The sequence below is a fragment of the Citrobacter sp. MNAZ 1397 genome, assembly GCF_023613995.1.
GTDB classification, from domain to species: domain Bacteria; phylum Pseudomonadota; class Gammaproteobacteria; order Enterobacterales; family Enterobacteriaceae; genus Phytobacter; species Phytobacter ursingii.
In genome coordinates this window covers 1-57,671 of sequence record NZ_JAKIVH010000001.1, presented here as the reverse complement: position 1 = coordinate 57,671, position 57,671 = coordinate 1, and the positions used below count along the sequence as shown (strand labels likewise).

52 protein-coding genes, 1 rRNA gene and 1 pseudogene (1 of these 54 running past the window's edge) are annotated in these 57,671 nt (G+C 53.4%); 22 read left to right on the top strand and 32 right to left on the bottom strand.

The window, feature by feature from the left end:
* Window positions 1-481 carry the end of an ROK family protein gene (locus L2097_RS00270; RefSeq protein WP_250351911.1) on the top strand. Its footprint begins 713 nt before the window's first position, so 481 of the gene's 1,194 nt are visible here — the last part of the coding sequence; the start codon falls outside the window, past its left edge; the stop codon is at window positions 479-481.
* Here the strand turns inward: L2097_RS00270 and rcnR are convergent.
* Complete coding sequence (rcnR, locus tag L2097_RS00265; protein ID WP_047369263.1) at window positions 478-750, bottom strand: Ni(II)/Co(II)-binding transcriptional repressor RcnR; 273 nt, start codon at window positions 748-750, stop codon at window positions 478-480. The two genes, L2097_RS00270 and rcnR, sit on opposite strands and share 4 nt — an antisense overlap.
* Window positions 751-891: 141 nt before the next feature.
* On the opposite strand from rcnR, the gene L2097_RS00260 reads away from it, so the two are divergent.
* Complete coding sequence (locus tag L2097_RS00260) at window positions 892-1,791, top strand: nickel/cobalt efflux protein RcnA (RefSeq protein WP_085005423.1); 900 nt, start codon at window positions 892-894, stop codon at window positions 1,789-1,791.
* A gap of 49 nt (window positions 1,792-1,840) precedes the next feature.
* Here the strand turns inward: L2097_RS00260 and glyA are convergent, their stop codons facing one another.
* Complete coding sequence (glyA, locus tag L2097_RS00255) at window positions 1,841-3,094, bottom strand: serine hydroxymethyltransferase (RefSeq protein WP_015370305.1); 1,254 nt, start codon at window positions 3,092-3,094, stop codon at window positions 1,841-1,843.
* Window positions 3,095-3,413: 319 nt separating this feature from the next.
* Here glyA and hmpA point away from each other — a divergent pair, with 319 nt between their 5' ends.
* A complete protein-coding gene (gene hmpA / locus L2097_RS00250; RefSeq protein WP_250351910.1) occupies window positions 3,414-4,604 on the top strand; it encodes an NO-inducible flavohemoprotein in 1,191 nt (396 codons plus the stop codon).
* 43 nt (window positions 4,605-4,647) lie between these two features.
* Here the strand turns inward: hmpA and glnB are convergent, their stop codons facing one another.
* The 5 genes from glnB to purL form a co-directional block, all read right to left on the bottom strand.
* The gene (glnB, locus tag L2097_RS00245; RefSeq protein WP_024549981.1) at window positions 4,648-4,986 is read right to left on the bottom strand and encodes a nitrogen regulatory protein P-II; all 339 of its coding nucleotides are present in this window, start codon (window positions 4,984-4,986) and stop codon (window positions 4,648-4,650) included.
* Between the two features lie 74 nt (window positions 4,987-5,060).
* On the bottom strand, window positions 5,061-6,398 hold the full coding sequence (glrR, locus tag L2097_RS00240) for a two-component system response regulator GlrR (RefSeq protein WP_047369260.1): 1,338 nt from the start codon (window positions 6,396-6,398) through the stop codon (window positions 5,061-5,063).
* Window positions 6,395-7,129, bottom strand: a complete 735-nt coding sequence (gene qseG / locus L2097_RS00235) for a two-component system QseEF-associated lipoprotein QseG (RefSeq protein ID WP_047369259.1) — start codon at window positions 7,127-7,129, stop codon at window positions 6,395-6,397. Before qseG ends, glrR begins: the two co-directional genes overlap by 4 nt.
* Window positions 7,126-8,562, bottom strand: coding sequence for a two component system sensor histidine kinase QseE/GlrK (gene qseE / locus L2097_RS00230; RefSeq protein ID WP_250351909.1), 1,437 nt, complete (start codon window positions 8,560-8,562; stop codon window positions 7,126-7,128). Before qseE ends, qseG begins: the two co-directional genes overlap by 4 nt.
* Window positions 8,563-9,125: 563 nt before the next feature.
* The gene (gene purL, locus L2097_RS00225) at window positions 9,126-13,013 is read right to left on the bottom strand and encodes a phosphoribosylformylglycinamidine synthase (RefSeq protein ID WP_250351908.1); all 3,888 of its coding nucleotides are present in this window, start codon (window positions 13,011-13,013) and stop codon (window positions 9,126-9,128) included.
* A 256-nt stretch (window positions 13,014-13,269) separates the two neighbouring features.
* Here purL and mltF point away from each other — a divergent pair, with 256 nt between their 5' ends.
* A complete protein-coding gene (mltF, locus tag L2097_RS00220; RefSeq protein WP_085005420.1) occupies window positions 13,270-14,829 on the top strand; it encodes a membrane-bound lytic murein transglycosylase MltF in 1,560 nt (519 codons plus the stop codon).
* Here mltF and tadA read toward each other — a convergent pair.
* From tadA to murQ, 4 genes and pseudogenes are all read right to left on the bottom strand, one after another.
* Window positions 14,822-15,347 (bottom strand): annotated as a pseudogene (gene tadA / locus L2097_RS00215) (tRNA adenosine(34) deaminase TadA). The gene mltF and the pseudogene tadA sit on opposite strands and share 8 nt — an antisense overlap.
* 40 nt (window positions 15,348-15,387) lie before the next feature.
* Window positions 15,388-16,023 carry a phosphatidylglycerophosphatase C gene (gene yfhb, locus L2097_RS00210; protein ID WP_250351907.1) on the bottom strand — a complete coding sequence of 212 codons (636 nt, stop codon included), beginning with the start codon at window positions 16,021-16,023 and terminating at the stop codon, window positions 15,388-15,390.
* Window positions 16,024-16,026: 3 nt separating this feature from the next.
* Window positions 16,027-17,385 (bottom strand): PTS transporter subunit EIIC, encoded by a 1,359-nt coding sequence (locus L2097_RS00205; protein ID WP_250351906.1) that lies wholly within the window; start codon window positions 17,383-17,385, stop codon window positions 16,027-16,029.
* 10 nt (window positions 17,386-17,395) lie between these two features.
* On the bottom strand, window positions 17,396-18,289 hold the full coding sequence (murQ, locus tag L2097_RS00200) for an N-acetylmuramic acid 6-phosphate etherase (RefSeq protein WP_085005417.1): 894 nt from the start codon (window positions 18,287-18,289) through the stop codon (window positions 17,396-17,398).
* 116 nt (window positions 18,290-18,405) lie between these two features.
* On the opposite strand from murQ, the gene L2097_RS00195 reads away from it, so the two are divergent.
* Both L2097_RS00195 and L2097_RS00190 read left to right on the top strand, forming a co-directional pair.
* A complete protein-coding gene (locus tag L2097_RS00195; protein WP_047369251.1) occupies window positions 18,406-19,254 on the top strand; it encodes a MurR/RpiR family transcriptional regulator in 849 nt (282 codons plus the stop codon).
* A 58-nt stretch (window positions 19,255-19,312) separates the two neighbouring features.
* Window positions 19,313-19,573 carry a YfhL family 4Fe-4S dicluster ferredoxin gene (locus tag L2097_RS00190; RefSeq protein WP_004144350.1) on the top strand — a complete coding sequence of 87 codons (261 nt, stop codon included), beginning with the start codon at window positions 19,313-19,315 and terminating at the stop codon, window positions 19,571-19,573.
* Window positions 19,574-19,712: 139 nt separating this feature from the next.
* Here the strand turns inward: L2097_RS00190 and acpS are convergent, their stop codons facing one another.
* The 11 genes from acpS to rpoE form a co-directional block, all read right to left on the bottom strand.
* Window positions 19,713-20,093 (bottom strand): holo-ACP synthase, encoded by a 381-nt coding sequence (gene acpS, locus L2097_RS00185; RefSeq protein ID WP_047369250.1) that lies wholly within the window; start codon window positions 20,091-20,093, stop codon window positions 19,713-19,715.
* Window positions 20,093-20,824, bottom strand: a complete 732-nt coding sequence (gene pdxJ / locus L2097_RS00180; RefSeq protein ID WP_047369249.1) for a pyridoxine 5'-phosphate synthase — start codon at window positions 20,822-20,824, stop codon at window positions 20,093-20,095. The genes acpS and pdxJ overlap by 1 nt, the downstream gene beginning before the upstream one ends.
* An 8-nt stretch (window positions 20,825-20,832) precedes the next feature.
* Window positions 20,833-21,564, bottom strand: coding sequence for a DNA repair protein RecO (gene recO, locus L2097_RS00175; RefSeq protein WP_047373196.1), 732 nt, complete (start codon window positions 21,562-21,564; stop codon window positions 20,833-20,835).
* Between the two features lie 123 nt (window positions 21,565-21,687).
* Window positions 21,688-22,599 carry a GTPase Era gene (gene era / locus L2097_RS00170; protein ID WP_047369248.1) on the bottom strand — a complete coding sequence of 304 codons (912 nt, stop codon included), beginning with the start codon at window positions 22,597-22,599 and terminating at the stop codon, window positions 21,688-21,690.
* Window positions 22,596-23,276, bottom strand: coding sequence for a ribonuclease III (gene rnc / locus L2097_RS00165; protein WP_039079783.1), 681 nt, complete (start codon window positions 23,274-23,276; stop codon window positions 22,596-22,598). Before rnc ends, era begins: the two co-directional genes overlap by 4 nt.
* Window positions 23,277-23,543: 267 nt before the next feature.
* Window positions 23,544-24,518, bottom strand: a complete 975-nt coding sequence (gene lepB / locus L2097_RS00160; RefSeq protein WP_047369247.1) for a signal peptidase I — start codon at window positions 24,516-24,518, stop codon at window positions 23,544-23,546.
* 16 nt (window positions 24,519-24,534) lie between these two features.
* Entirely contained in the window at window positions 24,535-26,334 is a 1,800-nt protein-coding gene (lepA, locus tag L2097_RS00155; RefSeq protein WP_085005414.1) for a translation elongation factor 4, read from the bottom strand.
* Between the two features lie 169 nt (window positions 26,335-26,503).
* Window positions 26,504-26,974, bottom strand: coding sequence for a SoxR-reducing system protein RseC (gene rseC / locus L2097_RS00150; protein ID WP_250351905.1), 471 nt, complete (start codon window positions 26,972-26,974; stop codon window positions 26,504-26,506).
* On the bottom strand, window positions 26,971-27,924 hold the full coding sequence (rseB, locus tag L2097_RS00145) for a sigma-E factor regulatory protein RseB (protein WP_047369244.1): 954 nt from the start codon (window positions 27,922-27,924) through the stop codon (window positions 26,971-26,973). The genes rseC and rseB overlap by 4 nt, the downstream gene beginning before the upstream one ends.
* Window positions 27,924-28,574: an anti-sigma-E factor RseA gene (gene rseA / locus L2097_RS00140; protein ID WP_142516148.1), complete on the bottom strand. Its 651-nt coding sequence runs from the start codon at window positions 28,572-28,574 to the stop codon at window positions 27,924-27,926. The genes rseB and rseA overlap by 1 nt, the downstream gene beginning before the upstream one ends.
* A gap of 31 nt (window positions 28,575-28,605) precedes the next feature.
* Complete coding sequence (gene rpoE, locus L2097_RS00135; protein WP_000003307.1) at window positions 28,606-29,181, bottom strand: RNA polymerase sigma factor RpoE; 576 nt, start codon at window positions 29,179-29,181, stop codon at window positions 28,606-28,608.
* Window positions 29,182-29,606: 425 nt separating this feature from the next.
* On the opposite strand from rpoE, the gene nadB reads away from it, so the two are divergent.
* Window positions 29,607-31,226, top strand: a complete 1,620-nt coding sequence (gene nadB / locus L2097_RS00130; protein WP_047369242.1) for an L-aspartate oxidase — start codon at window positions 29,607-29,609, stop codon at window positions 31,224-31,226.
* On the opposite strand, the gene trmN is transcribed toward nadB, so the two are convergent.
* Window positions 31,211-31,948, bottom strand: a complete 738-nt coding sequence (gene trmN / locus L2097_RS00125) for a tRNA(1)(Val) (adenine(37)-N(6))-methyltransferase TrmN (RefSeq protein ID WP_085005412.1) — start codon at window positions 31,946-31,948, stop codon at window positions 31,211-31,213. The two genes, nadB and trmN, sit on opposite strands and share 16 nt — an antisense overlap.
* Window positions 31,949-32,078: 130 nt before the next feature.
* Between trmN and srmB the strand changes: the two genes are divergently transcribed.
* Window positions 32,079-33,413 (top strand): ATP-dependent RNA helicase SrmB, encoded by a 1,335-nt coding sequence (gene srmB / locus L2097_RS00120; protein WP_047369240.1) that lies wholly within the window; start codon window positions 32,079-32,081, stop codon window positions 33,411-33,413.
* Between the two features lie 46 nt (window positions 33,414-33,459).
* Here the strand turns inward: srmB and grcA are convergent, their stop codons facing one another.
* Window positions 33,460-33,843 (bottom strand): autonomous glycyl radical cofactor GrcA, encoded by a 384-nt coding sequence (grcA, locus tag L2097_RS00115; RefSeq protein ID WP_039079560.1) that lies wholly within the window; start codon window positions 33,841-33,843, stop codon window positions 33,460-33,462.
* Window positions 33,844-34,158: 315 nt separating this feature from the next.
* Between grcA and ung the strand changes: the two genes are divergently transcribed.
* Window positions 34,159-34,848, top strand: a complete 690-nt coding sequence (gene ung, locus L2097_RS00110) for a uracil-DNA glycosylase (protein ID WP_250351904.1) — start codon at window positions 34,159-34,161, stop codon at window positions 34,846-34,848.
* Window positions 34,849-34,896: 48 nt separating this feature from the next.
* Here the strand turns inward: ung and L2097_RS00105 are convergent, their stop codons facing one another.
* The 4 genes from L2097_RS00105 to L2097_RS00090 all read right to left on the bottom strand — a co-directional run bounded on the left by L2097_RS00105 (window position 34,897) and on the right by L2097_RS00090 (window position 39,810).
* Window positions 34,897-35,808, bottom strand: coding sequence for a helix-turn-helix domain-containing protein (locus tag L2097_RS00105; protein WP_085005411.1), 912 nt, complete (start codon window positions 35,806-35,808; stop codon window positions 34,897-34,899).
* A gap of 140 nt (window positions 35,809-35,948) precedes the next feature.
* The gene (locus L2097_RS00100) at window positions 35,949-37,163 is read right to left on the bottom strand and encodes a CaiB/BaiF CoA transferase family protein (RefSeq protein ID WP_047369237.1); all 1,215 of its coding nucleotides are present in this window, start codon (window positions 37,161-37,163) and stop codon (window positions 35,949-35,951) included.
* Window positions 37,160-38,518, bottom strand: coding sequence for an MFS transporter (locus L2097_RS00095; RefSeq protein WP_047369236.1), 1,359 nt, complete (start codon window positions 38,516-38,518; stop codon window positions 37,160-37,162). The genes L2097_RS00100 and L2097_RS00095 overlap by 4 nt, the downstream gene beginning before the upstream one ends.
* 125 nt (window positions 38,519-38,643) lie before the next feature.
* Window positions 38,644-39,810, bottom strand: coding sequence for an acyl-CoA dehydrogenase family protein (locus L2097_RS00090; protein ID WP_047369235.1), 1,167 nt, complete (start codon window positions 39,808-39,810; stop codon window positions 38,644-38,646).
* Window positions 39,811-40,304: 494 nt separating this feature from the next.
* On the opposite strand from L2097_RS00090, the gene L2097_RS00085 reads away from it, so the two are divergent.
* The 8 genes from L2097_RS00085 to L2097_RS25720 all read left to right on the top strand — a co-directional run bounded on the left by L2097_RS00085 (window position 40,305) and on the right by L2097_RS25720 (window position 48,450).
* Complete coding sequence (locus L2097_RS00085) at window positions 40,305-41,450, top strand: acyl-CoA dehydrogenase (RefSeq protein WP_085005409.1); 1,146 nt, start codon at window positions 40,305-40,307, stop codon at window positions 41,448-41,450.
* 11 nt (window positions 41,451-41,461) lie between these two features.
* Entirely contained in the window at window positions 41,462-42,226 is a 765-nt protein-coding gene (locus tag L2097_RS00080; RefSeq protein WP_250351903.1) for an electron transfer flavoprotein, read from the top strand.
* Between the two features lie 20 nt (window positions 42,227-42,246).
* A complete protein-coding gene (locus L2097_RS00075; RefSeq protein WP_229222765.1) occupies window positions 42,247-43,182 on the top strand; it encodes an FAD-binding protein in 936 nt (311 codons plus the stop codon).
* A 42-nt stretch (window positions 43,183-43,224) separates the two neighbouring features.
* Window positions 43,225-44,517 carry an FAD-dependent oxidoreductase gene (locus tag L2097_RS00070; protein ID WP_047369232.1) on the top strand — a complete coding sequence of 431 codons (1,293 nt, stop codon included), beginning with the start codon at window positions 43,225-43,227 and terminating at the stop codon, window positions 44,515-44,517.
* On the top strand, window positions 44,514-44,798 hold the full coding sequence (locus L2097_RS00065; RefSeq protein WP_085005406.1) for a ferredoxin family protein: 285 nt from the start codon (window positions 44,514-44,516) through the stop codon (window positions 44,796-44,798). The genes L2097_RS00070 and L2097_RS00065 overlap by 4 nt, the downstream gene beginning before the upstream one ends.
* A gap of 62 nt (window positions 44,799-44,860) precedes the next feature.
* Complete coding sequence (locus tag L2097_RS00060) at window positions 44,861-46,192, top strand: MFS transporter (RefSeq protein WP_047369230.1); 1,332 nt, start codon at window positions 44,861-44,863, stop codon at window positions 46,190-46,192.
* A gap of 28 nt (window positions 46,193-46,220) precedes the next feature.
* Window positions 46,221-47,891: a medium-chain fatty-acid--CoA ligase gene (gene fadK, locus L2097_RS00055; protein ID WP_250351902.1), complete on the top strand. Its 1,671-nt coding sequence runs from the start codon at window positions 46,221-46,223 to the stop codon at window positions 47,889-47,891.
* Between the two features lie 10 nt (window positions 47,892-47,901).
* Window positions 47,902-48,450, top strand: a complete 549-nt coding sequence (locus tag L2097_RS25720) for a desulfoferrodoxin family protein (RefSeq protein WP_082137009.1) — start codon at window positions 47,902-47,904, stop codon at window positions 48,448-48,450.
* An 86-nt stretch (window positions 48,451-48,536) separates the two neighbouring features.
* Here L2097_RS25720 and L2097_RS00045 read toward each other — a convergent pair whose 3' ends face one another.
* On the bottom strand, window positions 48,537-49,610 hold the full coding sequence (locus L2097_RS00045) for a tRNA/rRNA methyltransferase (protein WP_250351901.1): 1,074 nt from the start codon (window positions 49,608-49,610) through the stop codon (window positions 48,537-48,539).
* Window positions 49,611-49,813: 203 nt separating this feature from the next.
* Between L2097_RS00045 and trxC the strand changes: the two genes are divergently transcribed.
* The 5 genes from trxC to L2097_RS00020 all read left to right on the top strand — a co-directional run bounded on the left by trxC (window position 49,814) and on the right by L2097_RS00020 (window position 55,532).
* Window positions 49,814-50,233, top strand: coding sequence for a thioredoxin TrxC (gene trxC, locus L2097_RS00040; protein ID WP_047369227.1), 420 nt, complete (start codon window positions 49,814-49,816; stop codon window positions 50,231-50,233).
* A gap of 67 nt (window positions 50,234-50,300) precedes the next feature.
* Complete coding sequence (locus L2097_RS00035) at window positions 50,301-50,999, top strand: tRNA-uridine aminocarboxypropyltransferase (RefSeq protein ID WP_047373192.1); 699 nt, start codon at window positions 50,301-50,303, stop codon at window positions 50,997-50,999.
* A 32-nt stretch (window positions 51,000-51,031) separates the two neighbouring features.
* Window positions 51,032-53,692, top strand: coding sequence for a bifunctional acetate--CoA ligase family protein/GNAT family N-acetyltransferase (locus tag L2097_RS00030; RefSeq protein ID WP_085005401.1), 2,661 nt, complete (start codon window positions 51,032-51,034; stop codon window positions 53,690-53,692).
* A 114-nt stretch (window positions 53,693-53,806) separates the two neighbouring features.
* On the top strand, window positions 53,807-55,162 hold the full coding sequence (pssA, locus tag L2097_RS00025; protein ID WP_047369225.1) for a CDP-diacylglycerol--serine O-phosphatidyltransferase: 1,356 nt from the start codon (window positions 53,807-53,809) through the stop codon (window positions 55,160-55,162).
* A gap of 46 nt (window positions 55,163-55,208) precedes the next feature.
* Complete coding sequence (locus tag L2097_RS00020) at window positions 55,209-55,532, top strand: YfiM family lipoprotein (RefSeq protein WP_047373191.1); 324 nt, start codon at window positions 55,209-55,211, stop codon at window positions 55,530-55,532.
* On the opposite strand, the gene L2097_RS00015 is transcribed toward L2097_RS00020, so the two are convergent.
* The 3 genes from L2097_RS00015 to rrf form a co-directional block, all read right to left on the bottom strand.
* Window positions 55,529-56,830: an MFS family transporter gene (locus L2097_RS00015; RefSeq protein WP_250351900.1), complete on the bottom strand. Its 1,302-nt coding sequence runs from the start codon at window positions 56,828-56,830 to the stop codon at window positions 55,529-55,531. The genes L2097_RS00020 and L2097_RS00015 overlap by 4 nt on opposite strands.
* Window positions 56,831-56,954: 124 nt before the next feature.
* Window positions 56,955-57,410 carry a DUF4385 domain-containing protein gene (locus L2097_RS00010; RefSeq protein ID WP_250351899.1) on the bottom strand — a complete coding sequence of 152 codons (456 nt, stop codon included), beginning with the start codon at window positions 57,408-57,410 and terminating at the stop codon, window positions 56,955-56,957.
* Between the two features lie 156 nt (window positions 57,411-57,566).
* Window positions 57,567-57,671, bottom strand: a 5S ribosomal RNA gene (rrf, locus tag L2097_RS00005); the annotation flags it as partial.

Below are 57,671 nucleotides of genomic sequence, written 5' to 3'. Positions count from 1 at the left end.
AGGTCACACCATTATCAACCCGGACGGCGTGGCCTGCGATTGTGGGCGCTATGGCTGCCTTGAAACCGTTGCATCATTAAGCGCGCTGAAAAAACAGGCGCGGATCTGGTTGAAGTCGCAATCTGCGCCGATGCTGGATCCCGATGCCCTCACGACCACGCAGTTGATTGCCGCATGGCAAAACGGCGATGCGCGAATCATGGCGTGGGTGGAAAATGCTGCCAGCGCTATCGGCCTGAGTTTGTATAACTTCCTCAATATCCTGAATATCAACCAGATATGGCTATACGGGCGAAGCTGCGCATTTGGGGAGCGCTGGCTGAGCACTATCGTGCAACAGACCGGGCTGAACCCGTTCGATCAGGGCGGGAATCCGCGTATTAAGGCCACACAGATTGAAATGGGGCAGTTAAGTCGCGCTCAACAAATTATGGGTATTGGCTATTTGTACGTTGAGGCACTGCTCAGTGAAATGCACTAGCGAATATAGGAATCCAGCACACTCAGCACCACATCAAGGTCGGCTTCACGTTTGACCTCATCATTTTCATGAACGATATGATCGGTCAAATGCCCTTTGATAACCTCTCGCATCAAACCGTTAACCGCTCCGCGAATAGCGGCGATTTGCTGCAAAACCTGGGCGCATTCATGCGGTTCATCGAGCATTTTTTTCAGTGCCGCCACTTGTCCTTCAATCTTACTCGCCCGCGCTTTGAGCTTTTTTTTATCCCGAATGGTATGCGACATACTGACCTCACTTTCCCCTCTGCTGAGTGGAAAAATCATACCATAGAACAACTGGGGGGGAGTTTCTTTCTACTGGGGGGTAGTATTTTTTACCGGGGGGAGTAAATTGAAAAGAGAAAACAATTAGCGAGAATTATTCTCATGACCGATTTTGCAACCCTCTTTCAGCAGGGAAATGGCTGGGTTTTCATTCCGAGCGCCATTCTGCTCGGCGCGCTACACGGCCTTGAGCCGGGGCATTCAAAAACGATGATGGCGGCCTTTATCATTGCGATCAAAGGCACCATAAAACAGGCGGTTATGCTTGGCCTTGCGGCGACACTATCTCATACGGCGGTAGTCTGGCTTATCGCCATGGGCGGAATGTTTATCAGCCGTCGGTTCACCGCCGAAGCCGTGGAGCCCTGGATGCAGATAATTTCAGCGGTGATCATTCTGGGTACAGCCGCATGGATGTTCTGGCGTACCTGGCAAGGTGAGCGACAGTGGCACGCGGGTCACCACCACCATGACCACGCCCATCACGATCACCACCACGATCATGATCATTCGCCTGCCCACACTCATTCTCAAGGGTTGGTTTTCCAGCCGGCCCAGGCCGCCAGCCTGAGTCTGAACCGGCCGGTGATCCTTTCTGTGCGGAAAGTTGAGAAACAAGAAGAGTATCGTGACGCGCACGAACTGGCCCATGCGCGGGATATTGAGCGCCGCTTTAACGGTACTAAGGTGACTAACGGGCAAATTCTGCTGTTTGGCCTGACAGGTGGACTCATCCCCTGCCCGGCAGCGATCACTGTGCTGTTGATCTGTATTCAGCTTAAAGCGTTAACGCTGGGCGCTACGATGGTGGTGTGCTTTAGTCTCGGTCTGGCATTAACCCTGGTGGCGGTGGGCGTGGGGGCTGCAGTAAGCGTACAGCAGGCAGCGAAACGCTGGTCAGGATTCAACACCCTTGCGCGGCGCGCGCCCTATTTCTCCAGCATATTGATTGCGCTGGTGGGGATTTATATGGGCGTTCACGGTTATTACACCCTGCAATAAGGCAAAAAAATGCCCGCGAGGTGCGGGCATTTTTATATGCTTTCAGGACTTATGCATAAACCGGGAAGCGTGCGCAGATATCCAGAACTTTACCTTTGACGCGCTCAATAACCGCTTCATCATTGATGTTGTCCAGTACATCACACATCCAGCCAGCCAACTCTTTCACTTCCGCTTCTTTAAAACCGCGACGCGTCACTGCCGGAGAACCGATACGGATACCGGAAGTCACAAACGGGCTCTTCGGATCGTTCGGCACGCTGTTTTTGTTGACGGTGATGTTAGCACGACCCAGCGCCGCATCCGCTTCTTTACCGGTCAGGTTTTTGTCGACCAGATCCAGCAGAAACAGGTGGTTTTCCGTACCGCCAGACACCACTTTGTAGCCACGGTTCAGGAACACTTCCACCATCGCTTTCGCGTTTTTAGCAACCTGTTGCTGGTAGACTTTGAACTCTGGCTCCATCGCTTCTTTCAGCGCGACGGCTTTCGCCGCGATAACGTGCATCAGCGGGCCGCCCTGAGCGCTCGGGAAGACAGCGGAATTCAGTTTTTTGTACAGCTCTTCGCTACCGCCTTTTGCCAGGATCAGACCACCACGTGGACCCGCCAGGGTTTTGTGGGTGGTCGTCGTGACGACGTGAGCGTGTGGAACCGGGTTCGGATAGACACCGGCCGCAATCAGACCGGCAACGTGTGCCATGTCGACGAACAGGTATGCGCCAATGCTGTCTGCGATTTCACGCATTTTTGCCCAGTCAACGATACCGGAATACGCAGAGAAACCACCGATGATCATCTTCGGTTTGTGTTCCTGAGCCTGCTTCGCCATGTCTTCGTAGTCAATTTTACCGGACTCATCGATACCGTAAGGAATGATGTTGTACAGTTTACCGGAGAAGTTGACCGGGGAGCCGTGAGTCAGGTGGCCGCCTTGCGCCAGGTTCATACCCAGAACGGTATCACCCGGTTGCAGCAGCGCGGTGTAGACTGCGAAGTTAGCCTGAGAGCCGGAGTGCGGCTGTACGTTCGCATAGTCAGCGCCGAACAGCTCTTTTGCACGGTCGATCGCCAGTTGTTCAACGATATCGACATACTCGCAACCGCCATAGTAGCGTTTGCCCGGATAACCTTCGGCATATTTGTTGGTCAGCTGAGAGCCCTGCGCCTGCATTACACGCGGGCTGGTGTAGTTCTCGGAGGCGATCAGTTCAATGTGTTCTTCCTGACGTACTTTTTCCTGCTCCATAGCCTGCCACAGTTCGGCATCATAATCGGCAATGTTCATTTCACGTTTTAACATCCGCATCTCCTGCTCAGCTAACAATAAAGCAACTCAAATTTGAGGGCCCGTTTTGGGTGACGGCTCACAGTATAACTGATTCATATCGCGATAACAGGTCTTGACAAAGGTTTTTACGCAAACGATTGGCTGCGCGCCAGACAAGGGTTTGAGAGATAATGCACTTTACCTTTGCAACGGAATTCTTTTCACGTTTGTGATGCAACTTCTTCACGTTTGTAATTCGTTGTTGCCCCCGCCCCCCTCTTTACAACCCAGGCATTTCACCTATAAGATGCATTTCAAATACATCTTATAAATCACCTAACAGGAAGCAACCATGCTTGACGTTCAGACCATCGCAACGGTGAAAGCCACCATTCCCCTGCTGCTGGAAACCGGTCCAAAACTGACCGCGCATTTTTACGATCGGATGTTTACGCACAACCCCGAGCTCAAAGAGATTTTCAACATGAGCAATCAGCGTAACGGCGATCAGCGCGAAGCGTTGTTCAACGCTATTGCGGCCTATGCCAGCAACCTTGATAACCTCGCCGCGTTATTGCCTGCGGTGGAAAAAATTGCTCAAAAACACACCAGCTTTCAGATCAAGCCTGCACAATACGACATTGTCGGTCATCACTTGCTGGCGACGCTTGATGAAATGTTCAGCCCAGGCAAGGACGTTCTCGACGCATGGGGTAAAGCCTATGGCGTGCTCGCTGGCGTTTTTATCCAGCGGGAAGCGCAACTGTATACTGAAAACGCGAGCAAGACCGGCGGCTGGGAAGGGACACGCCCGTTTCGTCTGGTGGAAAAAACCGAGCAAAGCGCGTTAATCACCAGCTTTGAATTCGCGCCTGTTGATGGACAACCCGTTGCTGATTTTCGCCCTGGGCAATACATCGGCATCTGGCTGAAACCGGAAGAATTTGCTTATCAGGAAATTCGCCAGTATTCCCTGACCCGCGCCCCTGACGGCAAACATTATCGTATCGCGGTGAAACGCGAAGAAGGCGGGCAGGTATCAACCTGGCTGCATCAGCGCGCGCAGGTCGGCGATGTGGTACATCTGGCGGCCCCCGCAGGCGATTTCTTTATGGATGTCGAGAGTAACACCCCGGTCACGCTTATCTCCGCTGGCGTCGGCCAGACACCGATGCTGGCGATGCTGGATACGCTCGCCAGGACAGGGCATAACGCGCAGGTAAACTGGTTTCATGCTGCGGAAAATGGCGATGTTCACGCCTTTGCCGGGGAGGTGAAAACACTGAGCAGCAAACTGCCGCGCGTGACGTCTCACGTCTGGTACCGCGCGCCTACCCATTTTGATAAACAGGCGCAGGCCTTTGATAGCGAAGGGTTGATGGATCTAAGTAAACTTGAGTCGGCATTCAGCGATCCGGCCATGCAGTTCTATCTCTGCGGCCCGGTGCCGTTTATGCAGTTCACCGCCAGGCAATTAGTCGGTCTGGGGATTAATGCTGAGAACATTCATTACGAATGCTTTGGCCCGCACAAAGTGTTGTAAGTGACGGGTTTGGCCCTCACCCCGCAAGGGGTGAGGGAGAGAATCAGATAGCCGCGTCGTCTTCTTCACCGGTACGAATACGTACCACGCGGGCGACATCAAAGACAAAAATCTTACCGTCGCCGATTTTACCGGTCTGTGCCGTGCGGATAATGGTGTCGACACAGGTCTCAACGATGTCATCAGTGACAACGATTTCGATTTTTACCTTCGGCAGAAAGTCCACCATATACTCTGCGCCACGATACAGTTCGGTATGGCCTTTCTGGCGACCAAAACCTTTGACTTCGGTCACCGTCATCCCGGTAATGCCGACTTCGGCCAGCGCTTCACGCACGTCATCCAGTTTGAAAGGTTTAATAATTGCATCAATCTTTTTCATGGTTGGTCCTTAAAAACGCTTGCCAGTAAGCTACTTCGTAATCGGTTGCTCACACTACCATATTCGCCAGGCCATTACTCTTTAAAGTCGTTGGCATCCAGCTCATGGCGCGAGAGCAATTTGTAAAATTCAGTACGGTTGCGCCCGGCCATTCTCGCCGCGTGGGTAACATTACCTTTGGTGATTTGCAGCAGCTTTCGCAGGTAATTGAGCTCAAATTGATTTCGCGCTTCCACAAACGTGGGCAGGGCCGTGTTCTCCCCCTCCAGCGCCTGCTCCACCAGCGCGTCGCTGATGACCGGCGATGAGGTCAGCGCTACACATTGCTCAATAACGTTGACCAACTGGCGCACATTACCCGGCCAGCCTGCGGTCATTAGCCGTTTCATCGCGTCGGTGGAAAAAGCGCGCACAAACGGTTTATGTCTGTCAGCCGCCTGGCGCAGCAGATGATTGGCCAGCAGTGGGATATCCTCCGCACGTTCCGCCAGCGCCGGGATTTTGAGGTTAACCACATTCAGGCGATAGAAGAGATCTTCACGAAACTCGCCGCGCGCCATCGCTTTGGGCAGATCGCGGTGGGTCGCGGAGATAATCCGCACATTGATGTCTATGTCACGGTTGCTGCCGAGCGGTCGGACTTTGCGTTCCTGCAACACGCGCAACAGCTTCACCTGTAGCGGAATGGGCATATCGCCGATTTCATCAAGAAACAGCGTGCCGCCTTCTGCCGCCTGGAAAAGCCCCTCACGGCTGCTGACCGCGCCGGTAAAGGCACCGCGCGCATGGCCAAAGAGTTCAGATTCCAGCAACTGTTCCGGTAACGCGCCACAGTTGATGGCAATAAAGGCATTTTTACTGCGCGGGCTGGCATTGTGAATCGCCTGGGCAAGGATCTCTTTCCCCGTCCCGCTCTGACCGTTAATCAGTACGCTGACATCAGACTGCGCCACCATTCTCGCCTGCTCAAGCAGACGCAGCATGACCGGGCTGCGGGTAATGATCGTATCGCGCCACTGATCGTCCGAGGCGGGCGCAGAGTGCTCCAGCGCCTCATCAATCGCCTTGTACAACGCATCTTTATCGACCGGCTTGGTCAGGAAGCTGAATACCCCCTGCTGCGTCGCGGCGACGGCATCCGGAATGGAACCATGCGCGGTGAGAATAATGACGGGCATGCCCGGCTGTACTTTCTGGATCTCTGTGAAAAGTTGCATACCGTCCATCTCATCCATGCGCAGGTCGCTGATGACCAGGTCAACTTTCTCCCGGGCCAAAACGCGGAGCCCTTCCTGCCCGCTCTCGGCGGTGACGATGCTGTAGCCTTCACTGGTCAGGCGCAAACCGAGCAGTTTTAACAAGCCCGGATCGTCATCCACCAGCAACAGATGGGCAGGTTTTCGGCTGGTCATGGTTTCGCGTCCTCTTGTTTCGTTTCGGTCCTTGCGGGGCGCGCGCTATCCGGCAGATCATTGCCCGCCGGTTTGCGGCTGGAGAGTCGACGTTCTATATCGGTCAGGTTTTCCAGTTTACGCGTGGTCGTTTCCAATTGCTCACGCAGGAATTGCTGCTGCTGACGTAATGTATCCAGTTCAGCATCCGTCGACTGCTGGAGCTTGCCATAACGGCCACGCTCTTCTGCCAGCTGGAGCTGCAATGTTTGCCCATCACGCCAGAGCTGATAAAGCGGGCGTACAGGGGCGGGAATTTGCGGGCTTAACACATCAAGACGTGCCGTATTCTCACGCCGTTCCAGCGGGGAAATTTTCGCACTCGACAGCAAAATGCCGCGCTTAAAGGCATCCTGCCATGTATCGTCTGACCAGGCGCGCGCCTCAGCACGTGCTTCTGCTGGCGCCAGCCGCCCTGCGCAATCCATACTGCGCAGCCAGAATAACGGGTTGGTATCGAAGGCCTGGCCGGTTAACGACCAAATATTACCGCAGTCCGTCAGCAGGAAATCGGCCAGTTGATGTTCCGGGAGCTGCTCTTCGAATTGTTCATGTACAGCATGCTCAGGCGTCTGGGATACACAGCCTGCCAGCAGCAGGCAGGGTAATGCACGACGCATTTTTTTAGGCAACAACACCGCGTCAGCCACGCGGGAAAAAACGTGCGACATACTCACCTGATTTCGCTTCATTTGTTGGATTTTTCCGACGCATTAAGCGGTAGCTCAATGCGAAAACAGACATCTGCATGAACGACGTCCACCAGATGCAACTCACCCTGCATACGGCGAACGCAGTCTCTGGCGATGCTTAACCCCAGGCCACTCCCCTTCACCGCGCCTTTTCGCTGATGGCTCCCCTGAAAAAAGGGTTCAAAAATCATACTGCGTTCCGCCTCAGGAATCGGCGTGCCGGTATTGGATACTTCAATACGCAGCCGCGAGCCCGCAAGATAGCTGTGAATATAAATGTTACCGGATTCAGCCCCATAGTGCACCGCGTTCGAATAAAGATTATCCAGCACGCTCATCAACAGCATCGGCTCAGACCAGCAGGAGGCGGCATCGAGCACAACCTCGGTATGCATCATTTTAGCTCGCGCGGGCAAACTGTGAGCCGTAAGAACCATATCTACCAGCGGCTCGATCTCCACGTCTTCCAGCTCAACCGCGCCATCCGCCAGTTTCCGGTTGTAATCGAGTAATTGTTCAATCAGTTTTTGCAGATTACGGCTGCTGTCATCAAGGATAGCCACTACCTCTTTCTGCTCCGCCGTTAACGGCCCGACAACCTGATCGGCAAGCAATTCGGTCCCTTCACGCATACTCGCAAGCGGGGTTTTCAGTTCATGAGAGATATGGCGTAAAAATTGATGACGCTGTGATTCGAGCCAGGAAAGACGTTCGCTCAGCCAGATGATACGTTCCCCCACGTAGCGCAGCTCACGCGGACCTTTAAACACAACCGTATGCCCAAGGGAACGCCCTTCCCCTAACCGGTTGATCATCCGTTCAATGCCCTTCACCGGGCCGATAATCATCCGCGTAAAGAGCAGTACCATGGCCAGACTCACCAGAAACAGCACCAGCGCCTGCCAGCCGAAGAATTGACCGCGCTCGGCAATTTCCTGCTGCAACTGCTGCCCACGGGAGAACACCACCTGCCGCGTTGATTGCACCATCTCGGTATTCGCCGCAGCAAAGGCTTCGAGCCGCGCGGACGCTTCTGCGCCCGGGCCGCTATTTTTGCACTGCAACTGGGCGAGATCATTCAAATCCTGACGCAGCGCCTGGTAGAGTTTTTCATCGGGCAGCACGCCAGCGTGCGCATCCAGCATCTCGCTATAGCGTTTACGTTGGCTCTGATACACCTTTGCCAGCGTAGAATCGTCCAGCACACAATACTGACGGTAACTGCGCTCCATCTCCAGCGCGGCATTGGTCATCGCCTCGCTACGTCGCGCATCGATAAGGGTGGTGCGATTCGTTTGTGCCGCCTGGGCGCTCAGGGCATTCAGGCTTTGCCATGCCTGCCAGGCAAGTACCAATAAAGGCAATAAGATCAGTAAGAACGCCATCATAACGACCTGGCGTAGGGAGCGGGGGAAAATGGGCCAGCGTTTCAACGCAATACTCTCGCAAATCGGGTTTAACAGGATGCTAGCTGAGTAATGTGCTACGGGGAAGCCAGAAAAAACAAAGCCGGGGATAAACCCGGCTTTGTTTAGCAATTAGGCGGTGCCTAACTCGACGTTTCGCCCGATATCTGAAAAAGCGAACTTTTATCAGCAGTTGGACGGCAGGCACCTTTAAGTGCGTCATTCGAAGTTTATGTAGCACGTCCCGAAGGGGCTGACATAAGAAGGTGAATGAGCCACTGGTTATTATTATGCAACACTTATGCCAAAACACAAAACAAAATGTTAACCATATGAAATATATGAAATTTACCAATTTAACCCATTCAATAGCGGTTGAATGATTTTCATGCTAAGTGTCTCCGATTAGCAACACCCTTTGCGCTCCAACCCATCATTCATATAAATCAATAACTTAAGTGTCTCCATTTAGAGACACCGTAACTGTGGTTTTGTCGCGTTTTCCCGACACATGCACATGCGGAGCGTCACAAATAAAAAAGCTCCCCGTCAGGAGAGCTTTCATAGGACATACAACCCGTAGCGGTAAGTTAGCCTAACTGCTTACGCGCGTTGCGGAAAATACGCATCCACGGGCTATCCTCGCCCCAGTTTTCCGGATGCCAGGAGTTAGAAACCGTACGGAATACACGCTCCGGATGCGGCATCATCAGCGTCACGCGACCACTTTCGTTGGTTACTGCAGTAATACCGTTTGGCGAACCGTTCGGGTTAGCCGGATAGGTTTGCGTCACTTTACCGAAGTTATCGACAAAGCGCAGCGCCACCAGGCCTTTGCTTTCGAGTTGAGCCAGATGGGCATCATCACGCACTTCTACACGACCTTCACCGTGGGAAACCGCGATAGGCATTTGCGAACCGACCATACCCTGCAACAGCAAAGAAGGGCTTTGGGTGACTTCGACGAGGCTGAAACGCGCTTCGAAGCGATCAGAGTGGTTACGCACAAAGCGTGGCCACAACTCACTGCCCGGCACCAGTTCACGCAGGTTAGACATCATCTGACAACCGTTACATACGCCCAGCGCCAGGGTCTGCGGACGGTGGAAGAAAGTTTCGAACTCATCACGCACGCGGTTATTGAACAGAATCGATTTTGCCCAGCCTTCACCCGCGCCCAGCACGTCACCGTAAGAGAAGCCGCCACAGGCAACCAGCGCCTGGAAATCCTCCAGACCCGTACGCCCTGCCAGCAGGTCACTCATATGTACATCAATGGCATCAAAGCCAGCACGGTAGAACGCCGCCGCCATCTCCACATGGGAGTTAACGCCCTGCTCGCGCAGTACCGCCACTTTCGGACGCGCGCCGGTTGCAATATAGGGCGCCGCAATATCTTCATTGATATCAAACGACAGCTTCACGTTCAGGCCTGGATCGTTATCGTTAGCTTTCGCCTGATGCTCTTCGTCAGCACATTCCGGGTTGTCACGCAGACGTTGCATCTGCCAGGTGGTCTCCGCCCACCACATACGCAAGGTGGTGCGGCTTTCGCTGAACACGGTCTGACCTGCGGCTTCAACCACAAAACGGTCGCTCGCCGTGGCTTGGCCAAGGTAGTGAACACAATCCGCCAGACCATGAGTAGCCAGCAGTGCTTCCACCGCTTCGCGGTCCGTTGCACGAACCTGAATCACGCCGCCCAACTCTTCGTTAAACAGCGCGGCCAGATGATCATTGCCCAGAGCCGCAATATCCACATTCACGCCGCAGTGACCGGCAAACGCCATTTCGGCCAGCGTCACCAGCAGGCCGCCGTCGGAACGGTCATGCCATGCCAGCAGTTTGCCGTCAGCCACCAGTGCCTGCATCGCCTCCCAGAAGCCTTTCAGTTGCTGGACATCACGCACATCGGCAGTCTTATCACCCAGTTGACGGTAAACCTGCGCCAGCGCGGTTGCGCCCAGCGCGTTGTGGCCTTTACCCAGATCAATCAACAGCAGGGCATTCGCTTCGGTCGAGAGCTGCGGTGTCACGGTGCGACGCACATCTTCCACACGGGCAAAGGCGGTGATGACCAGCGACAGCGGCGAGGTCATCTCACGCTGCTCGTGACCTTCCTGCCAGCGCGTTTTCATCGACATGGAGTCTTTACCCACCGGAATGGTCAGACCCAGCGCCGGACAAAGTTCTTCACCCACCGCTTTCACCGCGTCATACAGACCGGCATCTTCGCCCGGATGACCGGCTGCGGACATCCAGTTTGCCGAAAGTTTAATGCGGTTAAGGCCACCGATTTGCGTAGCCGCCATATTGGTCAGAGACTCACCAACGGCCAGACGGGCGGATGCGGCGAAGTCCAGCAATGCGACCGGCGCACGTTCGCCGATGGACATCGCTTCACCGTAGTAACTGTCCAGGCTGGCGGTGGTCACCGCACAGTTAGCGACAGGTACCTGCCACGGACCGACCATCTGATCGCGTGATACCATACCGGTGACGGTACGGTCGCCGATGGTCACCAGGAAGGTTTTCTCGGCGACGGAGGGCAGATGCAGTACGCGGTTTACCGCGTCAGCAATAGAAATATTGCGTGAATCAATAGCTTCACCGGCGGCCTTACGTGTCTGCACATCGCGGGTCATTTTCGGGGTTTTACCCAGCAGCACATCCAGTGGCAAATCGATCGGCTGATTGTCGAAGTGGCTGTCGCTCATGGTCAGGTGTTGCTCTGCCACGGCTTCACCAATCACCGCGTACGGGGCGCGCTCGCGACGGCAAAGCTCATCAAACAGCGGTAACTGATCGGCTGCAACGGACAGGACATAACGTTCCTGGGATTCGTTACACCAGATTTCCAGCGGACTCATACCCGGTTCGTCGCTGAGGATATCACGCAGCTGGAATTTCCCCCCGCGCCCGCCATCGCTCACCAGCTCCGGCATGGCGTTAGACAAACCGCCCGCCCCCACATCATGGATAAACTGGATCGGGTTGGCATCACCCAGTTGCCAGCACCGGTCAATCACTTCCTGGCAACGACGTTCCATTTCCGGGTTGTCGCGCTGAACGGAGGCGAAATCAAGGTCCGCGTCAGACTGACCGGAGGCCATAGAGGAGGCAGCGCCACCGCCCAGGCCGATGTTCATCGCCGGGCCGCCAAGGACAATCAGTTTCGCGCCAACGGTGATCTCGCCTTTTTGTACGTGATCGGCACGAATGTTGCCGATACCACCTGCCAGCATGATCGGTTTGTGGTAGCCACGCAGCTCTTCACCGTTGTGGCTGTTCACTTTCTCTTCGTAGGTACGGAAATAACCGGTCAGCGCCGGACGGCCGAATTCGTTGTTAAATGCCGCGCCACCCAGCGGACCTTCGGTCATGATATCCAGCGCGGAAACAATACGCTCCGGCTTACCGAAATCTTCTTCCCAGGGCTGTTCAAAGCCCGGAATACGCAGGTTAGAAACGGAGAAGCCTACCAGACCCGCTTTTGGCTTCGCGCCGCGCCCGGTCGCCCCTTCATCACGAATCTCACCACCGGAACCCGTTGCCGCGCCCGGCCACGGCGAAATCGCCGTCGGGTGGTTGTGGGTTTCCACTTTCATCAGAATGTGCGCCGCTTCCTGGTGGAAGTCATAGCGCCCCGTCTCGTGGTCAGCGAAGAAACGCCCGACCTCAGAGCCTTCCATCACCGCGGCGTTGTCTTTATAGGCAGACAGCACATAGTCCGGCGTTTTCTCGAAGGTATTTTTAATCATTTTGAACAGCGATTTTGGCTGCTGTTCGCCGTCAATCACCCAGTCGGCGTTGAAGATTTTATGACGGCAGTGTTCAGAGTTCGCCTGAGCAAACATATAAAGTTCGATATCATTCGGGTTACGGCCAAGGCGGCTAAACGCATCCTGAAGATAATCAATTTCGTCTTCCGCCAGTGCCAGACCGAGACGCACGTTAGCGTCGATCAGCGCCTGACGCCCTTCACCCAGCAGATCCACACTTTGCACCGGCGCAGGCTGATGATGCTCAAACAGACGTGCCGCATCCGCTTCGGCGGTAAATACGGTCTCCATCATGCGGTCATGCAGCTCAGCCGCCACGCTTGTCCATTGCGCTTCGGTCAGCGTCGGAGCGTCAACGTAGTACGCTACACCGCGCTCCAGGCGATTGATTTTGCCAAGGTCGCAGTTATGCGCGATATCCGTTGCTTTAGAAGACCAGGGAGAGATGGTGCCAGGACGGGGCGTAACGAGAAGTAATTTTCCGGACGGGGTATGGCTGCTTAAGTTCGGACCATATTTCAGCAGGCGTTGCAGCCGCGTGAGCTCTTCCTCGTTCAGCCGATCCTTCACATCGGCAAAATGGACATACTCAGCGTAAATATTGCTCACCGGGAGCCGGGCTGCCTGAAAACGCGCCAGCAGTTTGTTGATACGAAATGCGGACAGTGCAGGCGAACCACGCAGAATTTCCATCATAAGTCTCTCGTCTTCGAAGCTTTAAGTGTGCATCAGGGGGAAAACGGGCGTCATTATAGAGAATCCTGAGCGGTGACGAAACCGTTTGCGTCGAAATAAAATCATGTGTGCCATTTAGCAGTAAAACGTAGCGGCTTCGCTAATTAGTTGCCAACTGGCGTTTTGTTGCGCAAAATGCCGCTCAACGACCGATAAACATCCTTGTATTCATGGCGGCTATTTATTGAGGCATCGCACGGCGCAGAGAATTAACTAATTGAAAAAATTTAAGATTAATTATCTGCTTATCGGCATCGTCACCCTGCTGCTGGCAGCGGCCCTGTGGCCTTCTATCCCCTGGTTCGGCAAAGCCGACAACCGCGTTGCGGCCATCAAGGCGCGGGGCGAACTTCGCATAAGCACTATTGCGTCCCCTTTGACGTATGCCAGTATAGATAATAAGCCTTACGGGCTTGATTACGAGCTCGCCCAACAGTTCGCCAGCTATCTCGGCGTTAAACTGAAAGTGACCGTACGCCAGAATATCAGCCAGATTTTTGACGACCTCGATCACGGCAATGCCGATATGCTGGCTGCCGGCCTTGTCTATAACAACGAGCGCCTCAAAAACTACCAGCCGGGCCCGGTTTACTACTGGGTATCGCAGCAACTGGTTTACCGCGTCGGTAGTTACCGCCCACGCAGCCTGGCCACCGTCAATGACAGCCAACTCACCATCGCGCCCGGACATGTGGCGATCAACGATTTGCGCGAACTTAAAGAGAAGAAGTTCCCGGATCTGAGCTGGAAGGTGGACGACAAGGCCGGCACCAACAATCTGCTTGAAGAGGTGGTGGACGGCAAACTCAGCTATACCGTAGCCGATTCGGTCGCTGTGAGTCTGTTCCAGCGCGTTCACCCGGAACTGGCCGTTGCCCTCGATATCAGCGATGAACAGCCGGTTACCTGGTTCAGCCGCCGCGACGACGACAATACGCTGTCGGCGGCCATGCTCGACTTCTTCAATAACATTAACGAAGACGGGACGCTGGCACGACTGGAAGAGAAATACCTCGGCCATGGCGATGATTTTGATTACGTCGACACGCGCACCTTCTTACGCGCAGTGGACAGCGTTCTGCCCGATCTCCAGCCGCTGTTTACGAAATATGCGCAGGATATTGACTGGCGCCTGCTGGCCGCGATTTCATACCAGGAATCCCATTGGGATACACAGGCGACCTCCCCCACCGGCGTACGCGGTCTGATGATGCTGACCCGCAATACCGCACAAAGTCTCGGCCTGAGCGACCGCACGGATGCCGAGCAAAGTATCAGCGGCGGTGCGCGCTATCTGCAGGACATGATGGATAAAGTACCGGAGAGTGTCCCGCAGGACGAACGTATCTGGTTTGCGCTGGCTGCTTACAACATGGGTTATGCGCACATGCTGGACGCCCGTTCGCTCACGGTGAAAACAAAAGGCAACCCGGATAGCTGGGCAGATGTAAAGCAGCGCTTGCCGTTGCTGAGTCAGAAGCCCTATTACAGCAAACTCACCTATGGCTATGCGCGTGGGCATGAAGCTTATGCTTACGTGGAAAACATACGTAAATACGAAATCAGCCTGGTAGGCTATTTGCTGGAAAAAGAGAAAGAGGCGGCGAAGAAATCACAGCTGGCGCAGGGGTATCCGGCGGTGGCGACGGACGAATTTAATCGTGCGCCTTACGGTATCATGCCCTTTAGTTCCTTTACGCCAGGCGAGGCCTTCCCCCGCAATCCGCTGACGGTGCCGGATAAACTGGTGGTGCAGGTGCCCGGCGCGGCTAAATAAGCGGCTCAGCCCCTTTTTTCTGAGCCTTTTTCTCCAGCCGACGCTGACGGAAAAAATCGCTTAGCATCCCGGCGCACTCATCGCGTAAAACCCCTTCGACAATCTCCACCCGATGATTCATGCCCGGGTGATGCAACACATCCATCAGTGAACCTGCAGCCCCCGTTTTTGCATCGCGCGCGCCGAATACAAGCTGCCCGATACGGCTATGCACCATCGCTCCGGCGCACATGACGCAGGGCTCAAGCGTAACGTACAAGGTCGTGTCGATCAGGCGGTAGTTTTGCAACACCATCCCTCCCTGGCGCAGGGCCATGATTTCCGCGTGTGCGGTGGGATCGTGACGGCCAATAGGACGGTTCCAGCCTTCGCCAATCACCTCATTATTACGGACCAGCACCGCACCAACCGGCACTTCACCTTCTTCCCACGCGCGTTTTGCCAGTGATAACGCATGGCGCATCCAGTAGTCGTGGTTGAGTTCAGGATTGGACAAAGGGGGATACTCCAGTTAACAAGCGGGGCGCATTATACACAGCCGTTATGTGTTGCACACGCTCATTCCAGCTGCTGGAGCTGTCCACGCGGCGTCACCCGCCAGCGATGCTGGCAGAAATAGAGCAGTGGGTTGTCCTGCTTGCTGTCGCTATAACCGCTGTACAGACGCAGCGGCGTGCCAATTTTGCGCTCAAGTTGAGCAACCTTTTCATGGCCCAGACAGCGCAGTGTGAGCACCCACCCACCGTAGCGGCGTTCAATCTGGCTGGCAATAATGTTCACTCGCGGCAGCCAGGGGGTATCAAAATAGACCTGTTCTACCAGCGGCTGCGGCGAACCGGTGATAAGCCAGATATCCGCATCGGAGGCCAGAAGATAGTTAGTGAGTCGTTCCTGGACTACCGGAAATGCCGTGACATGGCCGCGAAACCAGGTAGCAAACCTCTGCTCAAGCCGCTTAAGGTGGGTTTCGCTGTGACCGAACGTACATCCCCATAACAGCAGACTCATTGGCCAGCGCGCGGCGCGCCCTTTGACTAACAGGGCGACGCCAATGACGGGCAGTAAAGGCAGCACCAGCAAGGCATTCAGAGGGTGATGGCGTAAGACATAGCGCAGGAATGTGCCGAACATATCCTGCTGATGTAAGGTGCCATCAAGATCAAAAAAAACAATGCGACGCTCGCTGGTAGCCAACTGTTACTCCTCAGGATCCGTGAAACCCAACAGCCAGGTAAACAGGAACCCGGCTATCACTGCTACCAGATAGCCTAACAGATAGAGCATCACTTTTCCGGTAACAATGGTTAACGCAAGCGGTAATCCGGAGATACCGAAAGTGATAACCGTCGCCACTTTCCAGTAACTGATCAGCGCACCGCCCACGGCGCCCCCCAGGCAGGCACCGAGAAAAGGTTTTCCCAGCGGCAGAGTGACACCGAAAATCAACGGCTCGCCAATCCCCAGCAACCCAACCGGTAGTGCGCCTTTAATCACTTTCTTAAGCCGGGCATTACGGGTTTTCATCAGCACCGCAATCGCCGCCCCCACCTGCCCGACACCCGCCATGGCCAGAATCGGGAACAGGGCGTTATAACCGTGTGCCTGTACCAGTTCTACGTGGATGGGCACCAGTCCCTGATGAAGCCCGGTAAGCACAAGCGGCAGAAATGCCCCCGCAAGGATAGCCCCCACCAGCAGGCCGCCGCGATCGATAGCCCAGGAAGCACCGTGGGCGATGCTCTCGGAAATCACGCCGCCCAAGGGTTGAAGCACAATAATCGCCACTGTCCCCGCAATAAGCGTGGTCAGCAACGGGTTAAGGATAAGCTCGATTGAGCCTGGCAGAATGTCGCGAAATTTTTTCTCAATCCAGCACATTAAGGCCACGACCAGTAATACCGCGATAACCCCACCGCGGCCAGGCTGCAGCGCCTCGCCAAACAAAGTAATTTGCGCAAGCTGCGGGCTGGAGAGGATACCGGCCATCACCCCACCCAGCGCCTGCGAGCCGCCGAATACCTTCGCGGTATTCACCCCCACCAGGATATTCATGATGGCAAACACAGCGCTGCCAAAAATGGCCAGCAAACCGAGCATATTGGGGTATTGTGTCGCAAAATCGCCAACGATATCCGGGCGTTTGAGGATATTGATGATGCCGGTTATCAGACCGGAGGCAATAAACGCCGGGATCAGCGGAATAAAGACGTTGGCCAGTTTGCGCAGCGCATCGCTCATCGGCGCTTTGTATTTAGCCTTCGCCTGGGCCTTATTACGCTCGACATTCTCTTGCGCGGATTCCATCCCGCTCATTTGTGACCGCATCGCATCCACCACCTGCGCCGCCTTACCCGGCCCGACAATAAACTGGTGCTGTTGGCCCTGTTTGACGTAGCCGCTCACCCCGGGAAGCTGTTTTGTGGCCGCCAGGTCGAGCTTTGCATCATCGAAAAGTTCGACGCGCACTCGGGTCATGCAGTTTTCAAGACGCTGAATGTTGCTCTGCCCGCCAACACCATTGAGGATGGCACTGGCAAGCGCTGCTGTTTTGTCCATACACGCCTCTTTAGTTTTCTAACGCCGCCCGTAAAAAGCCCTGATGGGCCGTCAGTTTCGCACGTGCCGCAGGCGCATCAAGCCCGGTTAATATCATCAGGATTGCAGGTTTGACGTCGAAATCGGTCTGTTTAAGCACCTTTTCCGCGACATCGCGCGTGACGCCAGTCGCCTCCACCACCATGCGACAGGCGCGGTCCACCAGCTTGATATTGGTCGCTTTCATATCAACCATCAGGTTTTGATAAACCTTGCCAAATTTCACCATCGCCCCGGTGGAGATCATATTGAGTACCAACTTCTGCGCCGTTCCCGATTTCAGACGCGTGGAACCGGTGAGCGCCTCCGGGCCGACCACCGGCGAAATAGCAATATCCGCTTCCTGCGCAATCGGGGAATCCGGGTTACAGGAGACCGCCACGGTCGTGCAGCCCACGGTCCTGGCGTATTTCAGGCCACCGATAACATAAGGTGTGCGACCGGACGCCGCCAGCCCGACGACCAGATCCTCGGCTTTCAGCACGAGCGCTTTCAGATCGTCCTCACCAAGCTGTGCATTGTCTTCTGCCCCTTCAACGGCTTTGAGCAACGCCCCCGGTCCACCGGCAATCAGCCCAACCACCAGGCCATGCGGCACGCCAAAGGTTGGCGGACATTCAGAGGCATCCAGCACGCCGAGCCGCCCACTGGTACCTGCCCCCATATAAATAATTCTGCCGCCCGCTTTCAACGCCGTTGCCGCGGCATCCACCGCCTTTGCAACTTCCGGTAACGTAGCTTTTACTGCCTCTGCGACCAGCGTATCCTGTTGGTTAAAGCGATTAACCAATTCAAGGGTCGTCAATGCATCTAAATCCATGGTTTGTGGATTGCGTGTTTCTGAAACCAGTGCACCGAGATTCATTTTTGCTCCTTAGGAATTTTTTATTCATAATAATAGAAAAAATGGAATATTAAATTCATTTACCTGCGTGAAGTGCCTATTTGTAAGTGTGGTCACATTTTGCCTCGGGAGACGTTATGAACTGTTTAATTAGCATTCGCCAGCGCTATGCCGGGTTTGCACAGAGTGATAAGAAGCTGGCGGATTTCTTGCTGGCGCAGCCCGATCGCGCTCGCCATTTAAGCTCCCAGCAACTGGCTCTGGAGGCGGGTGTTAGCCAGTCAAGCGTGGTGAAATTCGCCCAAAAGCTGGGATTCAAAGGCTTTCCGGCACTGAAACTGGCGATCAGCGAGGCACTTGCCAGCAGCCCGGATCCCCTGTCCATCACTGTGCACAACCAGATCCTCGGTGACGATACGCTGCGCGTTGTGGGCGAAAAGCTGATCAATGAGAATCTGAGCGCCATGCGCGCCACTCTGGATGTGAACAGCGAAGAAAAGCTACGGCAAAGCGTGGAGATGCTGCGGGCGGCAAAGCGTATTGTTTTGACCGGGATTGGTGCGTCCGGTCTGGTAGCACGTAATTTTGGCTGGAAGCTAATGAAAATCGGCCTGAATGCAGTGGTCGAGCAGGATATGCACGCCCTGCTGGCCACGGTGCAGGCGATGGATCCGCACGATCTGTTGTTGCCGATCTCTTATTCCGGTGAGCGACGCGAGATCAATATGGCCGCAGATGAAATGCTGCGCGCCGGTGGACGCATTCTGGCGATTACTGGTTTCACGCCTAACGCCCTGCAACAGCGCGCCAGCCATTGTCTGTATACGATTGCCGAAGAGCAGGCGACTCGCAGTGCCGCCATTTCATCAACCAGCGCCCAAACGATGCTCACCGATCTGTTATTTATGGCTCTGGTTCAGCGCGATCTGGAACATGCGCCGGAGCGTATTCGCCATAGCGAGGAGCTGGTAAAAAAACTGGTTTGAACAGGGAATGATCGTATAATGCCCGCCCTGTTTGTGTGCGGTTTCTGAGATTTTCCTGATGGCCCTGTTAATCACCAAAAAATGCATCAATTGCGATATGTGCGAGCCCGAATGCCCGAATGAGGCCATTTCGATGGGCGACAGCATTTATGAGATTAACAGCGATCGCTGCACGGAATGTGTTGGACACTACGACACCCCGACCTGTCAAAAAGTGTGCCCGATCCCTAATACCATTTTGAAAGATCCGGCACATGTCGAAAGTGAAGAGCAATTGTGGGACAAGTTTGTTCTGATGCACCACGCGGATAAGATCTAGAACCTGATTCAGGGCTATTTTACTTGTCATTTTGAACCTGGGCAGTGCTCGCAATCCTCACGTACCTGAGTACGCTCCGGTTTCTCCGCGCTGTCCGGGTTCAAACTGACATCGCCAATGACGCCCTGAAACACGGTGCTTAACTCTCGATAATCACGGTCGCGCAGGCATAGCGGCGCTCATCCGCCAGCGTGACATGCATATGCGCCACACCCATTTTTTCCGCCAGCGCTAACGCTTCCCCCCACAGTCGCAGGCAGGGCTTGCCCAGCTCATCGTTAAACACTTCAAACTGGTTAAAAGCAAGCCCGTTGCGAATACCTGTCCCAAACGCTTTTGCCGCCGCTTCTTTGACGGCAAAGCGCTTAGCAAGAAAACGCACCGGTTGCTGGTGCGTTTCCCAGATGGCCCATTCATTGTCGCTTAATACGCGCTTTGCCAGGCGATCGCCGCTACGGGCAATTACCGCTTCAATACGCTCAATTTCGACGATATCTGTGCCAATGCCAAGAATAGCCATTACTTACGCGCTTCCACCATCAGGCGTTTCATTTCTGCGACCGCCTCTTTCAGCCCACTCATCACCGCACGACCAATAATGGCATGGCCAATGTTCAGTTCATGCATTTCCGGCAGGCGCGCGATAGCCTGCACGTTGTGGTAAGTAAGGCCGTGGCCGGCGTTCACTTTCAGGCCGAGGCTTGCCGCATAGGTCGCCGCTTTAGCGATGCGTTCCAGCTCTTTTGCCTGTTCCGCTTCGTTTTTCGCATCGGCATAGCAACCGGTATGTATTTCGATATAGGGCGCGCCAACATCGGCAGCCGCTTTGATCTGCCCGAAATCAGCATCGATAAACAGCGAGACCAGAATCCCGGCATCTGCCAGACGCGAGCAGGCATCACGCATTTTGTCACGTTGTCCGGCCACATCCAGACCGCCTTCGGTAGTCACTTCCTGACGTTTCTCCGGTACCAGGCAGCAGAAGTGCGGCTTCGTTTCGACGGCAATTCCCAGCATCTCTTCTGTGACGGCCATTTCAAGGTTCATGCGCGTGTCCAGGGTCTGGCGCAGCACACGAACATCGCGGTCAGTAATATGGCGACGATCTTCACGCAAATGCACGGTAATGCCGTCTGCACCGGCCTGTTCAGCAATAAATGCCGCTTGTACCGGATCCGGATACGCCGTGCCACGGGCATTGCGCAGGGTGGCAATATGGTCAATGTTGACGCCTAACAGTAATTCAGACATGACAATCCTCATTCATCATTATTCGTTTTTGTTGCTCGTTTGGGCATAAACTGGCGAAACAATTCCCGGCTCTTGAGCGGTTTGCCCCCAAGATACGGCTTTAACGCTATGCGGGTAAAGCGTTTCGCCGCCCTGAGCGTATCCATATCAGGAAATTCGCGTTCGGCCAGCGCGCGCAAATGCCGCCCGGTAAATGTACTGTTATCCACTACCACGCTGGCAATAAACCCCTTCTCTTCGCGATACCGGTACGTCATGGTGTCGTCAACAGGCTCACCGCTACCTGCGCAGTGCAGAAAATCCACGCCATACCCGAGATGTCCCAGCAATGCGAGTTCAAAACGGCGTAAAACCGGCTCCGGCGTCCCGATTGCGCCAGCCAGCGCCTGGATACAGTGCAGATAATCGAAGAAAAGTTCAGAGAAGCGAGTCTCATGTTCAAGAACGCGTGACAGAAGCTCGTTGACATACAGACCGCTGTAAAGCGTGATCCCGGACAGGGGAAGCGCCAGTGAGACGGCTTCAGCGCTACGTAGCGTTTTCACTTCGCCACGCCCGCCAAAGCGAACCAGCAGGGGAGTAAAAGGCTGTAGTGCGCCTTTCAGGTTGGAACGTTTTGAACGTGCGCCTTTAGCGACCAGGCGCACGCGACCCGACTCTTCCGTGAAGACGTCCAGCATTAAGCTGGTTTCGCTCCAGGGACGGCTATGCAGGACGAATGCGCGCTGCCAGCCTTCCATCATACTCGTCGTCTTTCAAGCTGCAGGCGCGTTAGCTGCGCCCAGTCACTTACCGATGTAAGCTCCAGGGGATTCACGGTCTTGCCGCCATCCTGCAACTCGAAATCCATAGAGTATCAACTCTTAAAGATCATCAACGTAGCCTAGACTACGCAGCGCACGCTCGTCGTCGGCCCAGCCCGATTTCACTTTCACCCACAGTTCCAGGTGAACCGGGGCTTCGAACATCTCCTGCATATCTTTACGCGCTTCGATACCGATGGTTTTAATTTTGGCCCCTTTGTTGCCAATCACCATCTTCTTCTGCCCTTCACGCTCAACGAGGATCAGTCCGTTGATATCGTAACCGCCGCGTTCATTGGTAATGAAACGCTCAATTTCGACAGTAACGGAGTACGGCAACTCAGCGCCCAGAAAACGCATCAGTTTTTCACGAATGATCTCGGACGCCATAAAGCGCTGAGAGCGGTCGGTGATGTAATCTTCCGGGAAATGGTGTTCCGCTTCTGGCAGATGCTTACGCACAATACCGGCAACGGTGTCGACGTTAAAACCGGTCTCCGCAGAGATCGGCACGATGTCGAGGAAATTCATCTGGCTGCCGAGGAACTGCAGGTGCGGCAGCAAGTCGGCCTTTTCCTGCACGTTATCAACTTTGTTGATAGCCAGGATAACCGGCGCTTTACCGTCGCGCAGTTTATTGAGCACCATTTCGTCGTCAGGCGTCCAGCGGGTACCTTCCACGACGAAAATGACCAGTTCCACATCACCAATCGAGCTGCTCGCCGCTTTATTCATCAGGCGGTTAATCGCACGCTTTTCTTCCATGTGCAGACCGGGTGTATCGACGTAGATGGCCTGGTAAGCCCCTTCGGTGTGAATCCCCACAATGCGATGGCGCGTGGTCTGCGCTTTACGCGAGGTGATGGAAATCTTCTGCCCGAGCAGATTGTTCAACAGGGTGGATTTACCCACGTTGGGGCGACCAACGATGGCGATAAATCCGCAATATGTTTTTTCAGTTTCGCTGCTCATTCCAACTCCAGTTTTTTCAGCGCCTGTTCGGCTGCGGCCTGCTCTGCCTTACGGCGGCTTGAACCTGTGCCTACTACCGGTTCTTTCAGGCCACTGACCTGGCAGTGGATAGTGAATTCCTGATCGTGTGCTTCACCACGCACCTGCACAACCAGATAAGACGGCAGCGGGAGGTGGCGACCCTGCAAAAATTCCTGCAAACGGGTTTTCGGATCTTTTTGTTTGTCACCCGGACTGATTTCGTCCAGACGCGTTTGATACCAGTTCAGAATCAGTTTCTCTACAGTCTGAATATCGCTGTCGAGGAACACCCCACCGATCAAGGCTTCTACTGTATCGGCCAGAATAGATTCGCGACGAAAACCACCGCTTTTCAGTTCACCAGGCCCTAAGCGCAGACACTCACCCAGTTCAAACTCACGGGCGATTTCCGCCAGCGTATTGCCACGGACCAGCGTTGCGCGCATACGGCTCATATCACCTTCATCCACACGCGGGAAACGGTGATATAGCGCATTGGCAATCACAAAACTTAGAATGGAGTCGCCTAAGAATTCGAGACGCTCGTTATGCTTGCTGCTGGCACTGCGATGCGTTAATGCCTGCTGCAACAGCTCCTGATGATGAAAAGTGTAGCCCAGCTTCCGCTGAAGCCGATTTATTACGATGGGGTTCATGCGATACCAATAGATAAATGCGTCAACAATGCAGCACACGAAACCGACCTGAAAGTACATATCATCGTCTGGCGGCCGCTTTTAATGAGTGGCGCGCATGATGAAATGTAAGAACCAACGCGGTTTCGTGTGCTGTGGCGCCCTGAGGAGCCAGCCTGAAACTTCGGGGGAACATTCTATACGCAACGACAGGGGATGTCGTTAGTCTGAACGGATTTATCGCGGAAATAATTCAGGGTGCGGATATTCTGTCCGCACCCCGTTGAATTAATGAATACCACCAATGCGACTTAAGCGCACACCGGTTGGCCATTCACCTTCTTGTTTTTCAAAACTCATCCAGATTGCGGTCGCTCTGCCCACCAGATTGGCTTCCGGTACAAAACCCCAGTAGCGGCTGTCAGCGCTGTTATCGCGATTATCGCCCATCATGAAGTAATGACCCGGCGGAACAATCCACGTTGCCAGCGGCTGGCCCTGCTGCTTGTAATACATACCCAACTGATCCTGAGCAATCGGCACCGTCAGAATGCGGTGCGTAACCTCACCCAGCGTCTCTTTCCGCTCGCTCAGACGCACACCATCGTCACGCGTTTCGTTTTTCGGCACCTGGAAGAATCCACTGCTGGCTTCCCCACCCGTGCGGCGACCGAAAGTCTGCACGAAATCGCTCGGTTCAACATTGCTGTAAGTGATCGGCAACGCGTTATCACAGGCCTGGCCGGAGCTGCATTTCGGTTGAACGGTAACCTGCTTGGCGACCGGATCGTAACTCACCTTATCGCCCGGCAAACCGACAACACGTTTGATGTAATCAAGACGCGGATCGTCCGGATACTTGAATACCGCAATATCACCCCGTTTCGGGTGGCCCGTTTCGATCAGGGTTTTCTGGTAAATCGGATCTTTAATGCCATAGGCGAACTTCTCAACCAGAATAAAATCGCCAATCAGCAACGTTGGCATCATCGAACCTGACGGGATCTGGAAGGGTTCATAAATGAACGAACGTACGACCAGAACAATCGCCAGCACCGGGAAAACCGATGCGCCTGTTTCCAGCCAGCCCGGTTTCGGTCCGACTTTTTTCAGCGCTTTATTATCAAGGGCATCACCTGTTGCCAGTTGTGCAACAGCCTGACGCTCACGGCGTTTGGGTGCAAAAATAAACTTATCCAGGCACCATAAAAATCCCGTCGCCAGGGTCGCAATGACCAGGATCAGGGCAAACATGTTCGCCATGCCAACTCCTTAAGGGTTATTTGCCGTCTTTACCGACATGCAGAATGGCAAGGAACGCTTCCTGCGGCAGCTCGACGTTGCCGACCTGCTTCATGCGTTTCTTCCCTTCTTTCTGTTTCTGCAGCAGCTTTTTCTTACGGCTAACGTCACCGCCATAGCATTTTGCCAGAACGTTTTTACGCAGTTGTTTTACCGTCGAACGGGCAATGATGTGGTTACCAATGGCCGCCTGAATCGCGATATCGAACTGCTGACGCGGGATAAGTTCTTTCATCTTCTCAACCAGCTCACGGCCACGGTACGGCGCATTGTCGTTGTGGGTGATCAGCGCCAGCGCATCAACACGCTCGCCGTTGATCAGCACGTCCACACGCACCATGTTAGAGGCCTGGAAACGTTTGAAGTTGTAATCCAGCGACGCATAGCCGCGGGAGGTAGACTTCAGACGGTCGAAGAAGTCGAGCACCACTTCCGCCATTGGAATTTCATAGGTCAGCGCCACCTGGTTACCGTGGTAAACCATATTGGTCTGCACACCGCGCTTCTCGATACAGAGCGTGATGACGTTGCCCAGGAACTCCTGTGGCAGCAGCATATGACACTCAGCAATCGGCTCACGCAGCTCATAAATATTGTTCAGCGGCGGCAACTTGGACGGGCTGTCGACGTAGATAGTTTCTTTCGAGGTGGTTTCCACTTCGTAAACTACCGTCGGTGCAGTAGTGATCAGATCGAGATCGTACTCACGCTCCAGACGCTCCTGAATGATCTCCATATGCAGCAAGCCAAGGAAGCCGCAGCGGAAACCAAAGCCCAGCGCGGTAGAGCTTTCCGGTTCGTAGAACAGCGATGCATCGTTCAGGCTCAGCTTGCCGAGCGCATCACGGAAGTTCTCGTAATCGTCGGAACTCACCGGGAACAGACCCGCATAAACCTGCGGTTTTACCTTTTTAAAGCCAGGCAGCGCTTTATCAGCCGCATTTCGTGCCAGTGTCAGGGTATCGCCCACCGGCGCGCCCAGAATGTCTTTAATCGCGCAAACCAGCCAGCCTACTTCGCCGCAGTTCAGTTCAGTACGGTCAACCTGCTTCGGTGTGAAGATACCCAGACGGTCAGCGTTGTACACCTGGCCGGTACTCATCACTTTGACTTTATCGCCTTTACGCAGCGTCCCGTTTTTGACACGGATTAACGACACAACGCCCAGGTAGTTATCAAACCAGGAGTCAATGATCAGTGCCTGTAACGGTGCATCCGGATCCCCTTCGGGAGCCGGTATTTCGCGTACCAGACGTTCGAGGACATCAACAACACCTACGCCGGTTTTCGCTGAGCAACGCACCGCGTCTGTGGCATCGATACCCACGATATCTTCGATTTCTTCAGCAACACGTTCCGGGTCGGCAGCAGGCAAGTCGATTTTGTTCAGTACCGGCACCACTTCCAGATCCATTTCCATGGCCGTATAGCAGTTTGCCAGCGTCTGCGCTTCTACCCCCTGGCCTGCATCCACCACCAGCAAGGCACCTTCGCAGGCTGCCAGCGAACGGGAAACTTCGTAGGAGAAGTCAACGTGACCAGGAGTATCGATAAAGTTCAGTTGATAGGTTTCGCCATCGGACGCTTTAAAGTCCAGCGTAACGCTCTGTGCCTTGATGGTAATACCGCGTTCACGTTCGAGATCCATAGAATCCAGAACCTGCGCTTCCATTTCGCGATCGGACAAGCCGCCGCAAATTTGGATAATACGGTCAGACAGCGTCGACTTACCGTGGTCGATGTGAGCAATGATCGAAAAGTTACGTATATTCTTCATATAGGGAGATTTTTTGCCTTACGAATTACTAAGAGGCCGCGGTTCGGAGCCTGACGTCAAAAGTCTGAAACGCCGCATTCTACACTACAACCACAATGCGGGGAAATGCTCATACTGGCAACACACCAGGCTACGCATTTCCCCCGGTAAGACAGGAAAATCACAGGCATTATTCAGCAGGTGAATTATCGATGCGGACCAGGTCAGGAGGAAGGCCAACGCTGATGATCACGGGCTGCCATTCGGAACGGTTCGCCAGTTTTGGTGAAAAACTCTTCGCCAGTAAAAAGCCGCCAACCCCTCCCAGGATTGCGCCACACAATGTGGCCAGATCCCGATTAAAAAGCATCTGAAACAGTGCCGACATCAGGAAAAGGCCAACCAGCGGGGACATATAGACCAGCAGCGCTGACGTCAACAAACTGGCTTCGCCAATTCCCAGTTCCACTTTTTGCCCTGCCACTAACGGCTGATCGCACGGAACGAACAAGGTATGGGTCATCTGCGGCCCAAGCTTGTTCAGTACGCGGCTCCCGCATCCGCTACGCGAAGCACAGCTGCTGCAGGAGGCTTTAACATCACACTCCACCAGCGCTTCACCGTTTTTCCATGAAACGACCGTCGCCCACTCTTTAATCATTGTGCTGCCCTGAATTTGATGCTGTCCGCAATGCGCTTAGCCGTTTGTGGGGGTAACTCACCCACAATGGTGATTTCAGCGTTATCGCGGATGGTCGTACTCACAGTCCGGCGTCCCGTACGCAACATCTGATCGGCGCTGTTCTGATTAGCGCGGTTGACGTTCACCGAGAAACTGAACAAGCCATCGGAATAAAGACGGGACTCTACAGGCATGTCGACGGTAGGCAACTGACGGCGACTGCTGGAGACTTCGCTAAAACCTTGCGGTAACCAGGAAGGCATCCAGTTAAAGTCTACGTTGTCGCCCTGCGGAACAGAGAGCAACGGCGGTAAGTTGGCTTTTGCCAGCGTCTGCATACTGCTGGCGACCTGTCCGTTTACGGTATAGGCAATGACGCGGAACTGTTCCAGCGTTTCACCATCTCTGTCGAGCAAATCCACACGCATTGGCAGGCGCGTTTCCGCATCCATCCAGACAATGTAGCTGTAACGCGTTCCGTCACGAGCAACGACACGGATCACTTCACATAGACGATCGGCAATGCGCGTACGCCCGACGGAAATGAAGTCGTAATAAGGCGAAAGGCGTTTGAAATCGGTATATACCAGCGAAGGGAGCGAATCGACAATGTAGTCGCCATTCAGCGTAAAGGGCTCAAGACCCGGCTCAAAGTAGCTGATCTCATTGCCACGCTGTACCACTTCCCGGCGAGGGCCGTCCATTTGCAAAAGCTGAGCGAGAGGCTGGTTGTTTACACGCGCGTGGCGGTAACGCAGAGACTCTACCCCTTGCTTATTGATGCTGATAAAGGACAGTTCATAGTTGAGTGACTGGCTCGCCACGTTCATCTGCTGTAACAACGCCCCGGACGAGGTATCTGCCGAGGCGTTGCTGGAGAAGAACAGGCCTGCTGCCACAAAAGACATGGCACACCAAAGTTGCTTCATTACTGCGATTGGGTTCCTAACGTTTGATTTCCTGGCACTTGCACAGCAGCCTGCTGCGTTTGTGCCTGTTCAAACTTAAGCTGTTCGGAGTGCAGACGACGTTGCAGTTCGTAATCCTGCAACATGGCGTTAATACGGCGACGCTGTTCCTGCACCTGCTGTTGCTGACCGACATCCGCCGTTGCATCAGCCGGAACCCCCAGACTTACCGGGCTGGCTTTGCCCATCATCGGCAGTGTATTAAACACTGGCGCTTCTGGCTGCTGGGTGGATTCAGACTGACCATTATAGTGCTGGACACCCACAATAACTGCAAGCGATACACATGCAGCCACACCCATTTGCGTCAATTGACTTGCCCACGGACGGACTTTTGTCCAGAACGGCATTTTCTGCCACTGATGCGGCGCAGGCTGGGCCTCAGGGATCAATGGGGTCGTCGGTTGAACAGACTCATTTTCAATCGCGGCCATAACTTGGGCAGAGATATCGAAGTGGAGAACATCTGCTGTGTCACCGCGCATAGCATCGCGAATGAGATGATAGCTCTCCCAGGTTTTCTGCATTTCAGGATCGTGAGACAGCTCAGAGAGCAGCTCCCTATCCAGGGTTTCACCGTCCATTAAAGCGGAAAGTTGTTCTTTCTGCATGCCTAATACCTTTTCCAGTATCCCGCTATCGTCAACGCCTGATAAGCGGTTGAACTTTATTATCAATAGCTTCCCGTGCTCGGAAGATACGTGAACGCACTGTACCTACCGGGCAATCCATGATAGCGGCTATCTCTTCATAGCTCAGACCATCCAACTCCCGTAACGTAATTGCCATGCGTAAATCTTCCGGGAGCGACTCAATAGTACGGAAAACGATTTGTCTCAGTTCTTCTGACAACATTAAGTTCTCAGGGTTCGAAATTTCTTTCAGCGCACCGCCACTTTCGAAGTTTTCTGCTTCAATCGCGTCGACATCACTTGATGGCGGCCTGCGTCCCTGAGCAACCAGATAATTTTTTGCTGTATTCACAGCGATACGGTATAGCCAGGTATAAAAAGCACTATCTCCCCGGAACGAGTCCAGCGCGCGATAAGCCTTAATAAATGACTCTTGTACGACATCAGGCACATCGCCAGAAGGCACATAGCGGGAAACCAGACTCGCCACTTTATGCTGGTAGCGAACCACCAGTAAGTTAAACGCCTTCTGATCTCCTTTCTGGACCCTCTCAACAAGGACCTGATCCGTTAACTGCTCGCTCATCCGAGGTAAAATCTCCCCAAAACCTATTTCCACGCGTAAATGAAACGCCACTCCAAAACTGCACTATATGAGCAAGCAGCCATTTAGAGCGAAGGTTCAGTAAAAAGTTCCGTTACGCCTTTGTTTTTGTGAATCGTTCTGCAGACTTTTCATTATGACTCATTATAAGTCTACAAACTCTGTAGCGGGCGTTTTCCGAGTAAAAAGCCCCAGGACCGCCAGAGAGTAACGCAACACAGCCTTTTTTTCATCACCTAATCCATATTGACTAACAATCTGCCAGATAACGATTTTCTGGTGGCAATGCTCATCATGCATCCTCGCCATGTTTAGCCATTAGTACAAAACATAAAAAAATAACTGCATTGTGGCCTTTCAGGGTGCTATGCTGCCTGAACCTTGTTTAGTAAATTAAACACACCATCATGAAAACAACCCCCGAACTTTCTTGCGACGTGCTGGTCATTGGCAGCGGCGCCGCGGGCCTGTCTGTTGCTCTGCGCCTCGCTGAACGCCACAACGTTATCGTGTTAAGCAAAGGGCCGGTGAATGAAGGCTCCACTTTTTACGCACAGGGCGGTATTGCCGCCGTGTTTGATGAAACCGACAGCGTTGAGTCTCACGTCGAAGACACGCTGATTGCCGGGGCAGGTATTGTCGAACGTCAGGCGGCAGAGTTTGTTGCCAGTAACGCCCGCCAGTGCGTGCAGTGGCTAATCGACCAGGGCGTGGCGTTCGATACGCAGGTTGATGCAGAAGGAAGCGAAAGTTATCACCTGACCCGCGAAGGCGGCCATAGCCACCGCCGCATTCTGCATGCCGCCGATGCCACCGGAAAAGAGGTCGAAAATACCCTGGTCAGCAAAGCGCTGAATCATCCAAACATTCATATTATTGAACGCAGCAACGCGGTGGATTTAATTGTTTCCGATAAAATCGGCCTGCCCGGCACGCGTCGCGTCGTCGGCGCATGGATCTGGAATCGTAATAAAGAGATTGTGGAAACCTGCCATGCAAAAGCCGTCGTGCTGGCAACGGGCGGCGCATCGAAAGTGTACCAGTACACCACTAACCCGGATATCGCCTCCGGCGATGGTATCGCCATGGCATGGCGCGCCGGATGTCGTGTGGCAAATCTGGAGTTCAATCAGTTTCACCCAACAGCGCTGTTTCACCCGCAGGCACGTAATTTCCTGCTAACCGAAGCGCTGCGCGGTGAAGGCGCACATCTTAAACGTCCGGACGGCACACGCTTTATGCCCGATTTCGATCCTCGCGGCGAACTGGCGCCGCGCGATGTTGTTGCCCGCGCCATCGACCATGAGATGAAACGTCTGGGGGTTGACTGTATGTATCTCGACATCAGCCACAAGCCAGAGGCTTTTATCCGCCATCATTTTCCGATGATCTATGAAAAATTGCTGGGTCTGGGTATCGATTTAACCAAAGATCAGGTTCCTATCGTGCCTGCTGCGCATTACACCTGCGGCGGTGTCATGGTGGACGAACACGGCCGGGCCGATGTCGATGGCTTGTATGCGATTGGCGAGGTCAGCTACACGGGCCTGCATGGCGCCAACCGAATGGCGTCCAATTCACTGCTCGAATGTCTGGTTTACGGCTGGTCGGCGGCAGAAGATATCGATCGTCGAATCGGCATGACCCGCCCCGCCCCGGCGCTTCCCGCGTGGGACGAAAGCCGCGTCGATGATGCCGATGAGCGTGTGATTCTCCAGCATAACTGGCATGAGCTGCGCTTGTTTATGTGGGATTACGTGGGCATTGTGCGCACCACCAAACGTCTGGAGCGGGCCTTACGTCGGATTACCTTACTCCAGCAGGAAATTGACGAGTACTACGCCAATTTCCGCGTGTCGAACAATTTGCTGGAGCTACGTAACCTGGTGCAGGTGGCGGAGCTTATCGTGCGCTGCGCCATGGAACGCAAGGAAAGTCGCGGCTTGCACTACACGCTGGATTATCCGGATCAGTTGCCTGAATCCGGCCCAACGGTTTTGTCGCCACGCACTTACATGAATAAATAGAAAGCCTGAGTGAGCGCGGTGTAACTTTCAGAATAATGCTGATCGGCGCCGCGGATCGCCAGCCAGTCGGTGAAGCATTCACCCGGCGTTGGCGAAAAGGCCATTAATACGCGGTGGGGCGGGCGATTTTCATACTCCGCCACATCCGTACGTAACCGCAAGTGCCAGCCTATGCCCTGTGCTTTTTGGGCAAAGGCTTCGCTCACGTCCACCGGAAGGATCACGCAAAAGAAACCGTCTTCGGTGATAAGCGATGCCGCACAGTCCAGTAGCACCGTATGATCGAGAGTCGTGGTATAACGTGCCTGCTCACGCTCCGGGGTCGCACATTGCACGCCCTGCGCAAAGAAAGGCGGGTTGCTGACAATCAGATCGTAGCGTGCCGTTTGCCCCGCGCACCAGTCGCGAATATCGGCATGATGGACATGAAAACGATCGGCCCAGGGCGTCGCCTGGCCATTCTCCTGCGCCTGTGCGGCCGCCTGCTCATCGAGTTCCACCGCATCGATGATAACCGCATCGGTTGTTCTCTGCGCCAACATCAGCGCCACCAGCCCGCTGCCAGTGCCAATATCCAGCACCCTTTTCGCTTGTGAAACAGGCGACCACGCACCGAGTAAGATGCCGTCTGTGCCGACTTTCATGGCGCAACGATCGTGTGCAACAAAAAATGCTTTAAATGTGAAACCATCGCGGCGCAACTGCGCCTTCTGGTGGGGCATCTTTACAACCTCTATACGGAAACAGACGTAGCATAGGTGAAAGCAAAGCGCCGGAAAAGTAATAAGCTTACAAACAGATGAAGATTGCAGCCGTAACGTCTATAATCAGCGCCCCACACAGAGGTAGATCATGACTGTAACGACTTTTTCCGAACTCGAACTCGACGACAGCCTACTGGACGCGCTCCAGGAGAAAGGTTTCACACGCCCGACCGCCATCCAGGCCGCCGCCATTCCGCCTGCGCTTGAAGGGCGTGATGTACTTGGCTCAGCGCCGACCGGTACGGGTAAAACGGCGGCATATTTGCTGCCAGCGTTGCAGCACCTGCTGGACTTCCCGCGTAAGAAATCTGGCCCGCCGCGTATTCTCATCCTGACGCCGACCCGCGAACTGGCGATGCAGGTTGCCGACCACGCCCGCGAACTGGCAAAAAATACCCATCTGGATATCGCGACTATTACTGGCGGCGTGGCCTATATGAACCATGCCGAAGTGTTCAGCGAAAACCAGGATATTGTGGTCGCAACCACAGGCCGACTGCTGCAATACATTAAAGAAGAGAATTTTGACTGCCGTGCCGTCGAAACACTGATCCTTGATGAAGCGGATCGTATGCTGGATCTGGGCTTTGCGCAGGACATCGAGCACATTTCAGGCGAAACACGCTGGCGCAAACAGACCATGCTGTTCTCGGCCACGCTGGAAGGGGAAGCGATCAAAGATTTCGCCGAGCGTCTGCTGGAAGATCCGGTTGAAGTCTCTGCAACGCCATCCACCCGCGAACGTAAAAAGATCCACCAGTGGTACTACCGCGCGGACAACTACGAACATAAGCTGGAACTGCTCAAGCATTTGCTCAAGCAAGACGGTGTGACCCGTTCGATCGTCTTCGTGCGCAAACGCGAGCGTGTACATGAACTGGCGGAGCAGTTGCGTGCAGCGGGTATCAACAACTGCTATCTCGAAGGCGAGATGGCGCAGGCGAAACGCGTTGAAGGCATCAAGCGTCTGACTGACGGTCGCGTTAATGTACTGGTTGCCACCGATGTCGCTGCCCGTGGTATCGACATTCCTGACGTGAGCCACGTCTTTAACTTTGATATGCCGCGCAGTGGCGACACCTATCTGCACCGCATCGGCCGTACCGGTCGCGCGGGACGCAAAGGGACCGCGATTTCACTGGTCGAAACCCACGACCATCTGCTGTTGCAGAAGATTGGTCGCTACGTTGAAGAGCCGCTGAAAATACGCGTGATTGATGAACTGCGCCCCACTACGCGCGCGCCGAGCGAAAAAATGACCGGCAAGCCGTCGAAGAAAGTGCTGGCTAAGCGTGCAGAGAAGAAAAAAGAGAAAGAAAAAGAGAAGCCGCGCGTTAAACAGCGCCATCGCGATACCAAAAATATTGGTAAGCGCCGTAAGCCAAGCGCCGCCACGGCAGAGCAACAAAATAACGAAGAGTAAAAAAACGCCGGGATAGCCCGGCGTTTTTATTTCTACAGCCTGCGAATTACAGGCTTTCAGTAAAGGTACGAGCAATAACGTCGCGCTGCTGTTCCGGCGTCAGAGAATTGAAACGTACGGCATAGCCAGAAACACGGATGGTCAGCTGTGGGTATTTTTCCGGATGTTCAACAGCATCAAGAAGCGTTTCGCGACGCAGCACGTTTACGTTGAGATGCTGACCGCCTTCCACACGCACTTCCGGTTTCACTTCCATCGGAATTTCACGGTATTCAATGTCACCCAGTTTGCTCACGGCAACCACTTCATCTTCGGAATAACCGGCTTTGGCACAAACACAGCGCGCTTCACCTTTTTCGCTGTCGAGCAACCAGAAAGAGTTCAACAGATCATCGTTTGCCGCTTTAGTAATCTGGATACCAGTAATCATGATGTGCCTCCCTTAGGCATTATTTTTGATTTGATCGGCCTTGTTGCGGCCAATTGGTAAAACCATTGTTGCTTGACTGTATATATACCCTCCACACACCCCTGATTCTTTGATTAAAATCAATAAAAACCACACAACGAAAAAGGTAATAGCCGGAATTTATTGTTTTACATCAAGTTAGCCACTTTTCTGCTATTAAAATTTTTGTAAATTTTCAAATTTTTTTAAGTGTTTAACGTGCTGTTTTACGTGTCGATTTTGCGCCAGCGGAAGAAGCAGTTAAGCTACAGTCACTGGAATTAGCAGGAGAGCGGGATGACCACCTCATTAACATGGCACGATGTGCTGGCAGAAGAAAAACAACAGCCTTACTTTATCAATACCCTTAGCGCGGTTGCGACAGAACGGCAGTCCGGCGTCACCATCTACCCGCCGCAAAAAGATGTCTTCAATGCGTTTCGTTTTACTGAACTGGGTAACGTTAAAGTGGTGATTCTTGGTCAGGATCCCTACCACGGTCCGGGCCAGGCCCATGGGCTGGCATTTTCGGTACGCCCCGGCATCGCCATCCCGCCCTCATTACTTAATATGTATAAAGAGTTAGAACAGTCGATACCTGGATTCGTTCGCCCGACGCATGGTTATCTGGAAAGTTGGGCACATCAGGGGGTGCTACTCCTCAATACCGTCTTAACGGTACGTGCCGGGCAGGCGCATTCCCATGCCAGCCTTGGCTGGGAGACCTTTACTGATAAAGTGATCAGTCTGATCAATGAACACCGTGAAGGCGTGGTCTTTTTACTTTGGGGATCGCATGCACAGAAGAAAGGGGCAATTATCGATAGTAAACGCCACCATGTGTTGAAAGCGCCCCACCCATCACCGTTATCAGCACACAGGGGCTTCTTTGGTTGTAAGCACTTTGTTCTGGCAAATGAGTGGCTGGAAAAACACGGCGAGACGCCGATTGACTGGGTGCCCGTGTTGCCGGCGGAGAGTGAATAACTATCACGGTCCACATCCCGCAGCTATGGCGGGATGTGGTGAACACAATTAAAGGTACTCTTCCCCCATCGCAATTTCCCGCACGGCCCGTTCCCGAAACTGACTGGGACTCACGCCAGTATGTTTATGAAAGAAACGGGTAAAATAGGCTTCATCGTTAAATCCCAGAAAAGCGGCAAGTTGTTTGATGGTCTTCGAGGTATATACCAGTTCGCGCTGCGCTTCCTGAATAACCCGCATGTTAATCACATCCAGGCTCGACATTCCCAGCGTTAAACGGCACAGGCGCGAGAGATGCCCGGGCGACATCCCCATTTCGCAGGAGTAATCATTCACCGTCAGCCGCTGGCGAAATTTCTGGTCGACGATAGCGAGAAATTTGTTGATCTGCGATGCCTTGCGCGACGAATTATCCATCTGCTGATCGCCGAGACCGGGCTCAGTAATCCGCGAGAGATGGACAAACATGGAAATAAACAGCGAGGCGCACATTGCGGTCTGATTAATCATTGGCACGCGTAATTCATTCAACATGGAATAATAAAACTCCCAGATAACATCCTTCTCTTCGGGGAAATATTCCAGCGGAATAATGCACGGTTTGTGCACCAGTTTGAGGATATCCGGTGCCAGCACGCTCATGACCGACTCAAGCGGTCTCTGCGAAGCAGTAATGGTGAGGCCCTCGGTATCTGGCGTGTAATGAAAACCATGAACGGTCTGGGCGGGGACAAGAATCAGGCAAGGGGCTTTGGCCAGTTGTCGCGTGCAGTTCATCAGCACTTCGACCTGCCCTCTCTGGATAAATAGCACCTGGATCAACGAATCATGTACATGCGGACTTGCCCGCCAGTTCAGATCCTTTGAACGCAGGGAGATCATCTCAACGTTGAAAAAATTCTCCCAACTTAGCCCAGACTGCTCACCGTATAATGCATAAGTAGGAATAGTGGTTGCCATCAATGCTCCTCTACTCTTCTCAGTGCTGCTGCACGGCCTGGCTGGTCTGTCGGGAACAGAAAATACAGCGAACTTATTGCGGAAAATCTGTATTCAGCACTCGACGACCAGCACAGCAAACAATTTAAATCACGAGATCGTCAGACGGGTAAAATAACTGCGCCCTCCTGACATAACATATCGATATCCTTAGCTGAGTATCCATATTCAGTCAGAATTTGTTGTGAGTGATGTCCCAGTCGCCGGGACGGTTTTATCTGCGATTCGCCCATGCCCTGAATCGAAACTGGCGGCGTTACCAGCACCCGTTTATTTCCCGTAGAGTATTCAACGTTACGCAGGCAGTCGGTCGCCCATGCCTGTTCATCTTCCAGAATCTCATCCGGGGTATACCCCTTCTCATGGGCAAAATCGTTTTCTTTTAACAGCCGCATCATTTCACTGAGCGGACGTTTGGCGATCTGCTCGCTGATAATATTGATAATGTCCCGATTACGACCAAACTGGTTTACATCGGCAATACGGCAAAATTCCGGACTGTCGACCAGATCCTCACGCCCCAGCAGCACCATAAACTTATTGAAGAAGCGATCGTATTCCGGGATACAAATCACCATCCATCGCCCATCAAGAGTTTTATAGGTGTTGTTGAACGGGTTGGAGACTTCACAGCGCGACTTTGGATAGACGTTGCCGTACTGTGCTGAGGTCACGGCTATGCTCATCATAAACAGCGCCGTATGATGCAGGCTAACCGTCACCTTCTCGCCGGTCCCTGAACGCGTACGCCCGTACAGCGCAGCGCAAATACCAGAGACCAGACACATGGACGCCTGAAAATCGCCAAAGCCGTTTACTGAGTTGATCGGGGTTTCGCCGCGCTCATTGGTCGACCCGAGGATCCCACCGCGACATACGTAGGCCGTCGCATCAAACCCGGCGGTGTCTTTTTCCGGCCCTTTTTCGCCATACCCCAGGATCTGCGCAAAAATTAAGCGTGGAAAGCGCAAATGCAGCTCTTCCCAGGAAAAACCTAGCCGTTCAAGCGCCTTCGTGCGATAGCTGGTCACCACGACATCTGCCGTTGAGAGGATGCGATAGGCAATGGCTTTCGCGCTCTCTTTTTTCAGGTTCAGGCACAGAAACCGTTTGTTGGCGTTAGAGATATCAAATGCCGGATTTTCGTCATCGTCGTAAGGCATATTAAATACGGACGCCTGGGTGCGTCCCGGGTCGCCCGCTGGCGGCTCGATTTTGATCACATCCGCCCCCCAATCACCGAGAATACGTGCCACGGTGGGTGCTGCCAGGAATGACGTCAAATCCACTACTTTAATGCCTTCTAATGGCCTCATAAGTCATGCTCCTTCATTTTGGAAAAGCCTTGTCGTCCTGCAAATCCACCCGCGTTGCGCATACTCCTGTTTGCACCTTTCTTTTCAATGGGTTTAATTCGGGCGATAAGCATGAACAATGCGCCCAGAATGGCGATACTCGCCCCCAGATAGAGCGCGTACTCATATTGGCCCGAAACGTCGATAACCCATCCCGCCAGCACCGGAGAAAGAATGCCCGCCAGCGTGCCAAATACGCCGTTCAACCCCACCAGCATGCCGGTATTTTTCTGAGAAAAAATAATCGGAATGGAGAAGTGCGCAGCCATGGTGAAACAGAGGAAGAAATTCGATGCGGAGATGAGCGAAGCCGCGCTCCAGAGGCTGTTTGCCCGCGTCCCCAGAATCAGGAACACCCCGGCCAGCAGCAATCCGACAACCGGAGACAGCTTGCGTCCGATATTTTGCCCAAAGCGCCGACAGGCGGCGTCCGTCACCAGCCCGCCGAGTGGGTAGGCCAGAATAGCCACCAGATACGGGAGCATGGAATAAATCGCGCTTTGCTTCAGATCGATACCGCGTCCCATGGCAAAGTAGGTCGGTAGCCAGGTCATAAAGAGAAAGAACAGGTAATTCGTGCAGAAGTAACATAACGCGCAGGCCCAGATGGAAGGCGTTGACAGAATATCGGCTTTCGTCAGGTCGCTCCCTGTCGCCTCTTTCTGCGTGGATTGTTCCGCGTTAGCAACGGCCTGCCCTGCCTGAATATACTCAAGCTCCTGACGGTTGATGCGATTATCCATTTGCGGTCGACTATTACCCAGCCACCACCACAGCAGGCACCACACTAACCCCGGCACAGAGACGATATAAAAAACAGATTGCCAGCCCCAGGTTTGAATAATCCAGGCAGCCAGCACCATGGCAAAGGCAATACCCGCAGGACAACCGACCTGTAGCAACCCGGTCGCTTTACCAGACTCACTCTTAGGCACCCATCGGGCCGCCAGCGAAAAGTTAGCCGGCACCAACAGTCCCTGCCCGACGCCAACCAGAATACGTAGCAACATCATGATACCCAGCGTGGAACCCAGCGGCGTTAAGAAGGTAAAAATGACCCACCACAACGTGCCTGTTACCAGCACAATCCCACCGCCAAAGCGGTCAGCCAGCAACCCTGCCGGCAACATCGTTATCGCGTAACCAATAAAAAATGCCGTGGAGACCCAGCCAAACTGAATGGCGGTCCAGCCATATTCATGCATCAGCGCAGGCCCGCACATCGACATACTGCTGCGTGCCACAAACATGACGAAATAATCAATTATCAGCAGAACAATAATGCCCCAACGTCTATTCCCAGGTGATGTACTCATAGGTCACTCTCGCGAGAAAATAAGCATGATCGCACCCACGAAACCACGCGCAGTGTGCGATCACAGGCGGGATATGACGGTAATAATTCTCCGGGATACCCCTTCGTTGCATGGGCTCAGGCGGGTTAGCGAATCTCACCCGCAGCGGCAATCAGCGGACGTGCGATCGTCAGGCGCTGAACGGTGCGTGGGCCTTCTTCAAACCACAGCGCGCGGGCGTCGCGATACATTCTCTCCACCGGGCCGTACGGGTTATCTTCGAAGTAACCAATCCCACCGAAGATCTCCAGGCAGCTATCCGAGACGGTTCGCACCGTATCAATGCCGTGCAGTTTGCACATCGCAGAAACCATTTCGATGTCTTCGCCGCGATCGAACTTCTGCGCGCAATCACGCAGCATTACGCGCAGCGCATGGACCTGAGTCCCCATATCCGCCAGCGTTTGCTGAATGGCCTGACGAGCAACCAATGGTTTACCGAACGTCACGCGATCCTTCGCGCGGGCAATCGCCAGTTCCAGGAAACGCTGGGACATGCCCAGGCAGGTGACGGCAATCATCGCTCTGGAATGCGCTAACGCATCCATGAAGATGTCCAGACCATCACCCTCTTTACCCATAATGTTGTGCGCAGGCACTTCGCAGTTTTCAAAACGCAGATACGCGTGACCCGCGCCACGGCATCCCATCATGTGCGGCATCGGGTCAATGTAATAACCAGGCGTGTTGGTTTCGATGAAGAACGCGGTTAATCCCCCTTTTTTGCGTTTATTTTCATCCGTTACCGCAATGACGTAGCTCCCGTCAGAAATATCCGTATGGGAGATCAACGTCTTGGTACCATTGAGGATGTATTTATCCCCTTTTCTCACCGCAGTTGTCCGGATATCCGCCCCGGAACCACACTCCGCTTCGGTCAGCGCAAAGTTGATGTAAGCATCTTTATTGGCCAGCAACGGCAGCCATTTGGCGCGAAGATCGGGAGCGCCATGGTCATACATGATGCGCCAGTTCAGGCCATTTGCATGATGCAGGTTCATGCGCATACCACCAGGCCCACGGCAGAACTCCTCCATGACAGAAAAGAATTGCTCGCAATTCAGCCCCAGACCGCCAAACTCTTCCGGGATAGCAAGGCGAAATAAATCATTTTTCCGACATACATCGTAATAGGAGTCCGGGAAGACATTCGTTCGCTCAACCACCAGTTGGATTTCCTCCAACTCTGTTTCCGTGACCTTTCTGACTTTTTGTTTCAGTGCTTCCAGTTGCTGTTGAGATAATATGGCCATATACCAACCCCACTTCATATTAAATGATTAAATAACCATTGAAGAATTCAGACGATACCAATGTAAGTTGCAATAAATCCTGGACCCCTTTTTCGTCCTTCTCCACGAATTGACAGCGGGATTATAAAAAGCGAAATAGAGGCTTGATATTGACATATCCAACCAATTATTGGACAAATCGAACATACCAGATGTAATATACCCCCATTAAATAACAATAAAAACAATAGGATAAACATAAAAAGCAGGCGTTAAAAAATTTAGAAATTACCAACACGCATCACAAAACGGGCTTCAATGTTCGTTTTGTCCAGGATCAAGCGAGATCTGTCTATATATCCTCTCAGCACCACTAATTACTATTCCAGATAAAACAACCTCAGGCCAGAAATTAAAAAACTGGCGAACCGGAAAGAGTAATCGGCAAAAAAGAATGCCGGGCAGTGTTTTGTTTTTATAAATCCCCAGCGGAGAATCTATCAAGAGGATGCGTCATGGACTTTAGCCTGACCGAAGAACAGGAATTACTATTAGCAAGTATTCGGGAGCTGATTACGCGTAATTTTCCCGAAGAGTATTTCAAAAGATGCGATGAGACACGGACTTTCCCGCGCGAGTTCTTCAATGCATTAGCCGAAAGCGGCATTGGCTTATTGGGCATTCCCGAAGAGCTTGGCGGCGTGCCCGCCGACATGATGACTCAGGTACTGGTGCTGGAAGAAATTGCCCGCATGGGCGCCCCGGCCTACATCATGACCGAAGGGCAATGCATCCATAACATGCAGCGGTTTGGCAATGCAGAACAACTGGCCAAAACCGCCGAGGTGGGGCTGACGGGGATCCCCGCCTACTCGCTGGCATTTACCGAACCCCAGGCCGGTTCAGATAACAATCGCATCGCCACCACCTACACCCGTAAAAACGGCAAAGTGTATCTCAACGGCCAAAAGACCTTTATCACCGGCGCAAAAGATTATCCCTATATGCTGGTGCTGGCGCGTAATCCGCAACCAGAGGACCCTAAACGCTGTTTCACCTTATGGTGGCTGGATCCTAATTCCCCCGGCGTCAAACGCAACAATCTGCATAAAGTCGGCTGGCATATGGTCAGCAACTGTGAAGTCTTCCTGGATAACGTTGAGCTGGAAGAGAGCGACATGGTAGGCCAGGAAGGTTATGGCTTTATCCATATGATGCAAAATTTCGATATTGAACGTCTGGTCATCGCCGCCCACTCACTGGGCGTTGCGGAATGCGCATTTGAAGATGCTGCGCGCTACGCCAATCAGCGTATTCAGTTCGGCCAAAACATCGGGCAGTTCCAGATGATACAGCTCAAGTTGACCCAGATGGCCATCAAAATTCAGAACATGAAAAACATGGTTTACCGCACCGCCTGGGAGTGCGACAACGATTTGTCGATGCGTCTGTCCGCCCCGATGTGCAAATTGTATTGCGCTCAGTCGGCCTGCGAGGTGATTGACGATGCGATGCAAATTCTGGGCGGGCTCGGCTACACCGATGACAGCCGGGTATCCCGCTTCTGGCGCGATACCCGCGTGAACCGCATTGGCGGCGGCACGGACGAGATTATGGTTTATATCTCCGCTCGCCAGATCCTAAAACAGTATGAAAAATAAAAGGATAAGCCATGAGAATTATCGCCTGCTACAAACTGGTTCCTGAGGAACAGGACATCGTTATCACGGCTGACAGAACCCTGGCGACAGACAAAGCCGGGGAAAAAATCAGCCCCTTCGATCTCAACGCGATTGAAGCCGCCGTTCAGCTCGCGGGCGAAAGCCATGACGTGGTAGCCCTGAGCGTTGGGGGAAAAGCGCTGGATAACGCCAAACTGCGCAAAGATGCCCTCTCCCGCGGCCCAAATGCGCTTTACCTGGTTCGGGATGATCGTCTGGATAGCGCCCTGCCTTATGAAACCGCACGCGTGATTGCCGCCGCGAGTAAGAAAATTGCCTTCGACCTGCTGATCTGCGGCGAAGGCTCCGGCGATATGTATGCGCAGCAAACCGGTCTACTGGTTGGCGCCATGTTGCAGTTGCCGACGGTTAACGGCGTCAGCAAGATTGAACTCAAGGAGGGTTTCGTCACCGTTGAACGCACGCTGGAAGATGAAGTAGAAGTGCTTGATATTCCTCTTCCGGCAGTGCTGTGCGTCTCATCAGATATCAACCTTCCACGTATCCCCTCAATGAAAGCCATCCTCGGTGCCGGGAAGAAAAGCGTCACTCTCTGGGGCGCCAGCGACATCGCCTGGACGCCGGGTTCAGCGCGGACGGAGCTGGCGGGGGTCTACGCGCCGCAACAGACGGAACGCAAACACATCATCATTGAAGGCGACGGGCAGGAAGAGGTTTCTCGCCTGCGAGATTATCTGACCAACGCGTTGAGCTAATGGCTGCGGGGAAACACATCATGGGCAAAATAAGTAACGTTTGGGTATTCAGCGACAGTGCCGATCGCTATGCAGACCTGCTCGCTGGCGCACGGCAACTGGGCGAACACGTTAACGCAGTGATATGGGATGAGCGCGACATCACGAAGGTTAAACAGGCGGACGCGGTCTATTTGCTGTGTGGCAAAACCGATAAACAGCGCGTCGAGAACTATGCGGAAACACTCGCCTCGCTTATCGGAAAAGAGGACGGCAATACACTGATCCTGCTGGCCGCGACCCGCCGTGGCAAAGGGGTGGCGGCAAAACTCAGCGTGCTGCTGCAAGCCGCGCTGGTGAATGACGTGACCCGGCTGGAACGCAACGGTGACAACCTCTATGCCGAACATCGCATGTATGGCGGGCTGGCTTTTGGGCGGGAAAAAGTGAATGCCCCTGTCGCCGTCATCACGCTGGCAGGCGGTGTTTATGAACCGTTGGCAGAAGAAAATGCCGGTACGCCGCCGCTCACTCAGGTGGATTACATCCCACCCGCCAATGAAATTCTCTGTCGTGAACGGCGGTCAAAAACGGCCAGCAGCGTCGATCTTGGCAAAGCACGCCGTGTTATTGGTATTGGCCGCGGCTTACAAGCAAAAGAGGATTTGCAGATGGTCTGGGATCTTGCCTCCGCGCTGGATGCCGAAGTGGGCTGTTCACGTCCGATTGCCGAAGGCGAGCACTGGATGGATCGCGAACGCTACGTTGGCGTTTCCGGCGTGCTGCTCAAATCCGATATCTATCTCGCGCTGGGCATTTCCGGGCAGATCCAGCATATGGTCGGTGGCAATGGTGCCAAAACGATTATCGCCGTCAACAAGGATAAAAACGCCCCAATTTTCCAGTACGCCGATTATGGCCTGGTGGGCGATATCTATAAGGTCGTCCCCGAATTAACGAAATTATTAAAACGGTAAGACTTAAGCCGCCATTCTTTATGGCGGCGATGGAGCGAAAGCATGTCGGACGAAAAATTTGACGCAATTATCGTGGGTGCGGGTGTGGCGGGATGTACCGCCGCCTGTGTGATGGCGAAAGCCGGGCTGGACGTTCTGGTCATTGAGCGTGGCGACACCGCAGGCAGTAAAAATATGACGGGCGGGCGGCTCTATGCCCACACTCTGGAAAAGATCATACCAGGTTTTGCGCAAAACGCCCCCGTTGAGCGGAAAATCACTAAAGAGAAGATCTCTTTTCTGACCCCGGATAGCGCCGTCACGCTGGATTATCAGGCACAGTCGCGTGACGCGAACCCGGAGAAAGCGTCATGGACGGTACTGCGTCATGGGTTCGACAGCTGGCTGATGGAGCAAGCCGAGGCGGTTGGCGCACAGGTTATTACGGGCGTTCGGGTGGATGCATTAATCCAGCAGGATGGTCGGGTAACGGGAGTACAGGCCGGGGAAGATGTCCTTGAGGCAAACGTGGTAGTGCTGGCCGACGGGGTAAATTCACTGTTAGGTCGCTCAATTGGACTGGTACCAAAATCAAATCCCCATCATTACGCCGTCGGGGTTAAAGAGATCATTTCCCTGCCAGCTAAGACCATTCAGGATCGCTTTGGCGTAACGGAGGACGAAGGCGCGGCCTGGCTGTTTGCTGGTTCTCCGTCGGATGGCTTAATGGGCGGCGGCTTTCTCTACACCAACCGGGAATCCATCTCGCTGGGCCTGGTGTGCGGTCTGGGAGGCATAGAAAACGCGCAAAAATCGGTGCCGCAGATGCTGGAGGATTTTAAACAGCACCCGGCCGTGCGCCCCCTTATCGAAGGGGGAACACTGCTTGAGTATTCCGCTCATCTGGTACCAGAAGGCGGTATCGAGATGCTGCCAAAACTGGTGGGCGACGGTGTACTGGTGGTGGGTGATGCCGCTGGGATGTGTCTGAACCTCGGCTTTACCGTGCGTGGTATGGATCTGGCGATTGAGGCCGCGAATATCGCAGCGCAAACCATCATTGCCGCAAAAGAGAGTAATGATTTCAGCGTTGCCCGGCTTGAAAAATACCCCCAGGCGCTGGAGAAAAGCTGTGTCCTGCAGGACATGCGGCATTATCGCAAGCTGCCTGGCCTGATGGAAAACCCGCGACTCTTTACGCAATACCCGCAGATGGTGGCCAATATCATGTCCGAGCTTTTCACGGTGGATGGCGCGAAACCGACGCCCTTGTGGAAGACGATATTGAAACAGGGAAAACGCGTCGGGTTAATGAATTTATTAAAAGACGGCATCGCGGGAGGGCGCGCATTATGAGCACGGTAAATGTCGATGTGAAACTGGGCGTCAACAAATTCAGAGTGGATGAAACCAACCCACATATCCTCCTTGTAGCCAACCCCGATAAAGTGCAATTCCGTAAATTGATCAAGGCCTGCCCTGCCGGGCTATATCGCGAGGATGAGGCAGGAAATATCCATTTTGATTATGCCGGCTGTCTGGAATGTGGCACATGTCGTGTGTTGTGCGAAGGGACAATATTAGAGAAATGGGAATATCCGCAGGGGAATTTCGGCGTTGAGTTTCGTTTTGGCTGAGCCCCTCTTTTGCTCACTTCCCCCTTCGGGGTGAAGGTTACTCTCCCGTGCGGGGAGGATTTATGTCAACACAGGAAAAAATTGATATCAGTACCGTTCTGGATAAGCACTCTATTAGTCGACGCCAGTGGTTGATTGTGTTTTTAGGGTTCCTGGTATTAGGTATTGATGGCTTTGATGTGACCGCGATAGGTTTTATTGCCCCGGCCCTGATAGATGACTGGCAAATATCCCGCCATATGTTAGGTCCGGTCATGATGAGCGGCTTATTTGGTCTGGCGGCCGGCTCACTTATTTCCGGGCCGCTGGCTGACCGCTATGGGCGTAAAAAACTCATCATTGGTTCGGTCTTATTTTTTGGCACAAGTAGCCTGCTTTCCGCATGGTCATGGAATTTATCCAGCCTGACGTTTTTTCGCTTTATTACCGGACTTGGGCTGGGTGCGGCAATGCCCAATATCACCACGCTGGTAGCAGAGTATGCCCCCTGCCGCTGGCGCTCGCGCCTGGCTACCGTGATTCACTGTGGTTTTAATACCGGCGCGGCATTGGGCGGTCTGCTCAGCCAGCAATTACTCGGCACCTTTGGCTGGCGTTCGGTATTAATTACCGGCGGGGTATTGCCATTAATATTCGCGCTGATCCTGATACGCTACCTTCCGGAATCGATGCAGTATCTGGTTCAAGCCCCGGAGAATAAACGGCGTCTGACGCACTTGCTGAATACATTCGTCCCCGGCATCGCCGACGAAAAAACGCATTTTTATACCTCTGAGCCGCAAAAAGCACATGCCAGTACCGCAAGATCGCTTCTGCATCCGCCGTACACCTTTGGCACTCTCGCACTGTGGTTGACGCTTTTTGCCGGTTTGTTCTGCGTCTATCTGTTATCAAGCTGGCTGCCGCTGATGGTCAGAGACACCGGGATGACGCTGTCACAGGCCGTCATTATGGGATCAGTCTTCCAGATTGGCGGCATGATGGGCAATTTCTGCATCGGCATTGAGATGGACCGCTGGGGCAGGCATTGCGCCATCATCCTGACGTTAATTGGCGGTGCCTGTAGCGCACTTATTCTGGGGATGCATATCCCGTCACTGCCGGTGCTCTGTGTTCTGGTTCTGATGCTCGGATTTACCGTCAATGGTATCAGCCCTGGTTGTTATGCGCTGGCCGCCCATTTTTATCCCACATCCATTCGGGCCACTGGCGTGAGCTGGGCGACGGGGATTGGCCGTCTGGGTGCAATAACCAGTGCCGGCGCGGGCTCAGCCATGCTGGCGGCGGGCTGGACATTCAGTGAGGTCTTTATGTTTCTGCCGCTCCCTCTGGCGGCAGGTGCACTGGCGCTGTATTGCAAAAAACAACGACGCGTTATCGCAAAAACACATTAAGCCAGGTTATGCGAAGGACAACGACGGAATGACAACGATGAAAATCAACGAGGCGCTGAAAACGCGTTATCGACAGCTAGGATACTGGGGCGACGCGACACTGGCCGATTACTGGCATCTGTCGGCAAAAGCATCGGCGGATAAAATCGCGGTCAGTGATAACCATGGCACAGCATACACCTACCGTGAGCTCGATAACGCAGCAGGCGCGCTGGCGACGTGGCTTGTAGAAAACAGCATCCAACCGGGTGACCGGGTTGCCCTGCAGCTTCCCGGCTGGTGCGAATTTACCGTTATCTATCTTGCCTGCCTCAAATGTGGCGCCGTTGTCGTGCCGCTGCTTCCGGCATTCCGCGAGTCTGAACTGGCGTGGATCCTGAACAAATGTCAGGCACGTATTCTCTTTACCGCAACGCGCTATAAAAATGTTCGCCCCATTCACATGCTGCCGCCGCTGCGCCCGCTCCTTCCCTGGCTGGAGAAAGTGATTGCGGTCGATAAGCTGGAGCCCGCTCAATACGGGGTATCACTGAGCCAGATACTCGCGAACACGCCAGCGTTAGCGCAGGCCATTGCCACAAAAAGCGATGATCTGGCGGCACTGCTGTTCACCTCCGGAACAGAAGGACATCCCAAAGGGGTGATGCTAACGCACAACAACATCATCGCCAGCGAACGGGCTTACTGCGCAACGCTTAATTTGAACAGCACGGATATTATGCTGATGCCAGCGCCACTCGCCCACGCCACGGGTTTTATGCATGGGGTAACCGCACCTTTTATTCTCGGTGCTCGTAGCGTATTGCTGGATATTTTTAATCCAGAGCAGTGTCTCGACATTATTGAACGGGAAAAATGCACCTGCATTATGGGGGCAACGCCGTTCGCCTGCGATCTGCTTAAAGCGATGCAGGCCCGCCAGTGTAACGTCTCTTCTTTACGCTTTTTTCTGTGCGGCGGGACCACCATTCCAGGTAAACTGGTGCGTGATTACCACAAAGCCGGTATTCCATTGCTGGGAGTATATGGCAGCACGGAGAGTGCGCCGCACGCCATCGTCCGCCCAGAAGATTCGCTTATTCGCCAGGTGAATACGGATGGGGCGGCGGTGAACGGCGTGGAGATCAAAGTCGTCGATAAAAAGAGAAATTCTCTGCCGGAATATGCCGAAGGTGAAGAGGCTTCTCGCGGTCCTAATGTGTTTGTCGGTTATTTTGACGAACCGGAAATAACGGCTCAGGCGCTTGATGATGAGGGCTGGTATTACAGCGGAGATTATTGCCGGATCGACAAGGCAGGGTATCTTAAAATTACCGGGCGAAAAAAAGACATCATTGTTCGCGGCGGTGAGAATATCAGTAGCCGGGAAGTCGAAGATATTCTGTTGCAACACCCTGATATTCTCGACGCTGCCGTCGTCGCGATGCCAGATCAGCGGCTTGGAGAACGTTCATGTGCCTATGTGGTGCTGGCTAATAATGAACAACCTCTGGTACTGGCTGACATCATCCGCTTCTTCTCCCACAAACGCATCGCGAAATATAAATATCCGGAACACCTGGTAGTGGTCGACAGCTTACCGCGAACGGCCTCGGGGAAAGTCAAAAAGTTCATGCTACGCAAAGACATCGTTCAGCGCCTGGCCCTTGCCTCTCGAGAAAACACATCCCCGGAGCTCGGCCAGGCCATATCCAAATAAGGATACCAATGTGCTTATTAACAATAACCTTTCCGGCAGAACGCAGCCGAAAACATCGACACGAATAAAAAACAGCACTAAGCCCTCTTTTATCCAGTGTGAGCCGACGTTCTACCACTGCCCCCGGTGCGGACAATTTCTGGTGGCAATCAATAACAATGGCGGCGAGACACAACTACGCTGTTGTAACGAAACGCTGAGTGCATTAGTCCCGCAGAATACAAACGATGCGTTGGCAGAAGAGCACCTGCCGCAGATGACTATATCCGGCGGCTTTGAGTCCAATACCCTGACGGTGAATATCGGTACAACGCCCCATCCTATGACAGAAGATCACCGTCTGCTGTGGATCTACGTTTATACCTTCCAGGGTGGACAGTTTAAATTCCTCAGGTCAGGTGACTTGCCAGAAGCTACCTTCGCACTGGCCGAAAACGACGCGTACGTTTACTGCGATCGCCCGGTCTGCAAAGGTAGCCGATGTAAATTTAACTGCAAACGTGGGTTCACCGCATACAGCTGGTGCAATCAGCATGGGTTATGGAAGCATTCATTTTGATGATGCATCTACGTAGAAGATAAAAGCGAGCAGACACAGGAGAGGATAAATCAGCATGCCGTGAAGGCATGCTGATATGCGTATTATCAGGCTTTGTTTTGACGCCACCATTCGGCCAGCAACACACCCGTTGCGACAGATACGTTCAGACTCTCAACGTTGTTGGTGCCGTTAATCGAGATACTCAGATCCGCGTTATCAAGCGCAGCATCGGAAAGGCCATCACGTTCCTGGCCCAACACCAGCACCATTTTCTTCGGCAACGTGGCGCTAAACAGCGGCGTACCTTTATGGCTGGAGGTAGTCACGATCGCATAGCCGGCTTTACGGAAAGCATCCAACGCGTCGAGTACGCTATCGCCGGTAATGGCCTGTACGTGCTCCGCACCACCTTCCGCCGTACGAACTGCCGCACCGGACTCGATAACAGCCGCATCTTGCAACAGAACGCCTTTCACGCCGAAATGGGCGCAGCTGCGCATCATCGCCCCCAGGTTATGCGGGTTACCCACATCTTCCAGCGCCAGAACGCAATCTTCTGTCCCGGCCTGTGCGACCCACTGCTCAACGCTGGTACCGTTACGTTTTTTAATCAGGAAGCAGACACCGCCGTGGTGTTCGGTGCCGGACGCTTTTACCAGCTCAGCGTCATCAACGACGTGGTAGGCTTTGCGGTTAGCCGCCATCCAGCGCAGTGCTTCTTTAAAGCGCGGGGTCACGCTCTGAACAAACCAGGCGCGCACGATGCAGTCAGGACGGCTGGCAAACAGTGCCTGACAGGCATTTTCACCATAGACGCGGGTCTCTTCCGCACGCTGGCGGCGTAGCACTTCAGGATCGATAAAGCTTTTACCGCTGATACCACCATGATCCGGCTTCGCCGGAGTGTCGTCACCCGGTGCGCGGGAAACGGTGCGCCACGGGGAATCACTCTGCGGGCGGTCGCGGCCACGGTCATTGCTTCGCTCATCGCGAGCAGGACGGCGACCACTGTTTTTCTCTTCGCGCGCGGGGCGACGGCCAGCGTCGGCACGAGACGATCCACTACGCCCAGGCCCTTTCCCGGTACGCGGGTTTTGGCTGCGTTTATCGGAATCATCGTCACTGCGGACATACATCACTTTGACTTTGCCGCTTTTGTTTTTCAGTTCATCGTTCATGCTTTTCTCCACCAGCGCTGCGCGAGCGCGCAGATTACCTGATGTGTCGGCGCTTCGCCATTAATTCGTTCAAAAGCTATCGACTATTGTACTCATTGAATAAAACGCGTTGTCGTTTAAAACCACTTCATCGATAATATGTAACATATTAGAAACATATCGGCCTTGTGCCACTCTGTACCATTGTTCTCCTGAGGTTAGTTATGAATACCGTATGTGCAAGCTGCCAGGCGCTTAACCGCATCCCCGAAGCGCGCATTAACGATGTCGCAAAGTGTGGACGTTGTGGACATGAGCTGTTCGACGGCGATGTGATTAACGCCACTGGCGAAACACTGGATAAATTGCTGAAAGATGACCTGCCGGTTGTTGTCGATTTCTGGGCGCCCTGGTGTGGTCCGTGCCGTAGCTTCGCGCCGATTTTTGAAGACGTGGCGGAAGAGCGTAGCGGCAAAGTTCGCTTCGTCAAAGTGAACACCGAAGCAGAACGCGAACTCAGCGCACGCTTTCGCATCCGCAGCATCCCAACCATCATGTTGTTCAAAAATGGCGAGGTTGTTGACATCCTGAGCGGCGCCGTGCCAAAAGCCCCTTTTAATAGCTGGCTTAACGAATCTCTCTAATCCTGGCGGGGCGCATCTTGTGCCCCGTTTTCAGCTCTGCGACAATGGCGTTTTTCACGCGATTCTTATGACTGAAAACGCCGTACTTACGCTCCGGGCAACGCGTATTGCTCGTTCTACTCGCCCCTTCCTCGCCCGGGGAAATCGCGTTATTCGCTGTCAGCGCTGCCTGCTCCCCAAACAACAGTGCCTGTGCGACACGTTACAACCCAGCACGGCCCGTAGTCGGTTTTGTCTGGTGATGTTTGATACTGAACCCATGAAGCCCAGCAATACCGGCAGGCTTATCGCCGATATTCTGCCTGACACAACGGCGTTTCTCTGGTCAAGGACTGAGCCACCTCAGGCACTGATTGATTTATGCGCCAGTGAAGACTACCAGCCAATGGTCGTCTTTCCCGCATCCTATGCAGGAAGCGAGCGACAGGTATTGTCCGCGCCGCCCTCAGGGAAACCGCCGCTTTTTATCATGCTGGACGGTACCTGGACCGAAGCGCGCAAAATGTTTCGCAAAAGCCCTTATCTGGACACTCTCCCGGTAATTTCCGTCGATCTGTCACGGGTATCGGCCTATCGTCTGCGGGAGTCGCATGCCGAGGATCAGTACTGCACCGCGGAAGTGGCGATTGCGCTTCTGGATTTAGCGGGCGACCAACCTGCCGCGAAAAGCCTCGGAGCCCATTTTACCCTCTTTCGCGAGCGCTACCTGGCGGGTAAAGCGAATCATCAGCGTAGTGTCACAGCAAAAGAAGCAGAAAACGTTTAACATCATCGGGTCACTCTTTTCTGGAGGCCGGTATGAGCCAACGTGGGCTGGAAGCGTTGTTACGTCCCAAGTCGATCGCCGTGATCGGGGCATCAATGAAACCGGATCGCGCCGGTTTCCTGATGATGCGCAATCTTCTGGCAGGCGGTTTTGCCGGGCCGGTTTTGCCGGTGACGCCCGCATACAAAGCCGTACTTGGGGTACTGGCCTGGCCGGATATCGCCAGCCTGCCCTATGTGCCGGACCTCGCCGTGCTGTGCACCAATGCAAAACGTAATCTGCCTTTACTCGAAGAGCTGGGTAAGAAGGGCTGTAAAACCTGCATCATTCTTTCTGCAACCCCTGAGCAACATACCGAACTGCTGAGCTGCGCAGGCCGTTACCAGATGCGCCTGCTCGGGCCGAACAGTATGGGGCTACTTGCTCCCTGGCAGGGTCTTAATGCCAGCTTTTCCCCGGTACCAATTACCCGCGGCAAGCTTGCATTTATTTCGCAATCCGCCGCCGTCTCCAACACTATTCTGGACTGGGCTCAGCAACGCGAGATGGGGTTTTCCTATTTTATTGCGCTGGGTGACAGCCTGGATATTGACGTCGATGAACTGCTGGACTTCCTGGCGCGCGACACGAAAACCAGTGCCATTCTGCTCTATCTTGAACATCTAAGCGACGCCCGCCGGTTCGTTTCGGCGGCGCGCAGCGCTTCGCGCAATAAACCGATTCTGGTCATCAAAAGTGGCCGTAGCCCCGAAGCCCAGCGTCTCCTGCAAACACGAGCCGGGCTTGATCCTGCCTGGGATGCGGCCATACAGCGCGCCGGGTTGCTGCGCGTGCAGGATACTCATGAACTCTTTTCCGCCGTTGAAACACTCAGTCATATGCGACCGCTTCGCGGCGATCGGCTGGTGATCATCAGTAACGGTGCCGCCCCTGCCGCGCTGGCGCTCGATCAGCTGTGGTCGCGTAATGGCAAACTGGCAAAGTTGAGCGACGATACGCTGGCACGCCTTCGGGATGGATTGCCCGATTATGTCAATGTGGGTAATCCGCTGGATTTACGCGATGATGCCAGCAACGATCGTTACGCCACCGCGCTTGATATCCTGCTCGATAGCCAGGATTTTGATGCGTTGATGGTTATCCATTCTCCCAGCGCCGCCGCCCCCGGTAAAGAGAGCGCGCTGGCGCTAATTGAGGTGCTGAAAAAACACCCGCGCGGCAAATACGTTACGGTACTGACAAACTGGTGCGGCGAGTATTCTTCCCAGGAAGCGCGACGGTTATTCAGTGAAGCCGGTCTGCCGACCTACCGTACGCCCGAAGGGACGATCACCGCATTTATGCATATGGTCGAGTACCGGCGTAACCAGAAACAATTACGTGAAACGCCCACGTTGCCTACTCACCTGACGGCCAATACGACCGAAGCCCATCAGTTGCTGCAACAGGCTATCGCGGAAGGGGCAACCACCCTTGATACCCATGAAGTGCAGCCGATACTCAGCGCCTGGGGTATTCAGACACTGCCGACCTGGATTGCTGGCGATAGCGCCGAAGCAGTACATATTGCCGAACAGATAGGCTACCCCGTGGCGTTAAAATTACGCTCTCCGGATATTCCCCATAAATCCGAAGTCCAGGGTGTCATGCTCTACCTGCGTACCGCGAAGGAAGTTCAGCAGGCCGCGGATGCGATTATCGACCGCGTGAAAATGAACTGGCCGCAGGCGCGTATCCATGGTTTGCAGGTACAAAGCATGGCAAACCGTGCCGGTGCGCAGGAGCTCCGTGTGGTTGTCGAATCCGATCCGGTTTTTGGTCCGTTGATCATGTTGGGAGAAGGCGGCGTAGAGTGGCGCGCACAGGAACAGGCCGCCGTTGCGTTACCACCGCTGAATATGAATCTGGCGCGTTATCTGGTTATCCAGGCCATTAAAAATAAAAAAATCCGTGGACGTAGTGCCCTACGCACGCTGGATATTGCCGGGCTGAGTCAGTTTCTGGTGCAGGTATCGAATCTGATTGTCCATTGCCCGGAAATCCAGCGTCTGGACATTCATCCCCTGCTTGCTTCCGGCAGTGAATTCACCGCGCTGGATGTCACTCTCACGGTCGAGGCGTTTAGTGGCAACGGCGAAAGTCGTCTCGCGGTTCGCCCTTATCCGCAACAGCTAGAAGAGATCGTAACGCTAAAAAACGGCGAGACCACGCTTTTCCGCCCTATTCTTCCTGAGGATGAACCGCAGTTACAGGAATTCATCGGCAGGGTAACAAAGGAAGATTTGTACTACCGCTATTTCAGTGAGATCAACGAATTTACTCATGACGATTTAGCGAATATGACGCAGATCGACTACGATCGGGAAATGGCATTTGTTGCAGTACGTCAGGTAGAAGGAAAGGATGAGATCCTTGGCGTAACCCGCGCCATCTCTGACCCGGATAACATTGATGCCGAATTTGCCGTGTTGGTCCGCTCCGATTTGAAAGGATTGGGTCTTGGGCGACGTTTACTGGAAAAGCTCATCAGTTACACTCGGGATCACGGACTTAAGCGTTTGAATGGTATTACTATGCCAAACAATCGCGGCATGGTAACTCTGGCGCGTAAACTGGGATTTGAAGTCGACATTCAGCTTGAGGATGGGATCGTTGGATTGACCCTTAATCTGAGGCAGACCGGCGAATCCTGAGTAAGGTACTGGAAATGTTGACCACTTTCACAGGTACTGGTGTTATCATTGTCCGCTTCTGTCGGGGTTATCGGACAGAAGCCCTTTCAATAAACAGAGAAGAAACGCACTGTGATGTTGTCAAAATTTAAGCGTAATAAACATCAACAACACCTTGCCCAACTACCCAAGCTTTCCCAATCAGTTGATGATGTAGAGTTTTTCTACTCTCCCGCTTCTTTCAGGGAGACATTGCTGGAAAAAATTGCCAGCGCAACACGCCGTATCTGCATCGTCGCTCTTTACCTTGAGCAGGATGATGGCGGTAAAGGTATCCTGAATGCCCTCTATGACGCCAAACGTCAGCGACCTGAGCTCGAAATCTGCGTGCTTGTCGACTGGCACCGGGCACAGCGTGGTCGTATTGGCGCAGCCGCATCCAACACCAACGCCGACTGGTATTGCCGTATGGCGCAGGAAAATCCGGGCATTGATATTCCGGTTTACGGCGTGCCAGTCAATACCCGTGAAGCACTTGGCGTACTGCATTTTAAAGGCTTTATTATCGACGATAGTGTGCTCTATAGCGGCGCGAGCCTGAACGATGTCTACCTCCATCAACACGATAAATACCGCTACGATCGCTACCAGCTTATCCGCAACCCAAAAATGGCGGATATCATGCTGGGATGGGTCAAACAGAACCTGATTGAAGGGCGTGGTGTAAACCGCCTCGATAATGCACAACGCCCGAAAAGCCCAGAAATCAAGAATGATATTCGTCTGTATCGTCAGGAATTACGTGACGCTGCCTATCATTTTCAGGGCGATGCCGATAACGACCAACTCTCCGTTACACCGCTGGTTGGACTCGGAAAAACCAGTTTGCTGAATAAGACCATTTTCCATCTGATGCCCTGTGCGGAAGAGAAGCTGGTCATCTGTACGCCCTATTTCAACCTGCCCGCGGTGCTGGTACGTAACATTATTCAGCTCCTGCGTGAAGGCAAAAAAGTCGAAATTATCGTTGGTGATAAAACGGCTAATGACTTTTTTATTCCAGAAGATCAACCCTTTAAAATCATTGGCGCACTGCCTTATCTGTATGAAATTAACCTGCGTCGTTTTCTGAGCCGTCTACAGTATTACGTCAATACCGATCAACTGGTCGTGCGCTTGTGGAAAGACGAAGACAATAGCTATCACCTGAAAGGGATGTGGGTTGATAATGAGTGGGTGCTGCTCACGGGAAATAACCTCAATCCGCGCGCCTGGCGTCTGGATCTGGAAAATGCCATTCTGATCCACGACCCGAAACATCAATTAGCCGCTCAACGCGACAAAGAGCTGGAGCTTATCCGTACCCATACCACAGTCGTCAACCATTATCGTGATCTGCAAAGTATCGCTGATTACCCGGTAAAAGTGCGTAAGCTCATTCGCCGTTTGCGTCGAATTCGTATCGATAAACTTATCAGCCGCATTCTGTAATACCAGGCCCTGTCATTTGATGGGGCTTTTTTCAGGTTTCTCTATGATGCGATGTTTAATGTTGGCGTGCGCCCTCTGTTTGACGGGCTGCGCACATATGGCAAATGACCAATGGAGCGGGCAGGATAAAGCGCAGCATTTTATTGCTTCCGCCATGCTCTCTGCTGCGGGCAACGAGTATGCACAACATCAGGGATACAGCCGCGATCGTAGCGCAACGTACGGCCTGATGTTTTCCGTAAGCCTCGGCGCATCAAAGGAACTGTGGGATAGCCGCCCCGCAGGAAGCGGCTGGAGCTGGAAAGATTTTGCCTGGGATGTGGCAGGCGCCACCACAGGTTACGCCGTGTGGCAACTGGCCAACCATTAAAGGCGAATACCTTTACCTTTTCGGTGCAACATCAACGAAACGATAAATGCCAGCGCGCAAAACACGGTGACATACCAGAAAAACGCGGTCTCGATACCGGCCGATTTCAGCGACAGCGCAACATACTCAGCTGAACCGCCGAATAACGCATTAGCAATAGCGTAAGATAATCCCACACCTAACGCACGGACCTGGGCCGGAAACATTTCGGCTTTCAGGATACCGCTTATAGAGGTATAGAAACTCACGATCAACAGCGCCGCCATCACAAGTGCAAAAGCGGCATACGGTGATGAAACATACTGTAGCGCACTTAAAATGGGTAAAGTGAAGAGCGTTCCCAGCCCACCGAAGCAGAGCATGGAAGCACGGCGGCCAATACGGTCGGATAAAGCACCTATCAGGGGCTGAATAAGCATGAAAACAAATAACGCCACGGTCATCACGATGCTGGCCACATTGGCATGCATGCCGGTCGTGTTAACCAGATATTTTTGCATATACGTCGTGAAGGTGTAGAAGCACAGCGAGCCGCCGGCGGTAAAGCCGAGCACCATAATAAACGCGCGGCGATTACGCCATAACCCTTTAAGCGACCCTGCCTCTTTTAATACCCGCACCTCTTTTTTCGATGTTTCATCAAGTTGTCGACGCAACCAGAGCGCCACCACAGCAAGTGCAGCGCCGACGGCAAAGGGAATACGCCAGCCCCATGCACGTAGCTCAGCATCATCAAGGATCTGCTGAAGAACCACGACCACCAGAAGCGCCAACAATTGACCGCCAATTAAAGTCACGTACTGAAAAGAAGCATAAAATCCTTTGCGGCCTTCAACGGCAATCTCACTCATGTAAGTTGCACTGGTGCCGTATTCACCGCCAACGGATAATCCCTGGAACAATCTTGCCAGTAAGAGCAATGCAGGGGCCCATGTACCAATGCGGTCATAACCCGGTAAGCACGCGATCACCAGTGAACCCAGGCACATCATGCATACTGAAATCAGCATGGAGGTTTTGCGCCCATGCCTGTCAGCAATACGCCCAAACAGCCAGCCGCCAATCGGACGCATAAGAAAACCAGCAGCGAAAACACCTGCGGTCTGAAGTAGCTGAGTCGTTGTATTTCCGGCAGGGAAAAAGATGTGAGCAAAGTAGAGCGAGCAGAATGAATAAACATAGAAATCAAACCACTCCACCAGGTTTCCCGATGAGGCACCAACGATTGCCCATACTCTGCGGCGTGTATCGGTCAAATCTGTTGTTTTATGCTCAGGACGAGTGGTGACGCCTGCCATATTTTTCCCCTCTGATCGGATATCTTTGATTTGTTATATAAATCAGATTACGCCGGGGTAAAAAGTAAATACAGTGTTAATAGTTTGCCTGCTACCATTTCAGAATGTTAGCCTAAGAATGCACTTATCCCCAGCGCATGATATGTTCGCGCTTACGTCGGAGATAATCTTCATCCTGGCGGATTTTATCCCACCATTTTTTAAAGATTGCCGCTGCTGCGGCTTTTACCGGATCGTTTCCTCTTTGGTGAAGGCTGCCGTCCTCAGCATATTTTTTACCTCCTTTATAGTTGGCGTAGCGCCGTGCTCGGGTATAGCCCATTTGTATAAATTTACGGGCCATATCCATGCCAACAAAATCATCTTGCTGCCGATAGGTTTCGAATAACTGATAAATTTTTTCGGCTGATTTTGTGGCAGATTCAGGGTCTTTGTAGCGCCACCAGGGCAAGATTTCACTCTTATAGGGCTCAACCAGCAAAACGCCTTGTTCGCCACGCCCTACCTGATAGCGTTCAGGATGCTCACGGAAATTAATGCTGGCGAAATCTTGCTCGTAATTAAAGGAATGACGAGTCAAATAACACCTCCTTAAACATCCCGAATGGATAAGGATAGGCTATTTAACGTGCATTGCTATGCAGGCTGGAGAAAGAGAAAACTATCAGGAAGGTTTTTGCAGGGGGTAAAAACGCAAAAAGCCCATCCGTCAGGATGGGCTTCTTACTGGTTTGATGCCTGGCAGTTCCCTACTCTCACATGGGGAGACCCCACACTACCATCGGCGCTACGGCGTTTCACTTCTGAGTTCGGCATGGGGTCAGGTGGGACCACCGCGCTA

Bases quoted from the DNA above. Each gene is read 5' to 3' on its own strand.
- rcnR (WP_047369263.1), bottom strand. From the start codon at position 750: ATGTCGCATACCATTCGGGATAAAAAAAAGCTCAAAGCGCGGGCGAGT.
- L2097_RS00260 (WP_085005423.1), top strand. From the start codon at position 892: ATGACCGATTTTGCAACCCTCTTTCAGCAGGGAAATGGCTGGGTTTTC.
- glyA (WP_015370305.1), bottom strand. From the start codon at position 3,094: ATGTTAAAACGTGAAATGAACATTGCCGATTATGATGCCGAACTGTGG.
- hmpA (WP_250351910.1), top strand. From the start codon at position 3,414: ATGCTTGACGTTCAGACCATCGCAACGGTGAAAGCCACCATTCCCCTG.
- glnB (WP_024549981.1), bottom strand. From the start codon at position 4,986: ATGAAAAAGATTGATGCAATTATTAAACCTTTCAAACTGGATGACGTG.
- glrR (WP_047369260.1), bottom strand. From the start codon at position 6,398: ATGACCAGCCGAAAACCTGCCCATCTGTTGCTGGTGGATGACGATCCG.
- qseG (WP_047369259.1), bottom strand. From the start codon at position 7,129: ATGAAGCGAAATCAGGTGAGTATGTCGCACGTTTTTTCCCGCGTGGCT.
- purL (WP_250351908.1), bottom strand. From the start codon at position 13,013: ATGATGGAAATTCTGCGTGGTTCGCCTGCACTGTCCGCATTTCGTATC.
- L2097_RS00205 (WP_250351906.1), bottom strand. From the start codon at position 17,385: ATGGACAAAACAGCAGCGCTTGCCAGTGCCATCCTCAATGGTGTTGGC.
- murQ (WP_085005417.1), bottom strand. From the start codon at position 18,289: ATGAATCTCGGTGCACTGGTTTCAGAAACACGCAATCCACAAACCATG.
- L2097_RS00195 (WP_047369251.1), top strand. From the start codon at position 18,406: ATGAACTGTTTAATTAGCATTCGCCAGCGCTATGCCGGGTTTGCACAG.
- L2097_RS00190 (WP_004144350.1), top strand. From the start codon at position 19,313: ATGGCCCTGTTAATCACCAAAAAATGCATCAATTGCGATATGTGCGAG.
- acpS (WP_047369250.1), bottom strand. From the start codon at position 20,093: ATGGCTATTCTTGGCATTGGCACAGATATCGTCGAAATTGAGCGTATT.
- pdxJ (WP_047369249.1), bottom strand. From the start codon at position 20,824: ATGTCTGAATTACTGTTAGGCGTCAACATTGACCATATTGCCACCCTG.
- recO (WP_047373196.1), bottom strand. From the start codon at position 21,564: ATGGAAGGCTGGCAGCGCGCATTCGTCCTGCATAGCCGTCCCTGGAGC.
- era (WP_047369248.1), bottom strand. From the start codon at position 22,599: ATGAGCAGCGAAACTGAAAAAACATATTGCGGATTTATCGCCATCGTT.
- rnc (WP_039079783.1), bottom strand. From the start codon at position 23,276: ATGAACCCCATCGTAATAAATCGGCTTCAGCGGAAGCTGGGCTACACT.
- lepB (WP_047369247.1), bottom strand. From the start codon at position 24,518: ATGGCGAACATGTTTGCCCTGATCCTGGTCATTGCGACCCTGGCGACG.
- lepA (WP_085005414.1), bottom strand. From the start codon at position 26,334: ATGAAGAATATACGTAACTTTTCGATCATTGCTCACATCGACCACGGT.
- rseC (WP_250351905.1), bottom strand. From the start codon at position 26,974: ATGATTAAAGAGTGGGCGACGGTCGTTTCATGGAAAAACGGTGAAGCG.
- rseB (WP_047369244.1), bottom strand. From the start codon at position 27,924: ATGAAGCAACTTTGGTGTGCCATGTCTTTTGTGGCAGCAGGCCTGTTC.
- rseA (WP_142516148.1), bottom strand. From the start codon at position 28,574: ATGCAGAAAGAACAACTTTCCGCTTTAATGGACGGTGAAACCCTGGAT.
- rpoE (WP_000003307.1), bottom strand. From the start codon at position 29,181: ATGAGCGAGCAGTTAACGGATCAGGTCCTTGTTGAGAGGGTCCAGAAA.
- nadB (WP_047369242.1), top strand. From the start codon at position 29,607: ATGAAAACAACCCCCGAACTTTCTTGCGACGTGCTGGTCATTGGCAGC.
- trmN (WP_085005412.1), bottom strand. From the start codon at position 31,948: ATGCCCCACCAGAAGGCGCAGTTGCGCCGCGATGGTTTCACATTTAAA.
- srmB (WP_047369240.1), top strand. From the start codon at position 32,079: ATGACTGTAACGACTTTTTCCGAACTCGAACTCGACGACAGCCTACTG.
- grcA (WP_039079560.1), bottom strand. From the start codon at position 33,843: ATGATTACTGGTATCCAGATTACTAAAGCGGCAAACGATGATCTGTTG.
- ung (WP_250351904.1), top strand. From the start codon at position 34,159: ATGACCACCTCATTAACATGGCACGATGTGCTGGCAGAAGAAAAACAA.
- L2097_RS00105 (WP_085005411.1), bottom strand. From the start codon at position 35,808: ATGGCAACCACTATTCCTACTTATGCATTATACGGTGAGCAGTCTGGG.
- L2097_RS00100 (WP_047369237.1), bottom strand. From the start codon at position 37,163: ATGAGGCCATTAGAAGGCATTAAAGTAGTGGATTTGACGTCATTCCTG.
- L2097_RS00095 (WP_047369236.1), bottom strand. From the start codon at position 38,518: ATGAGTACATCACCTGGGAATAGACGTTGGGGCATTATTGTTCTGCTG.
- L2097_RS00090 (WP_047369235.1), bottom strand. From the start codon at position 39,810: ATGGCCATATTATCTCAACAGCAACTGGAAGCACTGAAACAAAAAGTC.
- L2097_RS00085 (WP_085005409.1), top strand. From the start codon at position 40,305: ATGGACTTTAGCCTGACCGAAGAACAGGAATTACTATTAGCAAGTATT.
- L2097_RS00080 (WP_250351903.1), top strand. From the start codon at position 41,462: ATGAGAATTATCGCCTGCTACAAACTGGTTCCTGAGGAACAGGACATC.
- L2097_RS00075 (WP_229222765.1), top strand. From the start codon at position 42,247: ATGGGCAAAATAAGTAACGTTTGGGTATTCAGCGACAGTGCCGATCGC.
- L2097_RS00070 (WP_047369232.1), top strand. From the start codon at position 43,225: ATGTCGGACGAAAAATTTGACGCAATTATCGTGGGTGCGGGTGTGGCG.
- L2097_RS00065 (WP_085005406.1), top strand. From the start codon at position 44,514: ATGAGCACGGTAAATGTCGATGTGAAACTGGGCGTCAACAAATTCAGA.
- L2097_RS00060 (WP_047369230.1), top strand. From the start codon at position 44,861: ATGTCAACACAGGAAAAAATTGATATCAGTACCGTTCTGGATAAGCAC.
- fadK (WP_250351902.1), top strand. From the start codon at position 46,221: ATGACAACGATGAAAATCAACGAGGCGCTGAAAACGCGTTATCGACAG.
- L2097_RS00045 (WP_250351901.1), bottom strand. From the start codon at position 49,610: ATGAACGATGAACTGAAAAACAAAAGCGGCAAAGTCAAAGTGATGTAT.
- trxC (WP_047369227.1), top strand. From the start codon at position 49,814: ATGAATACCGTATGTGCAAGCTGCCAGGCGCTTAACCGCATCCCCGAA.
- L2097_RS00035 (WP_047373192.1), top strand. From the start codon at position 50,301: ATGACTGAAAACGCCGTACTTACGCTCCGGGCAACGCGTATTGCTCGT.
- L2097_RS00030 (WP_085005401.1), top strand. From the start codon at position 51,032: ATGAGCCAACGTGGGCTGGAAGCGTTGTTACGTCCCAAGTCGATCGCC.
- pssA (WP_047369225.1), top strand. From the start codon at position 53,807: ATGTTGTCAAAATTTAAGCGTAATAAACATCAACAACACCTTGCCCAA.
- L2097_RS00020 (WP_047373191.1), top strand. From the start codon at position 55,209: ATGCGATGTTTAATGTTGGCGTGCGCCCTCTGTTTGACGGGCTGCGCA.
- L2097_RS00015 (WP_250351900.1), bottom strand. From the start codon at position 56,830: ATGGCAGGCGTCACCACTCGTCCTGAGCATAAAACAACAGATTTGACC.